Annotated in this window: 56 protein-coding genes (2 of these 56 cut by a window edge); 21 read left to right on the forward strand and 35 right to left on the reverse strand. The window is 60.6% G+C overall.

Features of this window, described 5'->3' with window-relative positions; genetic code table 11:
* Nucleotides 1-4 carry the 5' portion of a hypothetical protein gene (locus IPJ76_04485; GenBank protein QQR87490.1) on the reverse strand. 2810 nt of this gene lie to the left of the window's left edge, so 4 of the gene's 2814 nt are visible here — the first part of the coding sequence; its start codon is at nt 2-4; the stop codon falls past the left edge of the window.
* Between the two features lie 10 nt (nt 5-14).
* The gene (locus tag IPJ76_04490; GenBank protein QQR87491.1) at nt 15-266 is read right to left on the reverse strand and encodes a hypothetical protein; all 252 of its coding nucleotides are present in this window, start codon (nt 264-266) and stop codon (nt 15-17) included.
* Nucleotides 267-326: 60 nt separating this feature from the next.
* Between IPJ76_04490 and IPJ76_04495 the strand changes: the two genes are divergently transcribed.
* Nucleotides 327-2480 (forward strand): hypothetical protein, encoded by a 2154-nt coding sequence (locus IPJ76_04495; protein ID QQR87492.1) that lies wholly within the window; start codon nt 327-329, stop codon nt 2478-2480.
* A gap of 334 nt (nt 2481-2814) precedes the next feature.
* Complete coding sequence (locus IPJ76_04500; protein ID QQR87493.1) at nt 2815-4563, forward strand: DEAD/DEAH box helicase; 1749 nt, start codon at nt 2815-2817, stop codon at nt 4561-4563.
* Between the two features lie 30 nt (nt 4564-4593).
* Here the strand turns inward: IPJ76_04500 and IPJ76_04505 are convergent, their stop codons facing one another.
* Nucleotides 4594-6876, reverse strand: coding sequence for a hypothetical protein (locus IPJ76_04505; GenBank protein ID QQR87494.1), 2283 nt, complete (start codon nt 6874-6876; stop codon nt 4594-4596).
* Between the two features lie 197 nt (nt 6877-7073).
* Nucleotides 7074-7289, reverse strand: a complete 216-nt coding sequence (locus IPJ76_04510) for a DUF2905 domain-containing protein (protein QQR87495.1) — start codon at nt 7287-7289, stop codon at nt 7074-7076.
* A gap of 68 nt (nt 7290-7357) precedes the next feature.
* On the opposite strand from IPJ76_04510, the gene IPJ76_04515 reads away from it, so the two are divergent.
* The 5 genes from IPJ76_04515 (at nt 7358) to IPJ76_04535 (ending at nt 11946) form a co-directional block, all read left to right on the forward strand.
* Nucleotides 7358-8791: a redoxin domain-containing protein gene (locus tag IPJ76_04515; protein QQR87496.1), complete on the forward strand. Its 1434-nt coding sequence runs from the start codon at nt 7358-7360 to the stop codon at nt 8789-8791.
* A gap of 79 nt (nt 8792-8870) precedes the next feature.
* The gene (locus tag IPJ76_04520; GenBank protein QQR87497.1) at nt 8871-9419 is read left to right on the forward strand and encodes a hypothetical protein; all 549 of its coding nucleotides are present in this window, start codon (nt 8871-8873) and stop codon (nt 9417-9419) included.
* 62 nt (nt 9420-9481) lie between these two features.
* Entirely contained in the window at nt 9482-10381 is a 900-nt protein-coding gene (locus tag IPJ76_04525; protein ID QQR87498.1) for a DUF4350 domain-containing protein, read from the forward strand.
* 34 nt (nt 10382-10415) lie between these two features.
* Complete coding sequence (locus tag IPJ76_04530; protein ID QQR87499.1) at nt 10416-11198, forward strand: T9SS type A sorting domain-containing protein; 783 nt, start codon at nt 10416-10418, stop codon at nt 11196-11198.
* A gap of 286 nt (nt 11199-11484) precedes the next feature.
* On the forward strand, nt 11485-11946 hold the full coding sequence (locus IPJ76_04535; GenBank protein ID QQR87500.1) for an SRPBCC domain-containing protein: 462 nt from the start codon (nt 11485-11487) through the stop codon (nt 11944-11946).
* Between the two features lie 42 nt (nt 11947-11988).
* Here IPJ76_04535 and IPJ76_04540 read toward each other — a convergent pair whose 3' ends face one another.
* Together IPJ76_04540 and katG are read right to left on the reverse strand one after the other, a co-directional pair.
* Nucleotides 11989-12561: a pentapeptide repeat-containing protein gene (locus tag IPJ76_04540; GenBank protein ID QQR87501.1), complete on the reverse strand. Its 573-nt coding sequence runs from the start codon at nt 12559-12561 to the stop codon at nt 11989-11991.
* A 101-nt stretch (nt 12562-12662) separates the two neighbouring features.
* Entirely contained in the window at nt 12663-14852 is a 2190-nt protein-coding gene (katG, locus tag IPJ76_04545; GenBank protein ID QQR88392.1) for a catalase/peroxidase HPI, read from the reverse strand.
* A 252-nt stretch (nt 14853-15104) separates the two neighbouring features.
* Between katG and IPJ76_04550 the strand changes: the two genes are divergently transcribed.
* Nucleotides 15105-16028, forward strand: coding sequence for a LysR family transcriptional regulator (locus tag IPJ76_04550; protein ID QQR87502.1), 924 nt, complete (start codon nt 15105-15107; stop codon nt 16026-16028).
* A gap of 32 nt (nt 16029-16060) precedes the next feature.
* Nucleotides 16061-16558, forward strand: coding sequence for a GNAT family N-acetyltransferase (locus tag IPJ76_04555; protein QQR88393.1), 498 nt, complete (start codon nt 16061-16063; stop codon nt 16556-16558).
* An 18-nt stretch (nt 16559-16576) separates the two neighbouring features.
* Here the strand turns inward: IPJ76_04555 and IPJ76_04560 are convergent, their stop codons facing one another.
* The 4 genes from IPJ76_04560 to IPJ76_04575 all read right to left on the reverse strand — a co-directional run bounded on the left by IPJ76_04560 (nt 16577) and on the right by IPJ76_04575 (nt 18751).
* Entirely contained in the window at nt 16577-17104 is a 528-nt protein-coding gene (locus IPJ76_04560; GenBank protein QQR87503.1) for a DUF4199 domain-containing protein, read from the reverse strand.
* 112 nt (nt 17105-17216) lie between these two features.
* The gene (locus IPJ76_04565) at nt 17217-17675 is read right to left on the reverse strand and encodes a DNA-binding response regulator (GenBank protein ID QQR88394.1); all 459 of its coding nucleotides are present in this window, start codon (nt 17673-17675) and stop codon (nt 17217-17219) included.
* Nucleotides 17676-17752: 77 nt separating this feature from the next.
* A complete protein-coding gene (locus IPJ76_04570) occupies nt 17753-18220 on the reverse strand; it encodes a hypothetical protein (GenBank protein ID QQR87504.1) in 468 nt (155 codons plus the stop codon).
* Nucleotides 18221-18238: 18 nt separating this feature from the next.
* Entirely contained in the window at nt 18239-18751 is a 513-nt protein-coding gene (locus IPJ76_04575) for a hypothetical protein (protein QQR87505.1), read from the reverse strand.
* Nucleotides 18752-19070: 319 nt separating this feature from the next.
* Between IPJ76_04575 and IPJ76_04580 the strand changes: the two genes are divergently transcribed.
* Nucleotides 19071-19673 carry a four helix bundle protein gene (locus IPJ76_04580; GenBank protein ID QQR87506.1) on the forward strand — a complete coding sequence of 201 codons (603 nt, stop codon included), beginning with the start codon at nt 19071-19073 and terminating at the stop codon, nt 19671-19673.
* Nucleotides 19674-19994: 321 nt separating this feature from the next.
* Here IPJ76_04580 and IPJ76_04585 read toward each other — a convergent pair whose 3' ends face one another.
* From IPJ76_04585 to carB, 4 genes are all read right to left on the reverse strand, one after another.
* Nucleotides 19995-20372 (reverse strand): hypothetical protein, encoded by a 378-nt coding sequence (locus IPJ76_04585; GenBank protein ID QQR87507.1) that lies wholly within the window; start codon nt 20370-20372, stop codon nt 19995-19997.
* Between the two features lie 113 nt (nt 20373-20485).
* On the reverse strand, nt 20486-20788 hold the full coding sequence (locus tag IPJ76_04590; GenBank protein QQR87508.1) for a hypothetical protein: 303 nt from the start codon (nt 20786-20788) through the stop codon (nt 20486-20488).
* Between the two features lie 33 nt (nt 20789-20821).
* Nucleotides 20822-21430 carry a hypothetical protein gene (locus tag IPJ76_04595; GenBank protein QQR87509.1) on the reverse strand — a complete coding sequence of 203 codons (609 nt, stop codon included), beginning with the start codon at nt 21428-21430 and terminating at the stop codon, nt 20822-20824.
* Between the two features lie 13 nt (nt 21431-21443).
* Complete coding sequence (gene carB / locus IPJ76_04600; GenBank protein QQR87510.1) at nt 21444-24278, reverse strand: carbamoyl-phosphate synthase large subunit; 2835 nt, start codon at nt 24276-24278, stop codon at nt 21444-21446.
* A 199-nt stretch (nt 24279-24477) separates the two neighbouring features.
* Here carB and IPJ76_04605 point away from each other — a divergent pair, with 199 nt between their 5' ends.
* Nucleotides 24478-25311 carry an alpha/beta hydrolase gene (locus tag IPJ76_04605; protein QQR87511.1) on the forward strand — a complete coding sequence of 278 codons (834 nt, stop codon included), beginning with the start codon at nt 24478-24480 and terminating at the stop codon, nt 25309-25311.
* 48 nt (nt 25312-25359) lie between these two features.
* Here the strand turns inward: IPJ76_04605 and rpmH are convergent, their stop codons facing one another.
* Nucleotides 25360-25515 carry a 50S ribosomal protein L34 gene (rpmH, locus tag IPJ76_04610; protein QQR87512.1) on the reverse strand — a complete coding sequence of 52 codons (156 nt, stop codon included), beginning with the start codon at nt 25513-25515 and terminating at the stop codon, nt 25360-25362.
* Nucleotides 25516-25575: 60 nt separating this feature from the next.
* Complete coding sequence (locus IPJ76_04615) at nt 25576-26325, reverse strand: biotin--[acetyl-CoA-carboxylase] ligase (protein QQR87513.1); 750 nt, start codon at nt 26323-26325, stop codon at nt 25576-25578.
* Nucleotides 26326-26400: 75 nt separating this feature from the next.
* Here IPJ76_04615 and rsfS point away from each other — a divergent pair, with 75 nt between their 5' ends.
* From rsfS to IPJ76_04640, 5 genes are read left to right on the forward strand one after another with little or no spacing between them, the layout of a single operon-like run.
* A complete protein-coding gene (gene rsfS / locus IPJ76_04620) occupies nt 26401-26778 on the forward strand; it encodes a ribosome silencing factor (GenBank protein QQR87514.1) in 378 nt (125 codons plus the stop codon).
* A complete protein-coding gene (gene ftsH / locus IPJ76_04625) occupies nt 26775-28784 on the forward strand; it encodes an ATP-dependent zinc metalloprotease FtsH (GenBank protein ID QQR87515.1) in 2010 nt (669 codons plus the stop codon). The genes rsfS and ftsH overlap by 4 nt, the downstream gene beginning before the upstream one ends.
* A gap of 12 nt (nt 28785-28796) precedes the next feature.
* Complete coding sequence (locus tag IPJ76_04630) at nt 28797-29597, forward strand: phosphatidate cytidylyltransferase (protein QQR87516.1); 801 nt, start codon at nt 28797-28799, stop codon at nt 29595-29597.
* A 46-nt stretch (nt 29598-29643) separates the two neighbouring features.
* Nucleotides 29644-30303: a phosphatidylserine decarboxylase family protein gene (locus tag IPJ76_04635; GenBank protein QQR87517.1), complete on the forward strand. Its 660-nt coding sequence runs from the start codon at nt 29644-29646 to the stop codon at nt 30301-30303.
* Nucleotides 30304-30310: 7 nt separating this feature from the next.
* Nucleotides 30311-30844, forward strand: coding sequence for a hypothetical protein (locus IPJ76_04640; protein QQR87518.1), 534 nt, complete (start codon nt 30311-30313; stop codon nt 30842-30844).
* Here IPJ76_04640 and IPJ76_04645 read toward each other — a convergent pair.
* The 12 genes from IPJ76_04645 to IPJ76_04700 form a co-directional block, all read right to left on the reverse strand.
* A complete protein-coding gene (locus IPJ76_04645) occupies nt 30817-31539 on the reverse strand; it encodes a noncanonical pyrimidine nucleotidase, YjjG family (GenBank protein ID QQR87519.1) in 723 nt (240 codons plus the stop codon). The two genes, IPJ76_04640 and IPJ76_04645, sit on opposite strands and share 28 nt — an antisense overlap.
* Nucleotides 31536-31979, reverse strand: a complete 444-nt coding sequence (locus IPJ76_04650) for a hypothetical protein (protein ID QQR87520.1) — start codon at nt 31977-31979, stop codon at nt 31536-31538. The genes IPJ76_04645 and IPJ76_04650 overlap by 4 nt, the downstream gene beginning before the upstream one ends.
* Before the next feature lies 1 nt (nt 31980).
* Nucleotides 31981-32631: a uracil phosphoribosyltransferase gene (gene upp, locus IPJ76_04655; GenBank protein ID QQR87521.1), complete on the reverse strand. Its 651-nt coding sequence runs from the start codon at nt 32629-32631 to the stop codon at nt 31981-31983.
* A gap of 3 nt (nt 32632-32634) precedes the next feature.
* On the reverse strand, nt 32635-33543 hold the full coding sequence (locus IPJ76_04660) for a hypothetical protein (GenBank protein QQR87522.1): 909 nt from the start codon (nt 33541-33543) through the stop codon (nt 32635-32637).
* A complete protein-coding gene (locus IPJ76_04665) occupies nt 33540-34847 on the reverse strand; it encodes a hypothetical protein (protein ID QQR87523.1) in 1308 nt (435 codons plus the stop codon). The genes IPJ76_04660 and IPJ76_04665 overlap by 4 nt, the downstream gene beginning before the upstream one ends.
* A 42-nt stretch (nt 34848-34889) precedes the next feature.
* Nucleotides 34890-36047: a UDP-N-acetylglucosamine 2-epimerase (non-hydrolyzing) gene (gene wecB, locus IPJ76_04670; protein ID QQR87524.1), complete on the reverse strand. Its 1158-nt coding sequence runs from the start codon at nt 36045-36047 to the stop codon at nt 34890-34892.
* Between the two features lie 2 nt (nt 36048-36049).
* Nucleotides 36050-36757 (reverse strand): DNA repair protein RadC, encoded by a 708-nt coding sequence (gene radC, locus IPJ76_04675; protein ID QQR87525.1) that lies wholly within the window; start codon nt 36755-36757, stop codon nt 36050-36052.
* A 62-nt stretch (nt 36758-36819) separates the two neighbouring features.
* Nucleotides 36820-37074: a 30S ribosomal protein S20 gene (locus IPJ76_04680; GenBank protein QQR87526.1), complete on the reverse strand. Its 255-nt coding sequence runs from the start codon at nt 37072-37074 to the stop codon at nt 36820-36822.
* 120 nt (nt 37075-37194) lie between these two features.
* Nucleotides 37195-38346: an exopolysaccharide biosynthesis polyprenyl glycosylphosphotransferase gene (locus IPJ76_04685; protein ID QQR87527.1), complete on the reverse strand. Its 1152-nt coding sequence runs from the start codon at nt 38344-38346 to the stop codon at nt 37195-37197.
* 156 nt (nt 38347-38502) lie between these two features.
* Nucleotides 38503-39264, reverse strand: coding sequence for a WecB/TagA/CpsF family glycosyltransferase (locus IPJ76_04690; GenBank protein ID QQR87528.1), 762 nt, complete (start codon nt 39262-39264; stop codon nt 38503-38505).
* Between the two features lie 3 nt (nt 39265-39267).
* Nucleotides 39268-40287: an NAD(P)-dependent oxidoreductase gene (locus tag IPJ76_04695; protein QQR87529.1), complete on the reverse strand. Its 1020-nt coding sequence runs from the start codon at nt 40285-40287 to the stop codon at nt 39268-39270.
* Between the two features lie 11 nt (nt 40288-40298).
* Nucleotides 40299-41444, reverse strand: coding sequence for a glycosyltransferase family 4 protein (locus IPJ76_04700; GenBank protein ID QQR87530.1), 1146 nt, complete (start codon nt 41442-41444; stop codon nt 40299-40301).
* Nucleotides 41445-41574: 130 nt separating this feature from the next.
* Here IPJ76_04700 and IPJ76_04705 point away from each other — a divergent pair, with 130 nt between their 5' ends.
* From IPJ76_04705 to IPJ76_04725, 5 genes are all read left to right on the forward strand, one after another.
* A complete protein-coding gene (locus IPJ76_04705; protein QQR87531.1) occupies nt 41575-44823 on the forward strand; it encodes a hypothetical protein in 3249 nt (1082 codons plus the stop codon).
* A gap of 51 nt (nt 44824-44874) precedes the next feature.
* Nucleotides 44875-45468 carry a T9SS type A sorting domain-containing protein gene (locus IPJ76_04710; protein ID QQR87532.1) on the forward strand — a complete coding sequence of 198 codons (594 nt, stop codon included), beginning with the start codon at nt 44875-44877 and terminating at the stop codon, nt 45466-45468.
* On the forward strand, nt 45465-46943 hold the full coding sequence (locus IPJ76_04715) for a T9SS type A sorting domain-containing protein (GenBank protein QQR87533.1): 1479 nt from the start codon (nt 45465-45467) through the stop codon (nt 46941-46943). The genes IPJ76_04710 and IPJ76_04715 overlap by 4 nt, the downstream gene beginning before the upstream one ends.
* A gap of 131 nt (nt 46944-47074) precedes the next feature.
* On the forward strand, nt 47075-49810 hold the full coding sequence (locus tag IPJ76_04720; protein QQR87534.1) for a right-handed parallel beta-helix repeat-containing protein: 2736 nt from the start codon (nt 47075-47077) through the stop codon (nt 49808-49810).
* Nucleotides 49811-49917: 107 nt separating this feature from the next.
* On the forward strand, nt 49918-50619 hold the full coding sequence (locus tag IPJ76_04725; GenBank protein QQR87535.1) for a hypothetical protein: 702 nt from the start codon (nt 49918-49920) through the stop codon (nt 50617-50619).
* Here IPJ76_04725 and IPJ76_04730 read toward each other — a convergent pair.
* The 7 genes from IPJ76_04730 to IPJ76_04760 all read right to left on the reverse strand — a co-directional run.
* On the reverse strand, nt 50594-51130 hold the full coding sequence (locus IPJ76_04730) for a serine acetyltransferase (protein ID QQR87536.1): 537 nt from the start codon (nt 51128-51130) through the stop codon (nt 50594-50596). The genes IPJ76_04725 and IPJ76_04730 overlap by 26 nt on opposite strands.
* Complete coding sequence (locus IPJ76_04735) at nt 51127-51948, reverse strand: glycosyltransferase (GenBank protein ID QQR87537.1); 822 nt, start codon at nt 51946-51948, stop codon at nt 51127-51129. The genes IPJ76_04730 and IPJ76_04735 overlap by 4 nt, the downstream gene beginning before the upstream one ends.
* The gene (locus IPJ76_04740; GenBank protein ID QQR87538.1) at nt 51945-53258 is read right to left on the reverse strand and encodes an O-antigen ligase family protein; all 1314 of its coding nucleotides are present in this window, start codon (nt 53256-53258) and stop codon (nt 51945-51947) included. The genes IPJ76_04735 and IPJ76_04740 overlap by 4 nt, the downstream gene beginning before the upstream one ends.
* A gap of 78 nt (nt 53259-53336) precedes the next feature.
* Nucleotides 53337-54332 carry a nucleotide-diphospho-sugar transferase gene (locus IPJ76_04745; GenBank protein ID QQR87539.1) on the reverse strand — a complete coding sequence of 332 codons (996 nt, stop codon included), beginning with the start codon at nt 54330-54332 and terminating at the stop codon, nt 53337-53339.
* Nucleotides 54329-55606 (reverse strand): hypothetical protein, encoded by a 1278-nt coding sequence (locus IPJ76_04750; GenBank protein ID QQR87540.1) that lies wholly within the window; start codon nt 55604-55606, stop codon nt 54329-54331. The genes IPJ76_04745 and IPJ76_04750 overlap by 4 nt, the downstream gene beginning before the upstream one ends.
* A complete protein-coding gene (locus IPJ76_04755; protein ID QQR87541.1) occupies nt 55603-56922 on the reverse strand; it encodes a flippase in 1320 nt (439 codons plus the stop codon). Before IPJ76_04755 ends, IPJ76_04750 begins: the two co-directional genes overlap by 4 nt.
* Nucleotides 56923-56934: 12 nt before the next feature.
* A protein-coding gene (locus IPJ76_04760) for a polysaccharide biosynthesis tyrosine autokinase (GenBank protein ID QQR87542.1) crosses the window boundary here: on the reverse strand, nt 56935-57326 show its 3' end. Its footprint extends 1951 nt past the window's final position; the window shows 392 of its 2343 coding nt (coding positions 1952-2343); its start codon lies beyond the right edge, outside the window; it ends in the stop codon at nt 56935-56937.

Genomic DNA, 57326 nt, shown 5'->3' on the forward strand with positions numbered 1-57326 from the left:
TCATGCTGATGCTGTTACTTGATCTCTTCGAAATCGGCGTCTTCCACCCGGCCCCGGCTGCCCGTACTGCGCGGGTCATCGGTACGCTCAATGCGCACTTCGCCTTTGGCACGGCCGTCGGGTGGACCCTGCTGCGTGTGCTTGCGCATTCGGTCCACGGCGCGTTGGGCCATGTAGAGGCGGATGAGAAAGCGCACCACCCACCACACCACCAGAATGGTGAGCAGCGTGCGCAGGAAACCGGTGAAGCTGGCTTCGTTCGTCATCCGAGGCGGGCGAAAGTACCGATCGGGCCGTGGCAACCGCCCCGCCTACCTTCCGCACCGATGAGCAGCACCCGTCCTGGACTTGTCGCGTGGACCAGCCGCTGGCCTGAGGACCTGCGCGCGTTAGCGGTACTGCTGGGTTGTGTGCTGTTGGCGTGGTGGCCGCTGGCAACGTTCACTCACTGCGTTGTGCACGGCGACATGCTCGATTGCTGGCTGCCGTGGCGCACGTTCATCGCCGACTGTTTGCAGAACGGTGCGTGGCCGGTTTGGAACCCATACCAGCAGATGGGTTACCCCGTGCACGCCGATCTGCAAGGCCCGGCGTGGTACCCCGAGACGTTGCTGCTCGGTGCCACCATGGGGCAGAGCATCTACGTGTTGCAGGCGCTCGTGATCGTGTACCTGTTGGTGGCAGGCATGGGCATGTACCGGCTGGCGAAACAGTTCTGTGGAAACCACACAGCGGCTCTTGCCGTGGCCCTGGCCTATATGCTGAGCGGCTTCTTCACCGCGCACGTCATGCACCAATACTCGTTCATCAGCGGTGCATGGTGGCCGTGGATGTTCGCAGCGTTCTTGCGCCTGCTGGAAAAGCCGAACTGGCGCCCTGCACTGGAAGCAGCCGTGTTCCAGTTCCTGCTGCTCACCGGTGGCAATCACACGTTCACGCTCATCGGCTCCTATCTGCTGCTGGCGCTCGCGTTAGTGCGCGCGGTGCAACTCGCACGGCAAGACGGTCTGCGCGGTGTGCTGCGCCTGTTCGCGACCCTGCTCCTGTTCGGTGCAACGACGCTCCTCCTCGCCTGCGGTGTTCTGCACGCGTGGTGGTACTCTGCACCGTTCCTCGAGCGCATCGGCGGCATGGAATACGCGCAAGCGGCTAAGAACCCCCTCACGTGGAAGGCCGCGCTGTCGTTCCTCGTCCCATGGGGCACCAGCAGTGGTGCTGAAGCATTGGGTACCGACATCACGATGGCCAATGCGCACATGGGCCTGCTGATGCTCGTAGCACTACCACTCGCATTGCTGCGCCAACGCAGCGCAACCGAGAACGTCCTGCTCGCGTTCGGCCTCGTCAGCCTGTTGGCATCCTTCGGTGATGCGTTGCCCGTGCATCGTTGGCTGCACAGTGCGCTGCCCGGGTTGAACGTCTTCCGCTTCCCGAGCTACTACACCTTCTTCACGTTGTTGTGCTGGCTATTGCCGGTGGCCAAAACGCTTGCCGCATGGGATGCACTGCCGGCCCGTTCGCACCGGGCGATGAAAGTCGGCAGCGCGGTGATCGGAGTTGTGCTGCTACTAATTGTTGTGCGTGCCGCCTTGGTGCAGGTGCCGCTGGGTTTCGCAATGGACGATGAGCATTCCGGCCTATACGTTCGGATGAACGCTGCGAGCACTGCCGAGCGCACGCTGATCCACGGAACGGTACAACTGTCACTGATAGTCGGGTTGATGGTCCTTCTGTGGAAACGTCGGCTCACGCTCGTTCGCCTCGGAACCATGGTCGCTCTCGAATGCATGATAGCGGTGATGTTGTGCAGCTGGCAAACCGGGATCAGCGAGCACTCAATCAGCCATATTGCCGGGATCGTTGCAGCGCGCCCTGATGGGTTTCCCCCGCCGGACATGAAGCCGATGGCCGAACACCACGATGGTGGTGGCGATATCGCACCGCTGTGGCGCAATACCAATGTGTACCGCAAGCAACCCTCGCACGACGGCTTCAACAGCTTCTGGACAAAAGAGCACAACGCGTTGGAGCGTGACACGCCGGAGCTCTTCGCCCATATGAAATCCAAGCCATTGGCCTACGTCGCCGAGGATGACGGCTGCGCTCGTTCGGTCCGTGCAGCGCGTCTCGGCCCAGGGCAGGTTAGCGTCGATATCGATGCGTCCTGCGGTCCAGGTATGCTCATCGTTCAGCAGCAACACCTACCGGGCTGGCGTGCGTGGCTGGATGACACTGAGGTTGCGATCACCACGGTGAACGGTTGCGCCATTGGCGTGCCCTTCCAGCGTGGCGCATCGCACTTGGAATTGCGCTATCGGCTACCACAACTGACCTGGCTGCGGACCATCTCCTGGACTTCACTTGCCGCGGTGCTCGTATCGCTCGTATTGGCCGTTCCCGTGCCGCGCACGCGGAAAGCCGCACTGGTACTGGTCCTGGCCTTCATCGTACTGGCGGCGTTGGGCCTTCCTTGGCGCTGAGGATCGTGGCCATCGGTCGTCCATCCACCACAAAAGCCTACATTCGCGGCCCGTTCCGAGGAACGGACACGAAAACACGGCGGTACGGGCTTTCCGCCATCGCTCCCAGGTTGCCGCTGCTATTGGCATGGTAGGGTGAAGGCTGAAAGCTGAGTCAGGAAAGGAGAACAGGTTGTAGCACCTCCCTCATTTCCACCCTCTCGCTTCAACCTTCAACAACAACTACCCACCCTTCGGCCCGCCGGTATTCGATCCGGCCTATTCTTTCAAACAACACTGGTGCGCGTGTCCTTGAGACTTGGGTCTTGGGACTTGCGACTTGAACCTTGAACACATGCCTACTCCTTCTTTCGCCGACCTCGGCCTGAACGAACCCCTGCTGAAATCGCTCGCCGAGAGCGGGTTCTCCGCTCCCACTGCCGTGCAGGAGCAAGCCATCCCCACATTGCTAACCAGCGAGCACGATAGCGTGGTGCTGGCCCAGACGGGCACCGGAAAAACCGCGGCGTATGGACTGCCGCTGCTTCAACGGATCGATCCGGCATCCAACGGAGTGCAAGCCCTGGTGCTCTCGCCCACGCGCGAACTGTGCGTACAGATCACCAAGGACCTCGACCGCTTCGGCAAGTACCTCAAAGGCATCAAGAGCGTGGCCGTATACGGTGGCGCCAGCATACGCGACCAGATCCGCGACATCCGCAAAGGAGCCCAGATCGTGGTGGCCACGCCCGGCCGCCTGCTCGACCTGCTTGGGCGGGAAGCCATCGACCTGTCGCTCGTGGACATCGTGGTGCTCGACGAGGCCGATGAGATGCTCAACATGGGCTTCCAGGAAGACCTCACGGCGATCCTTGAAACGACGCGCAAGGACAAGAACACTTGGCTCTTCAGCGCCACGATGGGCAGCGAGGTGCGGCGCATCGCCAAGCGCTACATGCGGGAAGCACAGGAGATCAACGCGGGCCGAACGAACACCACCGCCGAGGCCATCGACCATCGCTATTGCGTGGTGCAGGCACGGGACCGCTATGCTGCGCTCACTCGCATCGTTGATGCCACTCCCGACCTTTTCGCGATCGTGTTCTGCCGTACGAAGCACGAAACGCAGGAACTGGCCGAACACCTGATGAAGGACGGTTATAACGCCGACGCCATCCATGGTGACCTTAGCCAGCAGCAACGCGATCGAGTGATGCAGCGCTACCGCTCACGCCAGTTGCAATTGCTCATCGCCACCGACGTCGCGGCGCGAGGCATCGACGTGAACGACGTGACGCACGTGATACACTTCGACCTGCCCGGCGAGGCCGAGAGCTATACGCACCGTAGCGGTCGCACCGCTCGCGCCGGGCGCAGCGGCATTTCGCTGAGCGTGATCGGTGTGAGGGACATCGGCAAGATCCGACAACTGGAACGCGCACTGAAGACCCACTTCACCTACATGCGCGTGCCGGGTGGTGCTGAGATCTGCGAGCGGCAATTGCTGCTGCTCATCCAGCGCATCAAGGATGTGGAGATCGATGAAGAGGGCATTGCCGGTTTCATGGAAGCCGTGCGATTGGACCTTGAACCACTGAGCAAGGAGGAGCTGATCAAGCGTGTTGTGAGCATCGAGTTCAACCGCTTCCTGGAGGTCTACCGGAAGAGCATGGACCTGAACGTGGACCTGAGCCAGAAGGACCACACGCGCCGAGCACATCCCGGTGCACCACTCGGCGAACCCCGCGAGCGCTTCTCCATGGGAGCCAGCATGTTCATCAACCTTGGCACCGTGGACGGCTTCGACAAGGGCCGTATGCTCGGCTACGTTTGCGGCATCACGGGCCTGCAGGGCGACAACATCGGGCGCATCACGTTGAAGGACGTGTACTCGTTCGTGGACATCGAAGCGAGCCACCTGAACAAGGCCATGGCCGCGTTCCAGAACGCGAACTACAAAGGACGCAGCGTACGCGTTGATGTGCAGGGCGGTGGCAACAGCGGCGGCGCACCACCACGCCGTGAACGCAGCGACAATAGCGGTCCACGCCGCGATGACCGGCCTCCGTTCAAGAAGAAGTTCGCGGGCAAGAAGAAATACTGAGCGGTGCGCTGAAAAGCGCCACGCAGGGCACTAGCGCCGGACCACGGCAAAAGGGACCTTCGACGTGCTACTGCTTCGTTCTGAAGGCACGTACAACAGCGAATAGCTCCCTGAGGGCAACGCGGAAACGTCAAGCTGCATCCTGCGGCCCTTTGCGGACGTGTTCAGCATCTCTTGTCCGGAAGCCGATATCACCCTGAAGCGACCATCAAGGTCCTGGTCCGTTGTAATGCGCAACAGATCATTGGCCGGATTGGGTGCGATGCTGAACGTGTGACCGGTTGCATCCTCGATGCCATCAACGATCCCGACGCAAATGCAATTGGCATCGTAAGCGTCGTTGATCGTCATAGCGTTCCCGTCGTCGCAAGTTGATCCCGGCAGATCCGCACCGCCAGGCACACCTGCACAGTCGATCAATTGACCCGCACAAACGCAGGCAGCATCATAGAGATCGTTGCCAGTGTTGGACGAACCATCGTCACAAGGCGTTCCCGGCACGGCCATACCGCCTGGCGTTCCCTCGCAATCCAGCGGAAGACCGGCGCAGACGCACTGCGCGTCCAACACATCGTTGCCTGTGCCTGCGTTACCATCATCGCAAGCGGCACCCGGTATCGATGAGCCCCCGATCACACCGAAGCAATCCGGCACGGGAACACCCGATGCCGAGGCGATCGCGCCCAAAGACATGTCGCGGAACGACCCCGATGGTGTGGTCACCAGCTTCATAGCCCGCACCATGTACTTGCGGCCCTGCAAGAACTGCAGGTTGCTCACGTGGAACGTGTCCGTCACGATAGTCGGTGTGACCCGAACAAGGGTACCTGCGGTGTCATCTATCGCGTAGATCAGGTAACCGTCAACCGGATCAGTCGAGGGCGACCAAGAGAAGGACGCGTACCAATTCGTGTTCGTGGCGATCAAACCGCTCGGCGGGGCTATGTATTGCATGCGCAACGTCGGATCGCCCATGAGCGCCATGTGGGCCTGCGCCATCGACTGACCTTGCCAGCCACCGTTCTGCAAGCTGTAATCCGTGTTGCCGTTGTTGATGGACCGCAGCGCGCAATAGCCGATCGGCTCGCCCATGGCCATGGGATGCAGGAACCAGTTCGGGATACCGGACCAAACATGTGCGAGGCCGTTGCCACTGGCGATCATGGCGCGCAGCATGTTGTCGGTGTTGTCCCAATCGCCGAAGTAGCTCCCGAACGAAAGATCGAAGATCCCGCCGCGCGTATTGAACGCCAACTGCTGCGTGGTGATGCCATTGGTGGTGCCGATGAACTGCGTGTTCCCCTGGCCATCCACCGCCTGCAGTCCTGCGCCGCAGTGGTAGGTAAAGAGATGATCGTTCGTGCTGTAGTGATCGATGAAGGGCGCCATGGAAGGCAACAGATCAGTGATGTTGCCCGGACCGACGCAGGGCCCAGCGCTCATGTAGCCGGTGCACGCCAGCGGGTTGGAGACCCATTGGAGATCATCGTGCACCACCGCCGTCATGGGCACCGTGTAAGCCTTCGTTTTGTAACCGTGGGCCCTGGCGAGGTACGCGCTCAACAAAGCCCCTTCACTCGCGCCGAATGATGGAAGCGCCGACAGATCAACGCGCCCGACCGCCAGTTCCAGCGCTCCTGGGATATCGTTCTGATCGAACTTGCCATCACCGGGCACGTTGATGTTCCAAGGGAAACCACCCACCGCGTTCACGGTATTGTCTGTCCATATGCCGTCCAGTTCGCCGTAGTACGCATCGCATGCCCACGCACCTTTGTGCTCGGTGTGCCCATCGGGGTTCGTGTTCCCGCTGTACGGCACGGGCACATGCCCGATGATGTAAACGAGCTTAACGTACGCCGGATCAGCGGCGTGGTCCGCAGCCACAAGTGCACGCACGCTCTGCGGCGCATCGGTCGCTTGCACATCGTGCCGTAGGACGAGCCAGCCATCGCCGTTCAGGTCATCCTCCAATTGCTCCAGTTGAAGTGCCACCTGAGCGGCGATACCCGCTTCCACGAGCAGCACCACTTTCCCCCGGTAGTCAACTTCCGGCACTGTTATTCCCGAACGCACATAGCCGTATCCGGTACCGTTGCCAGTGCGTACCACCTTGTACTCATAGGCCGTCGCCATCTCAACGTCCTCGTCCGTCCATTGGGCCGCGGTGCCCGGAAGGTTCACCGAGGCCGGCCCCCAGGTGGTAGCACCAGCAGGTCGGCGGTAAACAGTAAAGCCGGTAGTGCCCGTGAACGCTTCCCATACCAGCGTGATAGTGGTATCCGTCGGGTTGACCACCGCAGACAGGCGCACTGACGCCTTGGTTGCGGGACTTTGTCCGCATGCGCTAAGCGCAAGCATGAGTGCCCAGGCGCTGAGCGACTTCCGTAACGCTCCAGGATTGACGAGGGTCATTGACATGGTAAGAGGGCGGCGAAGATCGGGCCACGGGTCAACGGATGTCCAGTCCAAGGCCGGTCCTTGACCGGTCATTCTTGGAAACAGAAGGGTCAGAAGCGTCGCACCAACCAGACCAGTCCGGATATGACCACGGAGGCCAGGATGCAGGTAACGATCGGGAAGTGGAAGCTGAAGCCCTCGCGCTCGATGTGGATATCGCCCGGCAACCGACCGATGTGCCGCCACCAGTTCCCACGGATGAGCCATGGCCAAACCGCGGCCACCAACAAGCAAACCACCCCGATGGCGAAGAGAGTTCTGCGCATGGGACGAAGCTCGTTAACGGATCGTGAAACGGCACACCACCACCATGGCTGCTCCTACTTTTCGCACCATGCGCCCTTGCATCGTTCTCCTACTTACCTTATGGATCCACGCGCACGCTTTGGCCCAAGAGCAGCGCCGCATCACCTTCCATGTGGAAGGCGCCCCCAACCAATGGCTCTTCTTGGCGAACTACTGGGGCAACAAGCTCTTCTACACCGATTCCGCGTTCACCGATACAGAGGGAACGGCGGTCTTCAGCCGCAAGGAAGGCTACAAGGCGGGCATGTACGCGGTGCTGCACGGCAGCAACTACGCGCCGTTCATCCTGAACGAAACGGACATCGAACTCTCCACCGCGACGGCCGACATGAAGAACAGGTTGACGGTGCAGCGTTCGGAGGAAAACCGGCCCTATCTGGAGCACATACGCTTCGTCAATATCCAGAACAACATGCGTGGCAGCCTGGAAGGTAAAGCAACCAGCGATGTGAACGCACGTGCCCAGCTCGACCACATCGACAAAAGCATAGGTGACCACCAGCATCAACTCCTAACGCAACATCCGGGCACCATGGCCGCTGCGATCGTAGCGATGGAGATGCCTCCTTCGGCTCCGCCCACCGGGCTGGACAGTGCAGGTGGAGCCCTGCATCAGCGCACGCATTTCTGGGACCGCATAGATCTTACGAACGATAACCTGGCACGCACACCCGGCTTCCAGAACAACCTTGATGAGTATTTCGGCCGTTACGTGGGCAGCGAACCAGGCGCCATCATTGCGGCGGCCGATGAACTACTGGGCAAATTGGACAAGTCACCCGACCTGTTCCGGCTCACCATCTCCCGGCTCCTCGATCGTGTGAACGACCCGGAGAAACCCGGCAACGACGCCGTGTTCGTCCATTTGGTGCACACGTACCACTGCCCGAAGAACGGAACACCCACACGGGCAAAGTGGATGGCACCGCAGGACTTGCGGAACATCTGCGGCCGAGCTGACAAAGCAGCGCCGTTGGTGATCGGCAACAAAGCGAACGAGCTGATCCTCCCCGACACGACCGGCAAGAACTGGGTGAAGCTCTCGGCGCTGAAGAGCGATTGGGTGATGCTCGTGTTCTGGAGCCCGCATTGCGGTCATTGCCGTTCGACCTTGCCGCAATTGCACGAGCGCTATGTGAACGAGCTGAAGGGGCTGGGCGTGGAAGTGTACGCCGTGGCCGAGGCGCATGACAGCACGCTCACTGCCGACTGGAAGAAGTTCGTGCGCGAGCACAAGCTCACCTGGGTGAACGTCGGCATCCACAATGAGGTGTACCAAGCCGTGCGCAAGGACCGGAGTGCCTTCGTGCCGCAGCTCACGAACAACGAGAGCCTCAACTACCAGGATGCTTGGGCGGCACGCAGCACCCCGATGTTCTATCTCATCGACAAGGAGCGCCGCATTGCAGCCAAGCGCATGACACCTGATCAGGTGGTGGAACTGGTCAGGAAGGCGAAGTAGGCGGCTACTATCGGGCAACTTCACACGAACTTCACGCGAGCAACATCCTAACGGCATGTGGGCACCGTCCCTTTGCCGCATGAAACACGCGTTCCTGCTTTTATTACCGGTACTTCTCATCGGTTGCGGCAAGGAAGCCGTTCCGACCGGGGAAGCCGCCCATATCGTCAAGGGACGTATTGTGGTGAACGAGCTCCAGGCGACGGCTTCAGCGGTCTTGAACGAGTTCGGCGAAGAGGCGGATTGGTTCGAGATCCACAACCCGGGTCCTGCGATCACCCTGAAGGCGGGTGAATGGTTCGTGAGCGACAACACGGACAGTGAACTGCGCGAGTTCGAACTGCCGGAGATCACCTTGCCAGAAGGCGGCCTCATCGTCATCTGGTGCGACGAACGGAAAGGCGGGCGCGACATCCACGCGAGCTTCAAGCTCTCGACCGACGATGGCAGCGTTGCCATCATCCACGCGGAACCCAAAGGCCTGAAGGTCATTGATGAAGCCCCCATCGAAGCTTCGCCCGGACCCGATGTATCGTACGGTCGCGTGGTGGACGGTGCTGCCGCATGGGGTCGAATGTCGCCACCGACACCTGGTGCACCCAACGATGGTGCGCCGGAAACGCCGTGAAGTGGACCGCACGTTCCATCACGTAGCCGGGCTTCGGGCCAAGGGCTGCGTCATCTTTCGGCATGCGATGCTTCACCATCATCTCGTGCCTTCTGTTTGCGATCGTTGTCCGTTCGCAACAAGTAGCCGATAGCGCGTTCATCTACCGCGCAGCCACACCCGCTTATGCACTTGGAGCCGGTCCTGTAGTGGCACTGGACCACGCCCATCACAACTTCCACCGCATCGATGGTCGCTACATGGCCTTTGCCAGGGTGTTGGAAGCCGATGGCTACACCATGAAGGCCAACGAAGCGCCGTTCACCGCCGAAATCCTGAGCGGCATGCGCATCCTGGTGATCGCCAACGCACTGGGGAATGACGGCCCCTGGGTCCTACCGACCGCACCGGCCTTCACCAAGGAAGAAGTGGTTGCGGTGGAGAAATGGGTGCGTGGGGGGGGAAGCCTTTTCCTGATCGCGGACCACATGCCGTTCGGCGGTGCCGCAGCACGGCTCGCTCGAGCATTCGGATTCAATTGGGTGAACGGCTACGCCATGCGCGACGATGGCGCGGCCGAGCGTTTTTCGCGCGACCAGGGCACCTTGGCCGAGCATCCGATCACGAGCGGCGCGTCAACACAGGAGCGCGTCGACAGAATCGCCGTCTTCACTGGAAGCGCATTCCTGCCCCCACCGCAAGCCACGCGCATCACCGACCTGCAAGACGACTACTTCATCCTGCTGCCCGAGAGCGCAGGCCAGTTCAGCGACACGACCGCATGGATCGATGGCCGCTACTTCGCCAATGCTGCGGCACTGGAACATGGCAAGGGACGCGTGGTCTGCTTCGGCGAGGCGGCGATGTTCAGTGCGCAGCGGCAAGGCCCGGACCGCCTGCCCATGGGCATGAACCAGTCCGGTGCAGAACAGAACCCGCAGTTGCTTCTGAACATCATGCACTGGCTCGACAGGCGTCTTTGACCGGCCAGTACATTCGACCTTCAAATCCACACTCATGAAACTTCGTTCCGCAGCCTTTTCGATGGTCCTTGCCGCAGCTTCGCCATTGACCGCCCAGTACTGCTCACCGACGTTCACGAACAGTTGTGCGCTCTGGCGCAACCAAGAGGTCAGTATCGGCACCATCAACTGGACGCTCGGCGCGTCGGATTGCATGCTTTCCGACTACACAATACAAAGCACCGTGGTAACCCCGGGCGTGGCCGTACCCATGACCGTGGTGAGCGGTAACTGGACAGGATGTGCCGTGTGGGTGGACCTCAACAACAACGCGGCCTTCGAGGATAGCGAGAACCTCTACTACAGCTACGTGGGCGGCGACCCGAGCTACACATACAGCTTCAGCATCACCCTGCCGATGGGCACACCGGCAGGGTCCTACCGGATGCGCGTTGTGGCACCTTGGGGCTCGGACGGGTTCCTGGACACGAACGTGAACGGCTATGGCCCTTGTGGCAGCTACCAGTACGGCAACTTCGATGACTTTACCGTGATCGTCAGCGGAACGGGTGTCGCAGAACCGACCAACGATCCGCACGCGGGACTTCGCCTGGTCCCTAACCCCTGCACGGACCTCGTGAGAGTTACCGTCCCCGGAGACCATCTCATGGAGCGCATTGTGATCCTGGGTGCGGACGGCAGGCTCGTAAAGGATCTCATGCTGGCCAGTGCAACGGGTTCTTCGGTGCTCGACCTCGCGGATCTTACCCCGGGCACTTATGTGGTGCAGGCGTATGGCGGTGAAGCTGTCTGGACGACGCGCCTCACCCGGCAGTAGACCGTCCAACGGCTACCGGGTGCTTACCTCGTAAGACCAGAAGCCCGTGCGGCTGCATGGCATGGCCGCAATGGCTCCGTACGACGTGTCCCGCCTGTCCGGCCAGGAATAACTTGCCCCAGTCCTGTGGTCAAGATGACACACCAGTGCTTGCAGGGTGAACACACATTTGCCTTGGGCGGACAAAAGGGCATGCGGTTACCGGCCCTCGCGCGAAACCCAGGTAGTTCACATGATTTGGGAGGCGCCTATGGCAGTTTGGCACCGGATCGGCTGCAACGCGGGCATGAGCAGAACGGAAACCACCGTCACACGGACGGTGATCATAGCGGCGCCGCAGGAAACCGTGTGGAAGGCGATCGAGGAAACCGGATTGAGCCGCCTTCACCTGTTGGAGGACAAGCGCGACACACCGCTCGTGGAGGGGCGTGTGATGAACTGGAGCGACCCGGAGGACGCGCGCAATACACCCTTGTGGAAGGGACGCATCACCATCATTTCGCCACCGAGGCGCATTGTCTTCATGGCTTTCCTGCCCGGCCTGGGCATGGAAGACGTGCCTGAGAACTACACGCTGGTGGACATGACGCTGAAGACCGAGGAGGACGGCCGAACATCGGTGACCGTGGAGCACGGTGATTTCGCGGAGCACCCTCAAGGGCCGCGTCACGCCAAACAGATCGGCAACCGCTGGGTGGAAGCGTTGATCCGCTTGAAAGAGCAGGTAGAGCGCAGCGTGGCAGCCTGATGGTCGGCATTAGGATCCGGCACAGGCCCAGGGCTGCGATGCCTATTCGACCTCTACGCCGAACGGCTCGAGCAGCGCGATGGCGCCATGCACTGAGAAGCGCGCACCGCGCAGGTCATTGCTAGTGGGGTTGATGCGGAAGTTCGTCGCAGTGGTGAGGTCCGCTTTGCGCAACGACGTGCGTTCGAAGACGGCGTTCAGCAGATCGCATCCGGGAAAGACGGCCTCTTCCAGTTCTGCGGTCGAGAAGTCAACCCCATGCATCGTGCAACGATCGTAGCGGGTGCCTTTGAGCTTCATGCCCACCATGACGGAGTGATCCAGTTTGCACCGGTCGAACGTCACCTGCAAGAGCATCGGGTTGCACGCGCTGAAGTCAACGCCGAGCACTTTGCACTCTTCGAAACGCACATCCTGAAGACCGGCGCCGCGCAACTTCACCATGGTGAGGTCGCACGCAGTGAAGGCACAGTCGATGAACCTGCATTTGGCCAGGTCGGCCCGTGCCAGGTCGCAACGCTCGAAGGTGCATTGCTCGAACATCGCACCCTGCATGGCGCGGCCCGACCAGTTCTCACCGTGGAAACGGGCATCGTAATGGTTGTCGGAAGGCATGCGCGAAAGATCGGGGCCCGGCTCTCTTGACCGGCGACGGCCGGTCGAAAAACCAAGGGCGGCTTGTGGGCCGCCCTTGGTTCATGCGTCCATCGCTTGAACTACTTCTTCAGGTCGAAACGATCCAGCTCCATCACCTTCACCCAAGCCTTCACGAAGTCCTTCACGAACTTCTCCTTCGCATCGGCCTGTGCGTACACTTCGGCGATGGCGCGCAGCTGCGAGTTGCTGCCGAAGACCAGGTCAACGCGCGTACCGGTCCATTTGCGCTCACCGGTCTTGCGGTCGTGACTCCCGTAGATGCCTTCTTCACCGCTCTTCGGTGCCCATGCGTGCTTCATGTCCAGCAGGTTCACGAAGAAATCGTTCGTGAGCTGGCCAACCCGCTCCGTGAGGACACCATGCTTGCTGTCGCCTGAGTTCGCACCCAGCACGCGCAAGCCGCCCACGAGCACCGTCATCTCGGGTGCGGTCAGCGTTAGAAGTTGCGCTCGATCGAGCAGCATCTCTTCGGCTGGCACGCTGTAGGTCCTCCGCTGGTAGTTGCGGAAACCATCGGCCTGCGGTTCCATCACCGAGAAGCTCTCCACATCGGTCTGCTCCTGGCTGGCATCCATGCGGCCCGGGGTGAACGGCACGGCGATGCTGTGACCGGCATCCTTCGCGGCCTTCTCCACTGCCGCACATCCGCCGAGCACGATCAGATCCGCCAACGATACCTTCTTGCCATCGCCCGATGAAGCGTTGAACGTGATCTGGATGACCTCAAGTTCCTTTAGCACCTTACCGAGTTGAGCGGGATCGTTCACTGCCCAGAACTTCTGCGGTGCCAGACGGATACGTGCACCGTTCGCGCCACCGCGCTTGTCGCTGCCGCGGAAAGTTGAAGCGGAGGCCCATGCCGTGGACACGAGTTCACCAGTGCTGAGGCCCGAACCGAGGATCTTGCTCTTCAGCGCCGCGATGTCGTTGGTGTCGATGAGTTTATGCTCGACAGCGGGGATCGGGTCCTGCCAGATCAACTCCTCACCGGGAACCTCGGGGCCGAGGTATTGGCTCTTCGGTCCCATGTCGCGGTGCGTGAGCTTGAACCAAGCCCGCGCGAAAGCATCAGCAAAAGCCTTGGGATCCTTGTGGAAGCGGCGTGAGATGGGTTCGTAGATCGGATCGAAGCGGAGCGACAGGTCGGCGGTCGTCATTGCCGGCGCGTGCTTCTTGCTGGGATCGTGCGCATCGGGGATCATGTGTTCCGGTTTGCAATCCTTCGCACGCCATTGATGACCACCGGCCGGGCTCTTCACCAATTCCCATTCGTACCCGAAGAGCATGTCGAAGTAGCCATTGTCCCACTTCGTAGGGTTCGGCTTCCAAGCGCCTTCGAGCCCGCTCGTGATGGTATCGCCCGCCTTGCCGCTGCCATGCTTGCTCAGCCACCCGAACCCTTGCGCCTCGATCGGCGCGCCTTCAGGAGCTGCGCCTACGGCCGACTCCGGACCTGCGCCGTGCATCTTACCGAAGGTGTGGCCGCCAGCTGTGAGCGCGACGGTCTCCTCATCGTTCATGGCCATCCGCTTGAACGTCTCACGCACATCGCGGCCGCTGGCGACGGGATCAGGATTTCCGTCCGGGCCCTGCGGGTTCACGTAGATCAAACCCATCTGCACAGCAGCAAGCGGTGCTTCCAACTCCCGATTGCCGGTGTAGCGGCTGTTCGGCTTGTCGCTGGTGGCGAGCCACTCGGCTTCGGCACCCCAATACACATCTTCCTCCGGCGCGTAGATGTCTTCGCGACCACCACCGAACCCGAAGGTCTTGAAGCCCATCGACTCCAGTGCCACGTTCCCCGCAAGGATGAAGAGGTCGGCCCAGCTGATGCTGTTGCCGTATTTCTGTTTGATGGGCCATAACAAGCGGCGCGCCTTGTCGAGGTTGCCGTTATCGGGCCAGCTGTTCAACGGTGCGAAACGCTGGTTGCCCGTGCTGGCCCCCCCGCGGCCGTCCGCCGTGCGATAGGTGCCTGCCGCATGCCAGGCCATGCGGATCATGAGGCCACCGTAGTGCCCCCAGTCGGCCGGCCACCACTCCTGCGAGTCGGTCATCAACTTCGTCAGGTCCACCTTCAACGCTTTGTAGTCCAGCTTCTTGAACGCTTCGGCATAGCTGAAGCCGGGGTCCATCGGGTTGCTGACAGCCTGGTGCTGGTGCAGGATGGAAAGGTTCAATTGCTCGGGCCACCAGTCGCGGTTGCGCAGGCCGCGGCCTGCCACCGGTTGGTGCAACGCACCGTGCATGACAGGGCATTTGCCGTTGCCGTTCTTAGGGCGGCTTACACCTTCCAGTGCCGCGCCGTGGGGGTTCTCGTTCGCCATTCTCTTGCTCTGTTTCGGTACCGCCACAGGGCGGTGTGGTTGGGACTTGCTGGTCGTGCTCTCCTCGCCATCGCTTCGGGAGCCGAGGCAAAAATGACGGAGCGAGGCCGAAACTACCCTGACGATCCTCATCGACGCTTTCGATAGTTTCGATGCCTGTATCGACAACATCGAATGACATTACAACAGCTCCAGTACATCGTGTCGGTAGCGGACACGGGCCAGTTCAGCAGGGCGGCACGGCAATGCCACGTAACGCAACCCACGCTCACCATGATGGTGCGCAAGCTGGAGGACGAGCTCGGCGTCACCATCTTCCAGCGGAAGTCGCAGCCTGCGAGGCCCACTACCGAAGGTGCGGCGCTTATCGACCAAGCGCGTGTGGTGCTGCGCGAAGCGGGGCAGTTGAAGGACCTGGTGAAGGAACTCCGCACGGGTACCACCGGCATGTTCCGCATCGGCATCATCCCCACGTTGGCACCCTACCTCCTTCCGCTCTTCCTCGCGCGCTTCGCGGATGATCATCCTGGTACGCGACTGGCGATCGACGAGCGCAGAACGAGCCGCATCCTGAAAGCCTTGCGCACGGGCCAGCTCGACATCGGCATCCTGGCCGGTCCGGTGGAAGGCGAAGACCTGGAGTCCATCACGCTGTTCCATGAGCCGTTCCTGGCATATCTGCCAAGTGGCCACATGCTGTTGAAACAGAAACGCATCACGCGCAAGGACCTGCGGAAAGCACCGCTATGGGTGCTGAGCGAGGGCCACTGTCTGCGCAACCAAGCGTTGAGCGTGTGCCAGCATCCCAGTTCGGCCGGCCACGATAATATCCTCTACAGCACGGGCAGCATTGAGACATTGAAGCGCATGGTGAGCAGCGGCAGCGGAATGACGCTTGTTCCTGAGCTGTCCGTGAGCGAGGATGAGAAGAACGTACGGCGGTTCATGGCGCCGGAGCCTGTGCGTGAGGTGGTGTTGGTGGTGCGCAGACCTTTCGTGCGGCGCAAAGCGGTCGATGCACTGGTACTGGCGATCCGATCCGCGGTGCCGAAACGGTTCAGGACGCTGGAGAAGGAAGTGGTGCCGGTGGTGACTTAGGCCCTGCCAATGCCGATAGCTTCGTGCCGATGATGAGCAGTGCGGGACCAGAAGCGCGGAACGCAAGTACAGGAACCAATGGCCTGAAGGTGGTACGGACCACGTCATCCGACCCCGCCTTCCGGGTGCTCGTGAACGATCTCGACCGGTACCTGGCGATGCGCAACGGCGATGCCGGCGCCTTCTTCGCCCAATTCAACAAGGTGGACAACATCCAGCACGTGGTCGTGGTACATGATGGGGATGTGCCGGTCGGCTGCGGCGCCTTCAAGCCGTTCGGTGACGATGCGGTTGAAGTGAAGCGCATGTTCACTTCAACCGATCACCGCCAACGCGGCATTGCTTCCCTGGTGCTGAACGAACTGGAGCAATGGGCGCGCGAACTCGGCTTCCAACGGTGCGTGCTGGAAACCGGGATCATGCTGGAAGACGCCATTGCGCTCTACAAGAAGCATGGCTACAGCAGCATCCCGAACTACGCACAGTACGTTGGCGTGGATAGCAGCCTGTGCTTCGAAAAGGTGTTGTGACCCGTCGCGCAAGAGGCTTTACCTCACCGCCGTGGAACCATCACGTCGCTTCAGCAGCGCGGCGCAAATAAGGCTGATGGCCAGACCGATGGGCAGGATCTCCATGTAGGTGAAGCCGATCTTCACCGCGGGGTTCTTGTAGTGCTCGGCCATTTCGCGGAAGTCGGCCAGTTCGGCTTCCACCTCGGCTGCGGGCATGTCGCTGCTCTCCAGTTCGGTCTTGTAGTACTCGTAGTACTCGGCCATATAGTCATTGCCGGACGTGGCACTGAGCACCATCCACGAGGCGACATAGACCGTGGAGACGAAGAGCGTGATGTACAGGCCCAGTAGAAAAGCCCTGCCGAAGGTGATGGCACCGCCGAGGTGCTTGTCGCGGTAGCCCTTCACGGCGAAAAAGATGGTGCTGAGGGCGATGACCATGGTCGTGTAGCCGATCCACAGGCCGCTGTCGAAGTCGTGGTCCTTGCCGCCGAGGGTGAGCCACATCATGGCCGACACGATGATGCCGCCGATGATGCCGTACGTGAGGATGGTCCTCTTCATGGGGTGTTGGTTTTGGCTGCGAACCAAGGTGAACGAGTGCGAAGTCGCATCATACCAAAGCAGGGATCGCATCCCTTGAGGCGAAGATCCATACCAAAGGATGAGCAGGTTTTCAGGTGATGAGGCCCAGGGACTTGGCCTTGTGCACAGCTTCAGTGCGGCGGCGGACGTCCAACTTGACGAAGAGGTTCGAGGAGTGCGACTTGACGGTGGGCAGGGAGATAAAGAGCCGGTCGGCGATCTCCTGGTTGGACAGGCCTTGGGCCATGAGGACGAGCACTTCGTGCTCCCGCTCACTGATGCCGGTGCGACGCAGCATCTCCTCATCCAACTGCTTGGGCTCTTGGGCGGTGGCTGTGGTCTTGCGGTAGAGCAGCTTGGACCCGACCCAGATGCCGAGGGCCGTAAAGAGGAGCGCAACCACGCCGACGTACACTTCCACGGACAAGTCGCGGAGGAGAAAGCGGTATTGGAAGAACTTCAGGGCGAAGACCAGCGCAGCCAGTGCAAGTCCATAGATCGCAATGGTGCGCACGTACGCTTTGCGGCGGGGTGCGTCTGCGGTCAGCATCCGTTCTTCCCGTTCCATTGGGCGCCGAAGTTCGGGCGCAAAGCCTTCCCACCTGGCATGCTCTGCGGTCGGCGCTTTTACCGGATGTCCTTCAAGACGAACTGCCGCGGCCCCGGGCCGGTGGTGTAGTGCAACTGCCGGTCGTCGCGGCCATCGGTGCGGTGCCGCATGCCCCGTTCGAAACGGACGATCGTGAACTCGGCAGCGCCCTGAGCGAACCGCCCGAACACGTTGAGGTAGGCAAAACTCTCAGAGCGATCGTAGTGCTCAGCTTGCGCGGGATCGATGATGCGGACGACTGTGCGACCCATGGTGTCGGGCAAGGCAATGGCAGGAAAGTCGGGATGGTGGCCGATGAAGAGCGTGTCAGGTACCGGCGCTTGGGTCCTGGCCATCGTCTCGATGTAATGGTGGATGGCGGTGCGGTAGTCGAAGGCGGTATCCACGGGCGTTTGCTCTGAGGACGCGCGCGCGGCTGGCGCACTCGGCGGCGATGTGGCGCAGGCCGTGAGGGTGAAAACCAAGGAGAACAGCATTGCGCGCATGGGAGAAAGGTGACGCGACTACGTTGAGCGCTTCGCTCGTTCGCCGGACTTCTTTCCTGAAGCACTGTCCTTCATGATCAACTCTCCGTGGCCCGTTGCTTTCAGCGGCACCTTCGCGACTTTCTCCGCCGCCTTCATCAGCGCTTCCACCTCGGGGCGCAGGAGGTCCTTGGCAGTTTCCAGCTCCAGGTAACGCGCACCTGCCTTGCCTTGAAGGAGCTTGTGCGGATCGGGGAGCCTGGCTCCGTTGGTGAGGTAGAAACGGACACCATCGGGTTCCAGGCTCAGGGCGGCGATGCCTTCGCCACCGGCATGCGTGGGCGAATAGCCGATGACGAAGTTGCGGGCGTAGTCGTAAATCAGCTCGTTCACCGTGGGGAAGCGCTTGCGCACGGCCTTGCGCGCGCTTTGAAAGAGTTCTTGGTCCTTCGCCTCGAACCTGGAAATGATGACGGCGATCCGTTGCTCGGGCGAGGGGATGCTTGCGGTCGGCAACTTGGAGGGTGTTGTGCGTTCCGGCGTTTTCGGCATGATCCGAAAGTAGGGAACCAAGACCCGAACACACCGGCGCTTGGAAGCAGCAGTCATCGGGTAGACCGGTGCGGCCCGTACCACCGTATCCACCCTGTCCACCCGAGCGTGAGCCGAAGCTGTACGCGGCAGGCAGGCCTGCCTACCGCAGGCAGGCCCGCAAGGGCGGAACGAGGACGCTGCGTAAGGGGTTGACGGGTGGGTGCAAACGAAAGCCCGAAGAAGAGGACGGGGCAGAGCCGCTCAAGAGCAGCGGACATGGCCGACGGAGGTTTGGGTGGACACCCTGCAATGGCCGAACACCATCTACCTTGTACTCATGTCCGAGAAGACCGGCGAAGGGGGCATCTACCCGAAGCATGGCGGCTTTGAGAAGCTGCTGAGCTATCAGGTGGCGGAGTTGCTCTTGGACATCACCGCGCGCTTCGTGCAGAAGCACATCGAGCCCGGCAGCCGCACACGCGACCAGATGGAACAAGCCGCGCGCAGTGGCTCTCGCAACATCGCCGAAGGCAGTGTGTTCAGTGCGACCTCGAAGAAGATCGAGATGAACCTGACCAACGTGGCGCGCGCCAGCTTGGTCGAACTGAAGAAGGACTACGAAGCGTTCCTGCGCCAACGCAAACTCACCCTGTGGCCTATCCCGGATCCGATCCGCCAGGAACTGATCGATCGGCGGTTCAAGACAGTTGATGAGGTGGCCGCATGGGGTGTTGATGTCCGCAAGCGTGCAACCGAGCGTTCCGTGCAAGAGGTCGCGGGGAATATCGGCCATGTGTATTGCATGGTGGCCATCGGTCTGTTGGATCGGCAGCTGGCCACGCTGGCCCGGGAGTTCAAAGAGAACGGCGGTTTCGGGGAGCGCTTGTACAAGCTCCGGAAGCAAGCCAAGGACAAAGGCCCCGGCGCTCCAGAGCAGTAGCCTTCGGGTGGACAGGGTGGACACGGTGCGGCCCGCACCACCGTGTCCACCCTGTCCACCCGAGTGAGACTTGCGTGAGCGATTGAAGCAGGCCTGCCTTTGAAGCCGGGTACCCCGCAGCGAGGAACGAGCGAGGAGTACGAGCGGAAAGCGCGACGGCGAGTCTTCGAGCCGGCACGCCCAAACAACCTACCTGCTCAAGTACACACTCCTCTCCCCATACACCTGCCTCTGCCACGGCCCGCGCAGCCGGGCCTCGCAGTGACAAAACGGAACCTTCAGGTCCTTGATCGTAGGTCTCATGCAGACTGTCATATGCGACTACTCGGAACCAACGTCATAGTAGACGCTGAACATGAGTTCCGTAGTATCAGCATACCCACGCTGGTCTGGAACAAGGATGCTTCCAACAACACTGTCCTTGCCAACCTTGGTCGGTACAAACCACACTCGCCAACCAATGTCCTTACCCTTAATGATGGTCGGTGCTCCTGCCCCATCACCCGTACCGGCCACGTTAAGAACAGGGTCGCGGTGCCGGAAAGACGAGTGCTCGCTATTCCCCGCCGCGAGGAAGACATCCATCATGCATGTATCGCCCAGCTCGACCGTGTAGCTCTTCATCTTGACCAGGCTAGCAAGGGTATTGAAAGACCACGCAATCTGGACTTCCTTCAGCGAATCACGGTAGGCCTTCAAACTGTCCTCCAGTTCGGCAACACGGAGGTCCGACCGGGGATCCTCATGTGGTCCACGAACGCACGATGCGAGCAGTAGCGCACCACTTAGCACGGCGAGGGCTCCACAAGACTTCATCGGCTCAGGTACATAGACCGCTCCCCATACACCTGCCTGAAGAACGGATCCTTCAGATCCTTGATGAAGTAGATCGCCTCCCCCGTGCTCTTCATCTCAGGCCCCAGGCTCTTATCCACGTTCGGGAACTTGTCGAAGCTGAAGACCGGCACCTTGATCGCATACCCATCCAACCTGGGCTTGAACTGGAAGTCCTTGAGCTTGGCGCCGAGCATCACCTTGGTGGCCCAGTTGACGTAGGGCTCGCCGTAGGCCTTGGCGATAGTGCACGTTGCGGCTGGCCCCTCCTTCAAGTCCATGAATGTAGTTCGTTGCCCGGTACTCTTCATGAGTCAATAGTACCTGTTCCAGAGAAAGACCACCAGAATGCCAACAGCCAGCAGTGGTAGAGCAACGAGCACAGGAGTCTGATCAACTCTTCTCTTCTTGAACCATGTTACACCGAGGAACAACAGGACCAATGGACCGATCACCCAGCCCAATCGTGAATCCTTCTGCTTGGCTGCATTAAACTCTCCAACACTAGCGTACTGGCGCTTCGGTGTCGCCACGGTGAAAACTTCAATGTTGGTGCCCTCCATCATTCCTCCTTCTTCTTGACGAAGGATGCGCCTGGTGTATACATCCCTCTCCAATCCGAGGATCACTGTATCGCCCGCAACCACATCGCTCAAGAATCGCCGTTCCAGCGCGCTATAGGCATACGTGTTCAGACTAAGCGGATGCGATACGCCACGCACATCGATCGCGACAGTCCTATTGCCTTTGCCATACTTCTCTATGCGCGGTGCTGAGGCCGCCACTCCTTTGAACTCGACCAACTGTTCTTGCCTCAAGACTTCTCTTGTGAAAGACGAGAGCATCCACATGACAGCCAAGAGAGCGATCACAACTACGGAGAGCACATTGTCCGCAGATCGGTAGGTCTTGCCCTTCTCCATTCCCCGCCGAGGACTAGCGACTGAGATACATCGACCTTTCTCCGTAGACCTGCCTAAAGAACGGGTCCTTCAGGTCCTTGATGAAGTAGATCGCCTCGCCCGTGCTCTTCATTTCAGGCCCAAGGCTCTTGTCCACGTTGGGGAACTTGTCGAAGCTGAAGACCGGCACCTTGATCGCATACCCATCCAAACGCGGCTTGAACTGGAAGTCCTTGAGCTTGGCGCCGAGCATCACCTTGGTGGCCCAGTTGACGTAGGGCTCGCCGTAGGCCTTGGCGATGAAGGGCACGGTGCGGCTCGCGCGCGGGTTGGCCTCGATCACGTACACCACTTCGTCCTTGATGGCGAACTGGATGTTCACCAGGCCCACGGTCTTCAGGGCCAGCGCGATCTTGTGCGTGTGCTCGCGGATCTGCTGGATCACCTTCTCGCTGAGGTCGAAGGGCGGGAGCACCGCATTGCTGTCGCCGCTGTGGATGCCCGCCGGCTCGATGTGCTCCATGATGCCGATGATGCGCACCATTTCGCCGTCGCAGATGGAATCGCTCTCCGCTTCGATGGCACCGTCGAGGAAGTGGTCGATGAGGATCTTGTTGTCGGGCATCAGGCGCAGGATGTCGAGCACCTGGTCCACGAGCTCCTCCTCGTTGATCACGATCTTCATCTTCTGGCCGCCGAGCACGTAGCTGGGGCGCACCAGCAGCGGGAAACCGAGCTCGCGGCTGAGGCGCACGGCCTCCTCGGCGTTGTTCACGGCACCGAAGGCGGGGTACGGAATGCCCAGGTCGCGCAGCAATGAGCTGAAGCGCTCGCGGTCCTCGGCCATGTCCAGCGCGGCGTAGCTGGTGCCGATGATCCTGATGCCGTACTTCTCCAGCTTCTCGGCCAGCTTCAGCGCGGTCTGCCCGCCGAGCTGCACGATCACGCCCTCGGGCTGTTCGTGCTGGATGATGTCGTAGATGTGCTCCCAGAACACGGGCTCGAAGTAGAGCTTGTCGGCCGTGTCGAAGTCGGTGCTCACCGTCTCCGGGTTGCAGTTGATCATGATGGTCTCGTAGCCGAGCTCCTTGGCCGCGAGCACGCCATGTACGCAGCAGTAGTCGAATTCGATGCCCTGGCCGATGCGGTTGGGGCCGCTGCCGAGCACCACGATCTTCTTCTTGTCGCTGCGCACGCTTTCGTTCTCCTCCTCGAAAGTGCTGTAGTAGTAAGGGGTCTTCGCGGGGAACTCGCCGGCGCAGGTGTCCACCAGCTTGTACACGCGTTTGATGCCGAGCTCGTTGCGCTTCTTGTACACCTGGCTCTCCAGGCAGCCGAGCAGGTGCGCGACCTGGCGATCGGCGTAGCCCTTCTGTTTCGCTTCGAAGAGCAGGTCGCGCGGGATGGTGTCGAGCGTGTACTTCTCCACTTCCTTCTCGGTGAGGATCATGTCCTCGATCTGCTTCAGGAACCAGATATCGATGCGCGTGAGCTCCTGGATCTTGCTGAAGGGAATGCCGAGCTTTATGGCATCGTACACGTGGAAGAGGCGGCTCCAACTCGGGTTGGCGAGACTGTCCAAGAGCACGGCGGCATCGCGCGTCTCCTTGCCGTCAGCGCCCAATCCATTGCGCTTGATCTCCAGGCTCTGGCAGGCCTTCTGCAGCGCTTCCTGGAAGCTGCGGCCGATGCCCATGGTTTCACCGACGCTCTTCATCTGCACACCAAGACGACGGTCGCTGCCCTCGAACTTGTCGAAGTTCCAGCGCGGCACTTTCACGATCACGTAATCGAGCGTGGGCTCGAAGAAGGCGCTGGTGCCGGTGATGGGGTTCTCCAACTCATCCAAGCGGTAACCGATGGCGAGCTTGCTGGCGATCTTGGCGATGGGGTAACCCGTGGCCTTGCTGGCGAGCGCGCTGCTGCGGCTCACACGCGGGTTGATCTCGATGGCGTAGATCTCCTCCTTCTCGTCGGGGCTCACCGCGAACTGCACGTTGCAACCGCCCGCGAAGTCGCCGATGGCGCGCATCATCTTGATGGCCTCGGTGCGCATGCGCTGGTAGGTGCGGTCGCTGAGGGTCATGGCCGGCGCAACGGTGATGCTGTCGCCGGTGTGGATGCCCATCGGATCGAAGTTCTCGATGGAGCAGATGATGGTGACGTTGTCATCCTTGTCGCGCAGCAGCTCCAGCTCGTACTCCTTCCAGCCGAGCAGGGCCTTGTCGATCATCACCTCGTGGATGGGGCTGATCTGCAGGCCGTGCTTCAGCAGCTTGTCGAACTCGGCGGGGTCCTTCACGAAGCTGGCGCCGGCACCACCGAGCGTGTAACTGGCGCGGATCACCAGCGGGAAGCCGAACTCCTGCGCTACCTTCTTGCCCTCGAGGAAGCTGGTGACGGTCTTGCTGGGCGCCATGGGCACGCCGATGCGCTCCATCAGCAGGCGGAACTGCTCGCGGTTCTCGGTGATGTCGATGGCCTTGGTGTCCACGCCGATCATCCGCACGCCGTACTGTTCCCAGATGCCGAGCTTCTCGCACTCGATGGCGAGGTTGAGCGCGGTCTGGCCGCCCATGGTGGGCAGCACGGCGTCGATCTTGTGCTTCCCGACGGATCGGGATGCAGACATCTTGAGGATCTCCTCGATGCTCTCGACAGTGAGCGGTTTGAGGTAGACGTTGTCGGCCGTGACCGGGTCGGTCATGATGGTGGCCGGGTTGCTGTTGATCAGCGTGACCTCGATGCCTTCGTTGCGGAGGGAGCGGGAAGCTTGGGAGCCGGAGTAATCGAACTCGCAGGCTTGACCGATGACGATCGGTCCGCTCCCGATGATGAGGACGGAGCGGATGGAAGTATCTCTTGGCATATCCGGTGTGTAACCGGCCCGCCTCCGTTCCGAACAGCCAGAACTACGGCGGGCTCGGGGCGCGAATGTACCCGCGTGCCCTGAGGTGCTCGTGGAATGTGGATAAGGAGGGGGGATCGTGGAGAAATGCCCTTTTCCCGCAAAGACGCAAAGCGCGCAAAGCGGATGCGGTACACTTGGCGTCCTTTGCGTCTTTGCGGTGAGTTCCTCGATCCAGTCCTTCTCCCACAACGGCCTAACCATTGCCCACCGCTCCTTTGGCCACGGGCCTGTGCATGTGCTCGGCTTCCATGGTTACGGTGGTAGCACGGCTGATTTCTCACCCTTCGAAGGTGCGCTCGGCCACCTGTGCACCATCCACGCCTTCGATACATGGTTCAATGGGCAGAGCCGCTGGCCGGAAGGGCGTGCGGTGAGCGACCCGCTGCGGCCGCAGGAATGGCGCGACCTGATGCGGGCATACATGGACGTGAACGGTATCGAACGCGCGCTCTTCATGGGCTTCAGCTTGGGCGGGCGCTCGGCCATGAGCCTGATGGAGCAGCTGCCCGAACGCTCGCGCGGCCTGCTTCTGCTGGCACCGGACGGCTTGGTGCGCTTCCCTTGGTACCGCTGGCTGAGCAAATTCAGTTGGGGCCGTGGGCTGTACCGACGCTTCCAGGAGAAACCCGAAGGCTGGTTCCGCACTCTGGATAGCCTGCACAAGCTGGGGCTGGTGACCGACAAGCGCCGCGAGTTCCTGCGGATGCACACAGAAGACCAAGCCAAGCGCCAGTTGGTGCATGATGTGTGGCTGAGCCTACGCCTGCTGGAGCCGGACCTCAACACCGTGGTGGCCAACATGCTTCAGCACGACCTGCGCGCCTACCTTTTCATGGGCCGTTTCGATAGTGTGATCAAGCTCCCGTGGGGCCAACGGTTCCAGCAGCGGGCGCCAGAGCGCATCCACCTGAACGTGCTCGAGACAGGCCACCAAGTGCGCACGGCCGGGCTCATCGCCACCTTGGCCGCCCACCCCCACCTCTGGAAATGAGAACAGGGGCCTTGGGGCCCCTGCTCGGAAGGTTCAAAAGAAAGCCGACTACTTGGTGTGCTTGTCGTCGCTCACCGTGAGCTTGTGACGGCCTTGTGCACGACGGCTGGCAAGCACGGCACGACCACCTGCCGTGGCCATACGGGTGCGGAAACCGTGCTTGTTCGTGCGCTTGCGTTTGCTGGGCTGGTAGGTACGTTTCATGGCCGTTTCTCTGAGAAGGGCCGCAAATGTAAACGGATACCGATCTCCAGCAACCCCCGATCACCGGGCCGCGAACCGAAGGCGGTCCAGCCCGTAGGCCACCACCTGACCGGTCTGGGACTCCACCAGCAGGCGGCCCTCGGGGTCCACATCCAAGGGCCTACCGCTGAAGGGCTGACCGTCCAGCTCGAAATCGCACCAGCGACCCACGGACCAGAGGCGGTCGGAATAGTCGGACCGGATGGCGACGGGCTGGGCCGTGAGCTGCTTCCAGCGACGGTCCAAGGCGGAGCACAGTTCCTTCAGCAACACCATCCGATCATGCTCCTGCCCGGTTTCCATGCTGAGGCTGGTGGGCAGGTAAGCCTCGTCCAGCTCGCGGCTGTTCACGTTGAGCCCGATGCCGATGATGGCGCTCTGCACCATTCCCCCCACCACCTCCGTTTTGATGAGGATGCCCGCGATCTTCCTACGGTCCACCAAGACGTCGTTGGGCCACTTGACCCTCGTTTCGCCCAGCACCTTCGGCGCAACAACATCCGCTACTGCCAGTGCCGACAGCTTCGCCAATGCGAAGGCCTCCCCCGCCTTCATGTGCTTGGGAAGCACCGCCACACTGAAAGTGAGGTCCTGGTGGGCGCGACTGATCCAGTTGCGCCCGCGCTGCCCCCGTCCCTCGGTCTGCTCGTGGGCCAGTATGACAGTGCCGTGCGCCAGTTGTGACAGTGCCAGGCGATCGGCCGCCTCTTTGTTGGTGGAGCCTACCGTGTCCAGCACGATGACCTCGTTACCGATCTCTTGCTCAGACATGTTGCACTGCACTGAAGGCCCGGCCGGGGCGGGCGACCCGAACACCTACCTTTGATCGGCCCAAGTTAGACCTGGATGAAGAAAGCCAAGGGCGCGCCCAAGAGCGTCCAACTCGCCGACGCCATCGTGCTAGGCATACAAGAAGTGAAAGGACGCGACATCGTGACCCTTGACCTGCGCAACGTGCCCAACAGCGTGGCTGACGTGTTCGTCATCTGCCACGGCGACAGCGAGCGCCAGGTGCAGGCCATTGCCGAGAGCGTGGCCAAGTTCACCCGTGAGAAGGCCGACCAGAAGCCCTGGCACACCGAGGGCGAACGCAATGGCGAGTGGGTGCTCATCGATTACGTGGACGTGGTGGTCCACGTCTTCCACAAGAACAAACGTGCGTTCTACGGCCTTGAAGACCTTTGGGCCGATGCCGCACGCCGCACATACCCGAACGTAGCGTGAAGAACAACGAAGGAAAGCCGGAAGGGAAGGATCCCGCCAACCCGGGGCCCAAGCCCAAGCGGTCGTTCAACCTGTACTGGATCTACGGGGTGGTGATCGTCATCATCCTCAGCCTGCAGCTCTTCTCCATGGGCGGCAAGAGCACGGAGATCACGTGGACCGACTTCAAGACCTACGTGAGCGGCGACGATGTGAAGCGCGTGGTGGTGATCGATGGCGAAGGCGGCCGCACGGCCACGATCTTCCTCAGCGAAGCCGCGCTGAAAGAACCGGTGCACGCCGACAACCTCACGAAAGGCAAGATCAGCACCGAGGGACCGCAGTACTTCCTGAACATCGGCGGATCGGACAGCCGCTTGGAGGAGATGGAGAAACTGATGGACGCGCACAACGTTTCCGTCAACTACCGCCAACAGGACACTTGGGGGCGTGATCTCTTGAGCATCCTGATCCCGATCGGCGTACTGGCCATCCTGTGGATCTTCATCATGCGCCGCATGGGCGGTGGTGGCGGGCCCGGCGGACAGATCTTCAACATCGGCAAGAGCCGCGCGCAGGTCTTCGAGGGGGGCAAGAGCACCAACGTCAACTTCAACGACGTGGCCGGCCTCGACGAGGCTAAAGAGGAACTGGAGGAGATCGTTGACTTCCTGAAGGCACCGAAGAAGTACACCGACCTGGGAGCGAAGATCCCGAAGGGCGCGCTGCTTGTTGGTCCTCCGGGCACTGGCAAAACACTGCTTGCGAAAGCCGTTGCCGGCGAAGCGCAGGTGCCGTTCTTCTCCCTGAGCGGATCGGACTTCGTGGAGATGTTCGTGGGCGTGGGCGCCAGCCGCGTGCGCGACCTCTTCAAGCAAGCCAAGGAGAAAGCCCCGGCCATCATCTTCATCGACGAGATCGACGCCATCGGCCGGGCCCGCGGGCGCAGCGCCAGCATGGGCGCCAACGACGAGCGCGAGAACACGCTGAACCAGCTGCTCACGGAGATGGACGGCTTCGGCACCAACAGCGGGGTGATCCTGCTCGGCGCCACCAACCGCGCCGACGTGCTCGACCGTGCGTTGATGCGTCCGGGCCGCTTCGACCGCCAGATCTATGTGGACATGCCCGACCTCAACGAGCGCGTGGCCATCTTCAAGGTGCATTTGAAGCCATTGAAGCTCGATACCTCCGTGGACGTTGAATTCCTGGCCAAACAGACACCTGGGTTCAGCGGTGCCGACATCGCCAACATCTGCAACGAAGGCGCACTGATCGCCGCACGCCGCAAGAAGAAGGTCATTGACAAGCAGGATTTCCTGGATGCCGTGGACCGCGTGATCGGCGGCTTGGAGAAGAAGAACAAGATCATCACCCAGGACGAGAAGCGCGCCATCGCGTACCACGAGGCGGGCCACGCCACGGTGAGCTGGCTCATTGAGCACGCTTCGCCATTGGTGAAAGTGACCATCGTGCCGCGCGGCAACTCGCTCGGTGCCGCCTGGTACCTGCCGGAGGAACGCCACCTCACCACCACCGAACAGATGCTCGACGAGATGTGCGCCGCACTGGGCGGTCGGGCTGCTGAGGACATCACCTTCGGCAAGGTGAGCACAGGTGCTCTGAGCGATCTGGAGAAAGTGACCAAGCAGGCCATGGCCATGGTGAGCATCTACGGCCTGAACGATCGCATCGGCAACATCAGCTACTACGACAGCAGCGGTCAGAACGAGTACAACTTCGGCAAGCCGTACAGCGAGATGACCGCGCAGGTGATCGACCAGGAGGTGAGCAAGTTGATCGAAGGCCAGTACGCCCGCGCCAAGCGGATCCTCTCGGAGAACAAGGACAAACTATCCGCGCTGGCTGACCAGTTGTTGGAGAAGGAGGTGATCTTCAAGGAAGACCTGGAGACCATCTTCGGCAAACGCGCTTGGGAGAAGGAAGAACCCGCCCCCAAAACCAAGCCCGCCGCCGCAAGCGAACCCGTTGCTCCTGCACCTTCGCCCGCCGGGCCCACGGCCTGACCACTCCCAGCGATGAAAGAGATCGGCATCCGCGCGGCCACCGGCGCGGTGTACGTGGGCCTTACGTTGCTTGCGGCCTGGATGGGCGGGTTGGCCACCTTCATCCTGTTCGGGCCCGTATGCTGGTTGGCGGCCGGTGAACTGCACAACCTGCTGCATCCAACCAACGTGGGACAGGTCCGATCGCAGTTGCTCGCAGTAGGCAGCTACGTTGTCTTGGGACTTCCAGCAGCCACGCCATTTGAAGTGACCGGCTCCCTGCTGATGGTGTGCATGCTCGCGCTCGTGATCATCAGTGTGTGCACGCTACTCGCGCGCAACGCATCCTCGCCGGGCGTGGCGTTGGGCAACGACCTGTTGCTCCTGCTGCTCGTAGGCGCACCGTTCGCGCTGCTGGCCCACTTGGTGGACATCAGCCACACCTTGATGATCGGCATCATGATCCTCCTGTGGACAAACGAGACGGGCGCCTACCTGACGGGCAAATTCTTCGGCAAGCACAAGATGATCCCGAGCATCAGTCCGAAGAAGACCTGGGAAGGGCTCGTAGGTGGTATCGGCTTCACGCTGCTCTTCGCGTGGTTCATGTCCATGGCGTGGGATGTGGTAACGCTGCCGCAGTGGCTCGTGATCGCAGTGATCGTTGCTGCCCTGAGCACCGTGGGCGATCTGTTCGAGAGCGCGCTGAAGCGGGCGCGCGGAGTGAAGGACGCGGGCACGATCCTGCCGGGCCATGGAGGCATCCTCGATCGGTTCGATGGGCTTCTCCTGGTGGTGCCCGGCGTGTGGGCCTACTTGCAGTTGGTGCTCTGAAGCCCGGCCGAGGCTCCGGTTATCTTCGGCCGCCGTTCAACCCACCATGTACCTGCACCGGGAAGGAACCCCCACCCTGCTCATTTCGTTGGCCGCCTCGTGCTTGTTGCTGTTCGCCCTTTGGAACTGGCCGGTGCTGCCCTACGCGTTGAACGTGCTGCTGACGATCGCCGTGTGCGCCGTGTTCGCCATCATCGTGTGGTTCTTCCGGGTTCCCAAGCGCACGCCCACCAACGACGATCGCGCCATCCATGCTCCTGCTGACGGCAAAGTGGTGGCCATCGAGGAAGTGATGGAGACCGAAGTGCTGGGCGAAAAGCGCAGACAGGTCAGCATTTTCATGAGCCCGTTGAACGTGCACGTGAACTGGTACCCCTTCAACGGCACCACCACCTACTACAAGTACCACCCGGGAAAGTACCTGGTGGCGTGGCACCCGAAGAGCAGCACGGAGAACGAGCGCAGTACCGTGGTGGTGCAGCATCCGAACGGCGGTACCGTGCTGATGCGGCAGATCGCAGGTGCCCTCGCACGCCGCATCTGCACCTATGCCCGCGCCGGAGCGTCCGCCCAGCGCGGTTCCGAGTTCGGGTTCATCAAATTCGGCAGCCGGGTGGACGTGCTGCTACCCCTGGATGCCGAGGTGCTCGTGTCGCTCGGCCAGAAGGTGAGCGGCACCACTACCGTCATCGCCCGCTTCAAGTGATCGCACCATGAAGAACGTACTCACCATCATCGCTACCATTCTCGTCGTGGGTGGCATCGCCTTCGGACTGAACTGGATACTGAACAAGGCTCCGGAGAAACCGACCAAACAAACCGCCCAGCCGTCCACCATCGGTGCTGACAGCAACAAGCCACCGGCCGACCTGGTGATGGGCGATCCGCTCACCGATAGCGGCCTTCAGTTCGATGGTGTTTACCACGCGACCATGGACGACATCCACTACTACATGCGCTTTTTCCCTGCGGGGCATGTAGCCATGGTGGGCGGCCCTGAACGTGATGACAAGACCTCACTGCGCACCATGCTCACGGCATCGGTCCTCAGCCAGCGCAACATCGGCCTCTACAACATCCCCGTGCAATTGCGCGGCGATAGTGTGTACATGACGGCGCACGGTCCGAAGGGCGACATTGAATACCGTTCGCGCATTTCCGACGGGAAGCTCGACGTGCTCAAGCAGAGCAAGGCCAATGGCAAGAAGGCCAACCTCGCCTACGTCTTCGAGGCTGATCCGTCGTGATCCAATAAGTCGATCAGTTCCCGCAGATCTCTGATGCGGTGCGTGGCTTCCGCGCCAGCATGGTTGCTGTGCGGATCGAAGAGCACTTGGTCCCAACCGGCGTTGCGCGCACCGTTGATGTCCGCGTTCACGTCATCGCCGATCATGATGCTCGCTTCCGCAGCCGCCTTCGCCTTCCGGAGCGCGTAAGCGAAGATGCGGCCGTCGGGCTTGCGCGCCTGCGCCTGTTCGCTCGTGATGGTCGCCACGAAGTACTCCTCCAATCCGCTTGACCGCAGTTTGGTGTGCTGCGTTTCCTGGAAACCATTGGTGACGATGTGAAGCGCGAAACGACCACGGAGCTGATCGAGCACCTCGAGCGCACCGGGCATCAGCGCTTGCTTGCGGGGGCAGCGTTCGATGTACTCGTCACCCACTGAGCGCGCCAACTTGTCGTCCTTCACCCCGAACTGCAGCAGTGCATTCCTGAAACGAAGAACACGCAAAACGTCCTTGTCCATTCTCCCGGCTGAATAGCCACGCCACAGCTCCGCATTGATCTCCTCGTAGGCGCCGATGAACTCGTGGACATCAGCAATGCCCCGGCCCGGAAAGTCATGCTCGTGGAAGAGCTCCGTGAGCGTGTCGCGCGAATTGGTGCGGAAATCCCAGAGCGTGTGGTCCAGGTCGAAGAAGAGATGCCGGTAGCGCTTCACTTGCCGAGGCTCCAGAAGGCGCTGAGCAGCACGCTCCAAACGGCCACCGAACCGAGAAGCGCGGGGACAGTTCGGCGGTCGTGCTTGAAGTATTTGGCAGCAAGGATGCTGCCCACGGGAATGGAGATGAACGGAAGAACTGCGGCTATGCCCAATAGACCGTGCATGCCTTTGACCTTCACCACGAAACGATTGAACCGGGTGAAAACCCTCGGGTGTTTGCCGGTCCTTTCCGCCTTCCGCAACGCCCGCTTGCGTGCCCATTCCATGAGCCAAGCGCTCAGTCTGAAGAACAGCAGTGTTCCCAAACAACCGCCAACAAAGGACCAAAGCATCACCCCGGTGAACTTGCCGCCCAACAACAAGCCGACCGCCGGAGCGAACATGAACTTCACCATACCGGTGCCCACTACGGTCAATATCTCAAGCGGGGAAAGCATGCTAGATCTTGGTGCCGTAAGCCAGATCGCCAGCGTCGCCCAAGCCGGGCACGATGTACGCCTGCGCCGTCATCTCTTCGTCAATGGCACCCGTCCAGATCCGTGTACCAACGGGCAGATGCGCCTTCAAGTGTTCCACTCCTTCCGCGCTGGCGATCGCGCTGACGATATGCACTGATGACGGCTGGCCCATGCGCAGCAAGGCACGGTACACGAGCACCATGCTGCGGCCTGTCGCCAGCATGGGGTCCGTGATGACGAGCGTTCGCCCATCGATGCTCGGACTGCTGAGGTACTCGACTTCCACATCGAAGCCGTCCTCACCCTTGCGGTGCTTGCGGTAGGCGCTGACGAAAGCGCTGTCGGCCTTGTCGAAGTAGTTGAGCATGCCTTGGTGCAGCGGCAGGCCCGCCCGAAGGATGGTGGCGATCACCGGTTGCTCCTTGAGCAGCCCTGTGCGGGCGACGCCCAACGGCGAAGTCACCTCTTGTTCTCCGTACGCCAGCGTTTTGCTCAACTCGAACGCGATGCACTCGCCGATGCGTTCCATGTTGCGGCGGAAGCGCATGCTGTCCTTCTGGACGTTGATATCGCGCAGCTCGGCCACGAAGTGGTTGGCGATGCTTTGCGTGCGGGTCAGTTCCACCACCATCGTTCAGCGCTTGAAGAGCTTGGCCCAGAAGGGCAGCGTGTTGCGTTCGAGGCGAAAGTACGCCGAGGGCACGGCTCCGAAGCCTTCGTAGAACCGTGCCGTGCCGGGGTGGTCGCTTCCGGCGAAGTCGAAGACGTGCGACCGTGCCGTGCTCAGCTCCAACGCGCGGTCCACCAAATGGAACATGACGTTCAGCTCCCGGCCTTTGTCCGTGGCGCCGGACTTCAGAAGGATGGAACGGCCTTGCCCGTGGATCAGGGCCAAAGCGCCGCACCAATTGCCTTGTTCATCGCGCATGCCCAAGATCTCCGCCTCATTACGCGAAACCGCGTCCGAGAGCAAAGCCCCCAAAGCGGCCGCACCGCGAACATCTTGGTCGGGGAACCGCTCCAATGTGGTGGTGGCGTAGAACTCCGAGAACTCATCGGGCAACATCGCCTCACAGTGTATGGAGTTGCTCTTGGCCAGGTTGCGTGCGGTGTTCTTCGTGTAGCCCGAGCGCACTCTTTCCATTCCTCCTGACAAGTCGAGCGTGCAATTCGTCCTGGTGGTGTACGACCAACCCGGCACATCGGTACGGGCCATTGCGTGGTTGCCAGCGATCTGTACCAAGCGGAACGTGGGGGGGACAGCGCGGAGGAACGCTTCGGTCATACCGGCGTCGATGGGACCGGAAGAAAAGATCCCGAGCTGCTGCAGAGCGAAAGGCTGGAAGAGATACGGGATGCCGTATTTCTTCCGTTGGGTGAGCGGCATCAAGGCACCAGTGGCGTCATCCATCAAGGCCTCCCAACCAGGGCTCATCCTGTCGAGCACATAACTGTTGGCATACCATGATCCGTTTACTGAAGCACGCACTGCACCGTCCCAGTGCGCCTTGTCGATGCTGTGATGGCGAACGTGGCGGATCATGGCTTGGCGTAACGGGTTACGTCAAGGATCGCATCGCGCCAGCCCTCGGCTTCCAGATGGTCGCTCAGGTAGCTCTCGTGCCACAAGCCGATGAACGTGCCTTGCACGGCGCGCACCTTGTCCACCATGCGTTTGGCCGCCACGGCACCCTCTGCCGGACTTAGCTTGAGCTTGCGGTGGAGCGTGTTGTCCATCACCGTATGCGGCCAGATGTCGAGTTCGGTGGCCGTTTCGTTCCGCAGATCGTACCACTTGAATGGCGTGCAGGTGCCAGCGCGAAAGCCGAGTTCATCGTGCAGGCCCATGCTATGGTCCTCTCGCACGCCGAGCCGTAGCAGTTCGGCGTACGGCTCGTACTTGCCAACGCGCAGGAAATGCTGGCGGGAAACATCGACCGTGGCACCGGAGGCGGTGGCCAACTCCGTCCGCTGTTGTGCGATCAGCTCAGGTCTTGTTGAACTGTCGTAGGAAGGATGGATACCGATCTCGGCCCAAGCCACACACTCCTTCATGCGCTGCACAAGGAGCGGGAAGGAGGTCGGCACAGCGTGGTCGTGTTTGCCACGAGGGGCCGTAAGCCAGAATATGACGCGTCGATCGGCAAAGCCGTCCGTCCAGTTCTGCAGATCGGTGTAGATGTCGAACGGATCCTGCGTCCTTCCGGAAAGCACCTGGCGCCGTGCGACCATTTCGTCCTTCCGGTTCTCGACGACGGCCCGTAGATGCGCCCCCATCATGCGCCACCACGGTCGACCCAGGTAAGCGAAGCCATTGTCCACGTCCATGGTGAACACATGGCTGTACTTCCGCACTGGCATTGGCACCCGGTCGTCATGCTCGTGCCAAGTGCGCGCGAGCAACAGCGCCCACTCGTCCACCGCGGGCGTGTCCATGAAACCTTTGCGCGTTGCGAGAAGGTCAGCGGTCAGGACACGTCCGTGCCCGTCGGTGCGCTCCAAAGCGTACTCCTCCATCCGCGAAAGCATCCAGAACGACGCTGCGAACACATCGAAGGGCAGGTGACCAGCACCTACCGGGAACAATGCTGCTAGGCCTGGAAGCCGGACAGTCGCGGGATCGCCAACACGTGAGGTCCATTCCGAGAGCAAACCTTCCGCCCGGACGCAGAAAGCAGCGGGTTCGTCGGCAACACCATAGAAAAGCTTCGGCGCGTCGGATGCCCGGAACGAGGTGATGTCGTCATGCCATTCGAGCGACCAGCCAAGCATGCGTTCCAGAACATGGTGCAACGTGTACCAAGCCCTTGGCGAGGGCTGCTCAACGTGCACGGCTAAAGGCTGCATGGGCGACGGACAATGTTAACGCGCACCGCCGCCGGAACGTGCTCAGACCAGATCGCGGACAAGGATGTCGCACACACGATCGGCCGCTCGGCCATCACCGAAGAGCGGCGGGCATTCCGGCCGGCCTGTGCGCAGGAAACGATCAGCACCGCTCACGATGAGGTGCGGGTCGGCGCCTGCGAGAACAGCTTGTCCATGTTGCACGAGTTCGACCCATTCGGTCTCCGGGCGCAGGATCACGCAGGGTTTGCCGAAGAAGAAGGCCTCCTTCTGAACTCCGCCGCTATCGGTCAGCACGAGCCGGGCATGCCGTTCGAGCATGATCATGTCAAGAAAGCCGGCCGGTGGCATCAGCTTCATCCACTTCGAGGATCGGACACGCCGTTGCAACGTCCCGTCCATCACCGTATCGATGCACTTCTTCAAACGCGGGTGTACGGGTAGCACTACCGCGAGCGAATGGCGCTCAGCCACATCAAGGAGTGCACTGAAGATACCGTTCAATTGTTGCGCGATATCGGTGTTGTGGTCGCGGTGCACTGTGACGAGGAGGAAATCATCTCCGCGGAGGCCCAGGTCGTTCAGCACCGTACTGCGCGAAGCGGCGAGGTCAGCGAAATGCAAGCTGTTGTCGAACATCACATCGCCCACCATGTGGACCACCGGTTTGTTCGCGGTGGGCTTGCTGTGGGGTTGCCCACTGAAGCCTTCGCGCAGGAGGTTCTGCACGCCCGTATCCGTGGGGCAGAACAGCCAAGTGCTGCAATGGTCGCAAGTGATCCGGTTGATCTCCTCGGGCATGGCCTTGTTCCACGAACGAAGGCCGGCTTCCACATGCGCCACAGGTATGTGCAGCTTGGCGGCGGCCACCGCTCCGGCCAGTGTGCTGTTGGTGTCACCGTACAAGAGCACGGCGTCCGGGCGTTCGTTCAGCAATTGCGCTTCGATGCCTTCGATCATCCGGGCGGTTTGTACGCCGTGACTGCCCGAGCCCACGTTGAGCTGCACATCGGCATCGGGTACACCAAGTTCATCGAAGAACACGCGGCTCATGTTCGCATCGTAGTGCTGGCCGGTGTGCAGGATCGTCTCGCTGATGCGGTCGCCGAACCCCTTGCTGATCGCCCTGCTTATGGCTGCGGCCTTGATGATCTGCGGGCGCGCGCCGACCACGGTGATAAGCTTGATCGGTGAGGTCATTTTCAATGCAGCATGCCTTGGTCCGCGAAGCTGTAGAATCCTTGTTCGGTGACGATGAGGTGGTCCTGGACCGCGATGTCCAGCAGCTTGGCGCCTTCCACCAGCTTGCGCGTCAGTGCAATGTCCTCACTGCTCGGCCGCAACTGTCCGCTGGGGTGGTTGTGCGCGAGGATGATCCCCGCGGCACGGCGGTCGAGTGCTTCCTTGAAAATTCGTTTGGGATCCGCCACGGTGCCGTGCATGCCGCCATCGCTTACGCAGCACTTGTCGGTCACCTTGTTGCCCCGGTCGAGGATCAACAACCAGAACTGCTCGTGCGGCAGATCGGCCAGCACGGGCCGCAATTCTTCGTAGGCATCAATGCTGGTACTTATCTGCCTGCGCTCAGGTCCACGATCATCCCTTCGGCGGCGGCCCAGTTCCAGCGCCGCAGCAATGGTTATGGCCTTGGCCTCGCCCATGCCGTGCACCTTCATCAGATCGGCCACGCTCATGCGGCCCAAACGGCCCAGGTCATTCCCACCGGCACGCAGGATCTCGCGGGCCATCTCCAACGCGTTCATACGCTGGGTCCCCGTGCGCACCAGGATCGCCAACAGCTCAGCGTCGCTCAGTGACAGAGGACCTTGGGCCATCAGCCGCTCCCGTGGCCGGTCGTCCTTGGCCCATTCGCGTATCGTGGGCTTGAAGCTCTCCTCCTCGGCTGGCATGGCTGCAAATGAAACAGGTCCCCGTTGCCGGGGACCTGCTGCGATGATCTTGTGTTCGGGGCCTACTTCAAGCCGGCCACGTGCTTGGTCAGGCTGCTCTTCAGGTTGGCGGCCTTGTTCTTGTGGATCACATTGGTCTTCGCCAACTTGTCCAGCATGCTGCTCACCTTGGGAAGAAGGTCCGTAGCGGCCTTCTTGTCCGTGCTAGCACGCAGGTCGCGCACAGCGTTGCGTGCGGTCTTGTGCTGGTAACGGTTGCGCTCGTTGCGGGTCTCCGTCTGACGGACGCGCTTCAGGGCTGACTTGTGATTGGCCATGGCCTTCTTCGTGAAATGGGCCGCGAATATAGGCTGTGGCGTTCATCGCCGGTATACCCGGAAAAGAAAAGCCCCCCGACACGTCGGAGGACCCTCCTTAACCACTTTGCTCGAAACTCTTCAGTAGGCAAACTTCTCCTTGCCCCCCAGCATGTTGGTCACGGTCCTCCAAACACACTTCAGGTCGAGGTTGAAGCTCCAGTTCTCCAGGTACCAGACATCCAGTTGGATGCGCTTCTCCATCAGGTCGGGGGTATTGGTCTCCCCGCGGTAACCGTTCACCTGTGCCCAGCCCGTGATGCCTGGGCGAACGAAGTGACGCACCATGTACTTGTCCACTTGGTCGCGGAACTTGTCGTTCAGGCGAACCGGGTGCGGGCGCGGGCCCACAACGCTCATTTGTCCCAGCAGCACGTTGAAGAACTGGGGCATCTCGTCCAAGTTGCTCTTGCGCAGGAAGGCGCCCACCTTGGTGACCCTGGGGTCGTCCTTGGTGGCTTGTTTGTGGCCCGCTTCGGCATTCACACGCATGCTCCGGAACTTGTAGCAGACGAACGGCCTGTTATCGCGACCCAGACGGCGCTGGCTGAAAAACACCGGTCCACGGCTGCTCAGCTTCACCATGAGCGCCAAAATGGGGAACAACCAGCTGAAAACCAGTGTGATCACCAAGAAGGAAAAGGCGATGTCGAACGCCCGTTTGATGGTCCTGTTCCGAGCGATGTCCAACGGCTCGCGACGCAGCTTGCCCGTGGGCACGGCACCGTGGAATTCAAGGTCGGTGGTCTGCACCACTGGAATGAAACTGTCGGCGCTGGGGATCACCCGGAACCGGATGGTGTGTCCTTCGCAGAACTCCATCAGCTCAGTGATCTCCTCCTTGCGCGTGCCGGGCAGGGCGCAGTAAACAATATCGATGCGATTGCGCAGGATGAACTTCTTGGCCTCGGCCACGGAGCCGGTGCGCTTCCCGTTCAACGCGCCCTCCAAGCGGGCATCGCTGAAGATGCCGCGGAACCGATACCCACGCACCGTCTGGTCCTCGCAATAGCGGTAGATCTCTTCTGCGGCAGGGCCTTCGCCCACGATCACCAGGTCTTTGACCGCGGTGAGGGGGTCCAGTTGAAGGACCTTCACCAGTCCGTTCTGGACCTGCAGCAGTGGCTTGCGGCCATTGCGCAATGCAGTGCCCAGCTCTGTGCTGGCAGTTTGAAGCAGTGACCGCTCCCGCCCTGGAGCGTTCGGCCCGATCTTATCGTCCGGTGATAGCATAGTGGTGTGCGATGATCAGGGCTTTGGTCGGGGGGCATCCCGTTGAGCGTGGGCGAAAGTAGATGGGGTGAACGGTCCTGTCAAGGTTCGTCGATGATTCTATTTGATTCGTCGAAAGCGAAAGGCGGAAGTAATGACGCGCTAATGGTTGACGGGTCACCCTCGGAGGTCCCTGTCCGCCCCCCGGAAAAGCCTACCAATGACCATGCCCAGGAAGATCGTATTGGTGACGAAGTAGCGCTTCCAGAGCCTTCCGGGCTCCAATGCCAACCGGTACAACCACTCCAAGGACAAGTCGCGCATCCACTTGGGCGCCCGGCTGTCCACCCCGGCATAGAGGAGGAAGGCCCCGCCCAAACCAAGCATCACCCCGTTCACCTTGCCCTTCATGGCCGCCATCCACCGCTCCTGCTTTGGGCAGCCGAGCGACACCATGATGATGTGCGCGCCCGACGCATTGATCCGCGCGGCCGCTTCCTCCATCTCTTGAGCTGATAGCGCCCGGAACGGCGGCGACTCGTGACCCACGATCGGTGACACGCCATACTTGGCCGACGCCCGATCCCGGATGGTCTGCAGCACGTCCTCCTTTCCGCCATAGAGGAAGACCTTCAACCCCTTGGCCACTGCGCTGTCCAGCAGGGCGGGCATCAGATCGTTCCCGGCGACGCGCTCCTGCTTCACCTTCCCGAACCATTGCAGTGCTTTCAGCACGGGCATACCGTCGGCCGTGGCCATGTCGGCGCCGCTCACCACGGCATTGAAGCCCGGGTCCCGGGCTTCAACGGTCATGTGGGCGTTCACGCAGCACACATATGTGCTCTGGTGCGCGGCGCCCCAAGCGCATACCTGTTCCACGTGCTCCGCGAAAGAGCCCGTGGTGATCCCCACGTTGAGCGCTTGCTTCTTCGGCCGCATGGTTCAGCCCTTGTGGTCGATGGGTTTCAAGCGCACGTCCTTCAGCGTATGCGCCACGATGCGTTCGCTGCCGTTGTCGTACCACCGCACCATCTCCTTCACACCGGCCTCCAAGGTCCACGGCGCGTTGCCGAACGCTGCAATGGTCTTGTCCATGGGTGTGATGTAATCGCTGGTCATGCTGCGGAAACGGCCGGTGGTGATGGGGAACGGAATGCGGAAGACCTTGAGCACATCGCCACCGAAAGCAATGCTCCTGACGAGCCATGTGGGTATGTAGCGCACGGGCTTCTTCACCAGCGCACGGCTTATGGCATCCACCCAAAGACGCAGGTCCATGGGTTGATCCCCCACGTAGAACACTTGGCCGTTCACCTTGTCGAGCGGCGCCTTCAGCATCTGCTCGATCTGCCACACCACGTTGCCCACGTAGCCGTAGCTGCGCACCACCTTCTTCTTGCTCGGGTGGAAGTAGAGGCCCTTGCGCATCACCTTGAACATCACATCGCGGTAGCGCAGGCTCCACGGCCCCCAGATCGTGGTGGGACGGATGATCGTCCATGCACACTGCAGGCCGGCCTCGCGTGTGTGCATTTCGGTGAGCCGCTTCGTTTCGCCATAGAGCGTGAAGGGCTTGAAATCGAGATCGTGCTTGGGTTGGTAACCCGCCTCGCAAACGAACTGCGTACTGGTGACGATGATGCGCTCGATGCCCGGTGTTCCCTTCACCACTTCCAAGAGCCGGCGTGTGCCCTCGTGGTTCTGTTGGTAGGCCTCGATGTCGTTGGGTTCATCGGTGTCGGCACGGGCGGCCAGGTGCACCACATGCGTTGGCTTGAACTCCGCGAAGTACTTGTGGAGCCCGGCCTGGTCCATGATGTCGCACAGCTGCCAATGCGGGTTGTGCGCGGGATCAAGCGGCTTGTTCCAATCGAGGTTGAGCAGTGGTATGCCCTGCTGCAGGAAATGTTCAACGAGGTTGGTGCCGATGAAGCCCGAGCCACCCGTGATGAGAAGTCGCATGCTCATATGTTTCACCCCGACTTGTCGGTGATCCGTTCGTTCCCTTCGACGCTGGCCAGAGCGTCTTCCATGTTGCGATGAAACGCCTCTAACGTGAACTTCCGCAGGAAGATGCGGCGGCCCTCCTCTCCCATCGACTTCCGCAGCACCGGGTCGCGCACGAAGCGTTGCAGTGCTTCCGCAACAGCGTGCGCGTCCTGCACGGGCACCAACAGTCCGCTACGGCCGTCCTCCACCACGCTGGGGATGCCGCGCCAATGGGTGCTCACCACGGGTTTGCCGAACTGCATGGCCTCGGCTATGACGAGCCCGAAGCTCTCCGCTTCGAAGTAGCTGGGGAAACAGAAGATGTCGCACGAGGCGAACTTCTGCCACTTGGCATCGCCGCTGAGCACGCCCAGGAACTCCACTTTATCGCCAAGGTCGTGCTGGCGAACGAAGCCCGTGCACTCATCCCGGAACGCTGCGTCACCCCACTTGCCCATGATTTCGAGCTTTACCTGTGGCTCGAGCACCACCAGTTCCTTGAAGGCTTCCAGCAGCACGCGCACCCCCTTGCTCGGGATCAGCACACCGGTGAACAGGATTTTCAGTGGTTCGCCGGGAAGTGCGGTGCGCTCCTGCACATTGTCTTGCATGTTATCGATCCCGTTGGGCACGACGATGCTGTGCCGAGCGCCCAAGGCCGCGCCATCATCGGGGTTGAGCGCGCTGGTGCGGATGGCTAGCGCGTGCCTGCGATAGGCCCCATCGAAGAGCAACCGGAACGGTGCAGGCAACCGCGGGCGGAAGGTGCTGACGCCGCCTGCGTGAAAGTGGAACACGGTGTGACGGAACAGCCAGCGCGTGGAGCACAGCAGCACCAGATCGCGCAGCACGGGCACCATGTTGGGGCCGCTCGGCGGGTAGTAGAGCAAACGAGCCCCGGTGCGGAAACGCGCCACCCAGATGCGCAGGATAGTCGTGAAGAGCACCCACACCTTCTTCAATCCGAACTTGCCCACGCTCTCCATGTCGTCGCTGAAGGCCAAGCGCACATGGAACAGTTGCACGCGGGTGAAGTGCCCTTGCAGCAGCTTCTCGATCATTACCGCCTGGCCACCGAAGGGCGGCGGCGTTTGGCCCACAACGAGCACACGGACAGGAGCGGTCGGCACGGGGCCGAAGCTATCCGGGCGGTTTGCCGTATGGAAGCAGAACAGTAGTTCGGGATGAACGGCATGCTGTGGGTTCTTCCAACTGCACGGAGCGATCCAGCGGCTACATTCACGCTCACGATCCGGCACCATGAAAAAGCTCCTGACCATCCTGGCCTTCGCTGTCGCGTGTGCTGGCCATGCCCAGCACATCAACAACCCTTATCAGGACCATACCAATCAGCCTTTCGGATTGCCCACACCCATCAATACGCAAGGCAACCCGAGCAACTATGTAGGCGAGTACCAGATCTTCTTGGATGACCACTACTGGAACCCAGGAACGAACGCCTACGTGAGGATCGAAGCGGTATCGTTTCCGTTCACGCCACTACCGGAGGAACCAGACATCACAGCAAGGACACTGCTGATGCCCGACTTGACGAGTTACGGCTTCAATGAAGCGCCAGGGCCTTGCCACGGCTGGGCGTGGAACAGCACGAACCATGGCGACCTACTGGACCCCAAGCGTGACCTGATGCGCGAAACACGCATCGACTTCAATGGGAGTTCCCCGGGCGGTGCTGGTCTTTTCATGACCGACCATTGTGGTTTGATCACGAGCCTCTGGGCAAGCACCGCTGGCGCAACACATGATTGTGCCGACCCGACCGAGCGCGTTTATCTGCCTCACACCATCCTCAAGCACACCATCTATTGGGTTGACGACGACGGAAAGACCGTTGACTCCCTCTCGTGGCTCTACGACCATACTCGCGGTCGCATGCGGAACTATCCGTTCTGTTGGAACTGCTCTTCCCTTCCTGCTGCGTACGATGTCTGCTTTCGGCCTTACGCCATTGCCGACCCGTACGGTCACACGTACCAGGAATCAAGCAATGGTGCATGGGTTACCGGCTTCGGCCTGGCCGCAGGTACCCCCAACTACTTCCCTAAACCCTACAGCCCACTTGATTGGACCGTTCAGCTTTGGCCGGACGATGACAACGACCCCTTCGACCCTCTGAACACCGATGGCCTTCCCGTCCGTCACGCGCCCTATTCACTTCTTGAGGCCCCTTTGCTCAATCATAGTGCGACGGCCTATGCTGGTTACGACATCCCCGGCCTGAACGGCCAGCAACCCATCTTCTTCAACGACAATTCTTGGGACTACCCCTGGGCCATGGTCATCGACAAACCCATCGACCTCCACCTCATCAACCCCTCGGACAAGATCATCTACAACCCCAGCGATGTCGATATCAACATAGACGGCAATCTCTATCCCAATAAGACCCTCGTCTTCCCGAGCGGCTACACGTTCCGCACCGTTCATGGCCAGCATCCCAGCGAAGCGGATGTCGTTGCGAACGACCCCATGGGCTTGCACCCCAACCCCGCAAATAGCGTTGCCAGCACGTTGGGACCCAACAGTTCTATCTACCGCATCCGGTCTGGCAGCACCCTGGAGATCCAGCCGTGCGTCACCATCATGGATGCCGTCTTCATTGTGGAGGCCGGCGCCACGTTGCGCTACGATGCCGCTTACGTCGATGGCAACTTCACCGTGGATGACCAGCCCGGCAGCACCGTTGAACCGCTCATGGTGGCACCGCCGGCATTGCCTTGCGTGAGCGAGTGCTACTCAGATGGTTGGATGGAGATCGGCAGCCGGGACGTAATCAGCAGTGAAACGTGGAACGTGAGCAGCATCCCATACGATGGCAATGCCGATGGCATCCTGCGCATCGGTGGCACCATCCGCGTGAAGCCCGGTGTGCTGCTCACCATCGAGGACAATGTGCGCCTGGAGTTCGGGCCGCATGGCCGCCTGATCATTGAGCGCGGCGCTCGTGTGGTGGCCGACCATGCCATCTTCACCAGTGCGTGCCACAACATGTGGCACGGCATAGAGGTGTGGGGCACGCGCGATGTTTCACAAGACCCCGTCGGATCCACTTCGGACCAAGGCTCCTTCTATGCGGGCTATTGCATGTTCGAGAACGCCCGCGAGGCAGTGCTCGTTGCTCGCAGCGACGACCCTACGGAAGAAGACGATTACAACGGCGGTGTGGCGCAACTATGGTACAGCAACTTCCGGAACAACGGCAGGGATGTACACCTCGCTCCAACGGCAAACCTTCAGAACGGCGTTGAGCACAGCAACCGCAGCCATATGATGCAGAATACCTTCACCACTGAGGGCTATTTGGTGGATCCGGCATACACCGATGGCTTCGGAGTGAGGCGTGCCGCACCGGACCACGTACTACTTGATGGCGTAAAGGGCGTCCTCGTGCACTACAACGACTTCTCCGTGGTTCCGCCAGTGGGTGCACCGTTCCTACCTCATTTGCGCGGCAGCGGGGTGAACGCGATGAACTCAGTGCTCAGTGTCAACAGCAACGAATTCAGCGGACTCAGCGAGGCCGTTTGGCATAGCCGGGGCACTGCTCCCATCGCAACGGCGTTCATCAGGAACAACAACATTCATGATTGCGTACATGGCATTGCCACCGACGAAACACTGCTGGACGAGATAACGGGCAATACGATCTCCGTGCCCGAAAGCGACCGGTTCGACTATCCGGACGGGGATGTCAACAAGGGCTACGACCATCCCGTGGGGATCTTCACACAACAGAGCACCGCCTTTCATATCGAGGGCAACACGATCACCGGCAACGAACCGGACGGCCCCGGCGATCAGGAATTCTGGAGCTACGCATGCGTCATCAATCAGAGCGACCCTTATGGCGCATCAGACAAGCGCACGGCACAAGTGTACCGCAACACCGTTTATGACACCAATGTGGGCGTGCAGTGCGAGGGCGACAACCGGGGTGGTGCCGACGGCGGGCAGTGGAACGATGCCGGGCTCTTCATTGAGTGCAACGACTTCAGCTTGGGTGGCGCGATCGAGGACATCCACAATTACGATATCACCATCGTGAGCAACTGGATCTCAGGCACCACGTTCGTTGATGGGTACTTGCGCGATCAGGGAAGTTGCCTGACCACGGAAACGCAGGCTGCGAATATTTTCTCCGCGCTTGATTCGGATGGAGACACGTTCGATCGGCTCTGGTTTGATGACAACACCATTGCCGACAATAGTGGATTTCAGTACCGGGATCACAACGATGGGATAACCCAACTGAGCGGATACAGCAACGCACCCGCGTTGATAGACTGCAACTTCGGTCAAGTGCGCAACTGCGTGATCATGAACGGTTGCGGCAAGCCATGCCTTGAGGTCCGCGAAGCGCAGCTGAAGGCAGCCATCCAGCAGCTCCAAGCAGATATCGCTCAAACCACTGAACCAGTGCTGCTGAGCGAGTTGCAGCGGGAACTGGCCCATCGGGAAGCCCAGCTGCGTTTGCTCTGGAACAGCTAGGCCCGGCATGCCCTCGAGTTCGAGACCAGCGACAGCCTACTGAAGGTTTGGATGCAGGAAGAAACCAACCTCACGCAGCGTCACAACCTGGCCTTGGCATACTTGGACAGGGGGTTGTTCAGCGAGGCGGATTCGCTCGTCGACCTTATCGCGGCAGAGGAGAACAATGTGCCCAGCGAAGGCACGGTGATCCTCCAACTCCGTGCTTGGGCTGCCGCCAACGGCAGACTCAGTCCAGCCCAGCAGGCAGTGGCCCAAGGCTTGGTGGCACAAAACCCACTGGGTGCCACCGGAGCCAAGGCCATGTTGCGCAATGCCTTCGGTGAACCGTACAGCCGAGTGCCCTGGATGTTGAACGATACTCGTGCTGGATACAAGAATGCGGCTGGAGCTGAACAGAGGAAATCGGAATTGCGACTGTGGCCGAATCCAGCCGATCAAACAGTCCAGCTTGTGTCCAACGCGCAACCCATCGCGGAGGTCTCAGTTTTCGCATCGGACGGAAGGGTGTGCTTACGGTCCAAGGCACACGCCGTTCCGGAGCTATCGCTCGATATCTCCACCCTGTCCCCAGGGCCCTATGTGCTTCGGGTGTCCCTAGTAAACGGCAGCATCGTGAACCGGTCTTTCCAGAAGTTGCCATGAGTGCACGCCGTATTTTATGTCTTGGACTCCTGGTGTTGGCCGTTTTTTCATTGAGCGGGCAGGACACGCGCTGGATGCGCCTGTACGATCACCAAAGCACGGTGAACACCATAGGCAGCGTTGGCGTTGTACCGGACACTGGCTACTACATAGGTATTGCCAGTATCCTGAACGGGGCCGGTGAACTGACTCCCTTTTCGATCGACGCTGAAGGTGATACGCTCTGGACCAAGCGCTATCCGGAACCATTCCACACCTTGAAAGCAGGCAGCATCAACATCCGGCCTGATGGTTCTTGGCTCTGGGCAGGTACGGCCCTACCAACCGATACCCAGGAATGGCGAGGCATTGTCTATTGCTTTGAGGCGGATGGCGACACGCTGTGGCGCAGGGTTTATGGCACAGATGAACTGGACGGCTTCAACGCAAGTACGCTGACGAGCAGCGGCAACCTGCTGACCGTGGGTTCTCGGCTCTCAACAACGCTCCGTATCTGGGCGGCAGAAATAGACGAATGGGGCGATACGTTATGGACGCGCACCTATCCTTCAGCATACTGGGAAAATGCCGTGAGCGTCACAAGCTCTTTGGATGGAGGTTTCGCAATCGGCGCATACCGCGAAGTCACGAGCACGAACGACGATATGCTCGTTCTGAAGATCAGCGCCAATGGTGCCTTAGAGTGGCGCAAGGCGTACGGCGGATCCTGGAACGACAACTATGGATTCGTTACAGACCTTGTTGATGGTGGATACATCATGTGCGGCGGCCAACGCACGGGTCAAACCAGCGGCCTTTTCCCCACCATTTACCGATTGCAAGACAACGGCGATACCCTCTGGAGCAAGATCTACACGGAGCATGGGAGAGGTGTGTTCTTTTCGAAACCTATTGAGATGGCCGATGGCGGCTTCGCGCTCTCCGGAGGCGGCGAAGGAGACCAAAGCAGTTCGATAGGGTTCCTCTCCCGTACGGATAGCTCGGGTGTGCTTCTTTGGCACCGCACGTATTCAACCAACCCCAACATCGACCAGTACATCTACGACCTGCGCCGCACCCTCGATGGTGGCTTCATTATGGCGGGCACCGCCTTCGATACCGCGCCACCCCTGAGCCAAGATGCATGGCTGATCAAGACCGACAGCTTCGGCTGCATCGTCCCCGGCTGCCAAGTGTTCGATGCCGTGCTGGAGCAATACACAAGCCTGCAAGGCGCCTTGCAGGTCAGCCCCAACCCCACCACAGATGTGGTTCAAGTCTCCATCACCCTTCCGCCGGGACTTGTCGCTGGCAACGATGCCAAGCTAACCCTCGTTGATGCCCAAGGCCGCAAGGTGATGGAGCAGGCGTTGCCTTCTCTTGTACCCTCTCAGGTCACCACCGTCTCACTATCCCACCTGCCTAGCGCGCTCTACTTCCTGCATCTGACGGACGGCAAGCGTTGGTTGGCAGGGGCGCGGGTGGTGAGGCAGTAGCCGAAAGCAGCCGTCCAGGACTTCAGGGCTTATCGCGCATTCCGACCCTCCGTCGGATCCCATCCGGTGTTCGTCGAGAATGTTGAACCGGGTGCTTGCGCATGGGGTTGAAGGCCCCAGAACCAAGCTCAATGCGCTTCACCCGTACCCGTTCGTTGCTCGTTGCTTGCCTCACATGGGGCGCCTCGTTGAGCAGCAATGCCACCACCTACTACATCAGTCCCGATGGCGGCGATGCCAACACGGGCACCAGCCAAGCCCAGGCGTGGAAAACCATTGGCCGGATGATGCAGGGCATCTTCAGCCTGCAGCCGGGCGACCAGATCCTCTTCAAACGGGGAGGTACCTACCGCGGCAAGCTGGAGATCCCACTGAGCGGCAACGCAAGCCAGCCGATCACCGTGGGCGCTTATGGCACCGGCAACGCACCCATCATCAGCGGCAGCGTGCTGGCTACGAACTGGACGGTGCACAGCGGCAACATCTGGAAGACAACCGTGAGCGAGGACGTGAAGTTCCTCTACTTGGCTGGTCAATTGATGACCTTGGCGCGCTACCCGAACACCGGCTGGCTGCGCAACGACAACGGCAGCGCCACCCACATCACCGACGCCGCCTTGACCCAGCCCGATGGCTATTGGGTGGGCGCGCAGCTCGTGGTGCGCAGCAGCAACTGGAGCTACGATACACCCATCATCAGCGGGCATTCGGGAACCACCATCACCTTCCCCACGGTGTTCAGCAACCTGGCACAACTCCATTGGGGCTACTTCATCCAGAACAAACTGAGCGAATTGGACCAGCCTGGTGAGTGGTACTACGATGGAGCCACCGACCAGCTGTACTTCCGCGCACCGAACAATGCCGACCCGAACACACTGACCGTTCAGGCGGCCGTGAAACCCCACGGCGTTTTCGTGCACTGGAACGTTCACCATGTCATCGTCAAGGACCTCGACTTCCGCCACCAGACGGAGGCCAGCGTGATGAACAGCGGCGGCTACAACGTAACCGTGCAGGACTGCCAGTTCGCGGACACGTACAAAGGCATCCACAGCTTCGGCCACCACGGCACGTTCACCGGCAACACCATACAGCGCACGTTCGGCACCGGTGCGCACATCCTGGAAGACAACGGCACCACCACGAACAACACGTTCGAGGACATCGCCTTGCATCCCGGTCTTGGCGAAAGCACCTGGGGCTACATGGGCCTGCGCGTAACGGGCAACAACTACGTGGTGAGCGGCAACACCTTCGACAACATCGGCTACATCGCGTTGAACCCGGAGGGCAGCGGCCTGATCGAGAAGAACTACATCGCCCACGCCATGGCCACGCTGAACGACGGCGGCGGCATCGCCTTCGACAACTGCGACGGGCTCACGATCCAGGACAACATCATCACCGACCTCATCGGCAACCTGGAGAGCAGTGCCCCGAACTTCGACAACTACGTGCCCATCAATCACGGGATCTACTTCGGCAACACTTCGATCAAGAACACCACCGTGCAGCGCAACACCGTGGCGCACTGCGCGGGCAGCGGCATCCATGTGGACCATACGATGGTGAGCCTGAACAACCAGGTGAAGGACAACGTGCTCTTCGACAACGAGATCCAGATGAGCATCAGCGACGCCAGCAACAACACCGGGCCCGGCGCTCAGCCTCCGTACTACATGCCGGCCTACAACGACGTGTACAGCGGCAACGTGATGTACTGCACCAAGCAGGAGCAGATCTGCTTATGGATGTACAACGTGTACAGCAGCAACCCGGTGGACTTCGGTACCTTCAGCAACAACTACTACTTCAACCCGTGGGACGAGATGGTGATCGTGATCCACAACGTGTTCGCCCCCTGGTACAAGCGCTTCAGCCTGGAGCGCTGGAAGACGGAGCGTGGCGAGGACATGAACAGCCATGTGAGCCCGCAGCACCTGAACAAGTACGAGGTACTGAGCGTGCTGGGCAACAACCTAACCCCCAACGGCGACTTCGACAGCAACGTGACCGGTTGGGGCGGCTGGCCCACGAATGCTCAGCTCACGCACGACTATACCTACCTGGACAACGGTGCTTGCAAGGTGAATTTCCCCAACGGCAACATGTACCCCACGTTCGGTTTGCGCCACACCACCAACAGCAACGTAACGGCAGGTCAGTGGTACCGCATGAAGTTCGCCGTGCAGAGCACCGCCGTGGGCCAGGTGCGCGCCGGCTTCAAAACGGTGAGCCAGGAGACCGGCCCCAATGCCTACGGCGACAAGTACATCCCCTTCGGTCCCACGCGCCGCGATGTGGAGTTGATCTTCCAAGTGGGCCAAAGCGAAGGCGGCTACGCCCGGTTCGAGAACATCTGGCAGGAGCCCGTGTACTGGTTGGACAATGTTGAGGTGGAGCGCGTTACCGTGCAGGAGGTGGACCCGTACGTGGACCACGTGCTGCACTTCAACAACCAGACGACCGCGCAGACCATCGCCCTCACGGGCTGCTGGGCCGATGTGGACGGTGTGCTGCACAGCGGCAGCATCACCCTGCAACCGTTCGAGGGCATGATGCTCGTTCGCCAGGAAGACATTCTCTGCGGTCTGAGCACCGGTGTTGAAGAAGAGGGCGCCAGCGCCACGATCGGACTCTACCCGAACCCCACAAGCGCAGGTGGCACCGTTCAGTTGGGCACCCCCGTCAGTGAGACCACCAACGTGGCGTTCATTGACGTACAAGGCCGCACCATGGGTAGGCTTATACTGGCTCCCGGTACACGTTCCTTCGGCCTCGACAGCACCATGGCACCCGGCGCCTACACCGTATTGATGACCACCGCCAACGGCGCCCAACACGGTCGATTGGTGGTGGAATAGCGGTTCTCTCCGTCCAAGCGCGAAGGGCGCGTCCGGTCAGGGCGCGCCCTTCGTGCGATAACTTTCGCTTAACACGCTTCGTTCAACCCGCCCCCACTTCACCTCCCGTGCTCCTTCAAAGCTCATTCAGTCCGCAGCGGGCATTGCGCGTGCTGCTCAACGTCTCGGCGGTCCTCAGCGCCTTGCACCTTGTGCTCCTCTACTTGCGTGAAGGCCACGGCATCAAGGCCAAGGCCCTCACCATGCTGTTCGACCTGGACCACGAAGCGAACGTGCCCACGCTGTTCATGGTGGGCTTGTTCCTCGTGAACGGCCTGTTGCTGTGGTCATTGATGCGGCTCGACCGTCCCAACGGCCGGAAGCGCTGGCAATGGCTGCTGCTCGCCTTTGTCTTCGTTTTCCTCGCGATCGATGAGGGCAGCCAGATCCACGAAAAGAGCATAGAAGCCATGCACCGGTTGATGGGCAGCATACCCCATTCCGCACTGCTATATGCCTGGGTGATCCCTTACGGCTTGGCTTGCTTGGCACTGGGCATCGTGCTCGGCAAGTTCCTGCTCTCATTGCCCAGGCGCACGCTTTTCCTCATGATGGCCAGTGGTTGCGTATTCGTGGGAGGTGCATTGGGCGTTGAGATGCTGGAAGGCGCGGCCACTGTCAACGGCGGCGAAACGAGCATGTTCTACCTGCTGTTGAACGCGCTGGAGGAGATCATGGAAATGATCGGACTCTCGCTGTTCGTGTACACCCTGCTCGACCACCTCAAGACCTTCCGCCCTGAATTCACGCTGCGCCTTGCGCAGAATTGATCGGCCGCGGCAGGATGCGCGCCGGGTTGCCCACGGCGATGTGTTGCGCAGGAACGTCCTTCAGTACCACAGCGCCCGCACCTATCGCCACATCATCGCCAATGGTGATGGGCCCGATGATCACCGCGTTCGCGCCGATGTCCACCCGATCACCGAAGCGCGGGCTGCGGCTGTAGGTACCGTCCTTCAGTTTGCGGTTGCCGATGGTGGTGCTGTTGCGCACCGTGCAGTCGGCACCGAAAACGGTGCCGTCGTTCACGATCAGCGCCTGCCCATGGTCGATGCGGAAGCCCGGACCGATGCGCGTCTTCCAAGGCAGTTCGATGCACAGGAACCACTCCACCGTGACCCGGTAAGCCAGGAAGAGCGGGAGGAAGAGGATGAACGTGAGCGTGTTCTGCCGCAACAGGTGCAGCGTGCGGAACCACAGCATCACCAGCTTTCCTTTCGGGTTGCGTGCGTTCGCGTTCCAGTCCTGCGCGATGTTCCAAACGCTGGCGGCCATGATCATGCTGGGGTTGAAACGGAACGATTGAAGAAGAGCTTCAGTTGCTTGGGAACGTGCAGCGCCACCGTGACCAGTTGCGCCAACAACGAGGGCAGGGTGCCCATGCCGACGGCCTCGCTCAGCTTCTTCCGCTCGTCCAGGGACTTCGAAAGCGGTATCGTCATGCTGGCACCGCCCGCGCTGAAATTGGCCAATGCTCCGGGCAGGTAGAGGAAGCCATCCTTGTCTTCCATCCAGGCGCGCAAGGTCCAGTGATGGTCCCCGCCGATCTTCAGGTCGGTGCGGAAAGGTCTATCGATGTAGAACGACCGGCGCACGAAAAAACTCGGGTGATTGAGCACCATCTCCCAGTACTTGAGCAGGAAGCCGTTCCGCTTGGCGAACTTCATCTTCTTGCCGCCTCCTTCGTAGTGGATCCAGATGTCGCCGTGCACCACGTTCACTTGGGGCTTGTTGCGTACCGCTTCCACCATGCGTTTCACCACACCGGGTTCGTACCAGTCGTCCGCATTGATGAGCGCGACCCATTCGCCGGAGCAGAGTGAAACGCCCTTGTTCATGGCGTCGTAGATGCCCTTGTCCCGCTCGCTCACCCAGAAGTCGAGCCGATCGCCGTAACGCCTGATGAGGTCCACCGTTCCGTCCTTGCTGCCCCCGTCAACGATGATGTACTCGATGTTCGGATAGTCCTGGGCGAGCACACTATCGATGGTCCTTTGCAGGGTGGTTTCCCCGTTGTACACCACGGTGACGATGCTCACCAGCGGCAGTTCGGCCGAGCCCTGCTTGCGTTCTCCTTTGGTGCGCTTTCCTCCGTTCATGGTGTCCTGTTCACGAGCTCGCCGTTCAGCAAGCGGTCGGGCCGCGTCACGTATCGTTTGTCCACCGCCAAGTAGGCGAGCATGGTCATGAAGACCACATAACCGATGAACACGCCGTGCACGAATATGTCGATCTGGTACACGAAGAGGATGTAGATCATGGCGGCATAGAGCGGTGCCTCGCTGAACCCGCCGATGTACCGATCCCGATAGGACTTGTAGGCCGTCCACATGAGCCAGTAGAAGAGGATGAGCGCCAGCACGCCCTGACTGGTGAGGACCTCGAGAAAGGTGCTGTGCATGTGCAGGTTGTATGCGTCTTCTTCGCCCCACAACCGAGCCACTTCATCGAGCATTCCGATCTTGAAGTGGCCGTGGTAACCCAGACCTTGCCAGAACCCGCGGCGATCGCTGACCACCCAGTCCCACACAGCCTCCCAGATGTAGGTGCGGCCGTTGAAGGAGGTCACGTCCTCCTTGTTCACCCGGCCCAGAATGCTGGCGAAGAGCGGCAAGCTGAGCACGGCATAGATGAGCAGCGCGAAGCTCATCATGATGGGCATGGTGAAGAGGGACACCACGTAGACGCGCGCCACCTTCATCACCTTGAACAGGAACAAGGCCGTGAAGACGAGGAAGACCATGAACGAGAGCCGGCTGTTGATGCTCAGCATCGCGGCCAGATTCACCAGGTAGAGCCCGCCGTAGCTGAAGAAGCGCAGCGGCCGTGTGGAGAACTCTGCGGGTTTGATGCGGAACAGGAGCATCATGTTCACCAACGCGACCAGGTGCGACCCGTCGTAGATCCCGGTGGCGAACGGCAGGCTTACACGTCCCGGGAAACTGTGCATGAGGTTGTGCATGCCCGCTCCGTACCCCAGGTAGTTGATGATGAGCAGACCGAGCAAGCTCTTGAGCAGCAGGTCCGGAAAATCGAAGTCTTCCGCTTCCCGGTTGTAGATCATCACGATGACAGCCGCCGGGAACGGCACGAGTGTGAGCACCGTTTGTCCGATGGTATTGGGAAGACCCAGCAGCGGCACCCGATGCACGAGCAAACCCACCCAGTACATGAACACAAGCGTGCCGATGTACAACATCGTCAACCAGAACACACGGTTGGTCATGGGCACGAAGACGCGCTGGTACAAACGATCCACGGCCCAGATGAGGATGATGAGCAAATAGCCCATGGACGCGCTCAAGTAGCCCACCGTGGGGCTCTTCTTCACGATCAACCAACACCCGATGCCATAAACCGGCAGGGCGATGAGGAAGAGGAAGTTGATGAGCTTGCGCTTGCTGATCACGGCGAATGGTCGGCGCCAAGGTATCCGCACCCGCCGCTGTGGGGCCGGGGCCGTGCCGGGGTTGTCAATTGCCCGTTGTCAGTTGATGCCCAACTTCCGTTGGATCTTGCCAAGGAACGGAGTGATCGCTTGGTCCACCTCCTTGGGCAACGCCTGCTTGATGCGGTTCTTGAAGCGCCGCAGCATGCTCGGCTCGATGTACTTCTCGAAGTATTCCAGGTCGCGTTCCTTGTCCACCACCATGAAGGTCGGATGCTTCAGGGGGAAAACCATATCGCCTGCAGCATCCTTGTTGCGCGGGTCCAGGTAGCTGCCCGTGTGCGTGCTGCCCGCACCGAATCCGATGTTGCGGATCAGGTTCACCGTGGGAATGATGTTCACGCCACCATTGGCGATGCGGCCATAATCCAATTGGAAGTCCCAACTGTGGATGCGGCCGTCCCAGCTCTTCTCCAACAATTCAATACCCTCGCGAGCTTCGGCCTTGCTGAGGAAGTGGCCATTGAGAAGGCCGCCGTCCCTGAGAGCAGGCCAGTCCTGCATGTGCAGATCGTACTTCTTCCACATGCGGCGCCAGCTGGCCCAGCCCCAATAGGCGCCGTAGCCATGCGCGCTGTAGTAGTAGCTCTCGCCATTGCGCGCGGGCCATTCGGGCATGAGATTGTTGCCCATGATGATCCACACGCGCTCATCGTGGCGGTAACGCTCCAAAAGATCCTGCGCGAACCAGAACCACGATGGCATCGGCTTGCAATCGTCCTCCAGGATAATGCCTTCCTCCTCGTGCTCGAAGAACCAACTGATGGCGGCAGGCGGACCGAACTTCACGGTCTGGTTCACCTCGCTGAAGCGGGTCTTCAGTTCGCAGGGCCAATCCACGAGCTTCACCAGGTCGCGCACCTTCTGCACGTCCACGGCTTCCTTGTCGTTGCGCGCACCGTCGCTGGCGAAGTAGAGCCGTGGTGGCCGGGCAGCGCGTATGGCCTCCATCACGGCCTTGCTCTCCTCGAACCGCTTGAAGGCGATGAAGAGCACAGGCGTGCGCAACGGGGCCGGTGGCGTGAAAGCGCTCATGTACGCGGGCCTTGCGTGAAGGTATTGGTGACGTTGTGCAAACGGTACAGGTCAAAATAGCGCAGCATCCCGATCGCGTGGTCGGCCACTTCGCCGGGCGAGGCGAACTCGCCGACGAAACGGTAAAGGAAGAGCTGCATGCGGTCGGCCCATCTTACGCTGATGTCCTGCACGATGTTGCCCTGCCGGTCACTGGGCAGGATCTCGATGCACCCGGCGGCAAAAGCGGTTGGCAGCAGCATGTTGCTACCGTGCACGCCCACCACCAGCTGGCTCTTGGCGTAGGCGCGGCACCACGCCAGTTCCACGTCCTTGCTCATGCTGGTGGTGCGCAGGTCTTCGGCCAAACTTCCGTAGCCCCCACTAGGCGCCAGGCCCACCACGTTGAAGGTGCAGGCGGGGAACTCCTTCTTGATCGCCCGCATGCTGCTGCGGATGAGCCGATCCTGCGCCCCGCTCCACACTTTGCGAGCAAAGCCCAGCAAACCCACCGCACCGAGCGTTCGGAAGAGGAATTTGTCCACCATGTTCGGGAACCAAAGCCGGTCCTGTCTTGCCACGAACGTGATGTGCGGCGGCCGTGTGCTGAACTCCTCCAGCTTGAACGGTGCGATGCCTGTATAGCGTTCGATGTCAATGCGCGTGAAGTCCGGGTGGGCCCAGCCCCGGCCCATGTTCACCTCAGCGTACTCGGCCAAACGTTCCCGCACGAACGCGTTGATGGCGTTGTGCCAAACCTGGCCCTGGCCGAGCTTCACATCAACGATCCAAACCTCGGCGCAACCCTTCGGCTCCAACCATGCGAACATGCGTGGCAGGATGACCACTACGCCGTGATCGGGATAGTTGTCGATGTAATGCTGCGCGCTGTAGAGCTTCAGCAGAACGTGCCCATAGAGAAAGTCGATCGTATCGAGCAGGATGATCCTATTGCAGGCCCGGTTCACCTTGCGCTCGATCTTCACGGGAGCATCGCTGCGGTTGCTGAACGCCTTCAGCAGCGGGTCCATCAACCAGTTCTCGGCTCCGTTGCGGTCCAGCAACGAGCCATCGTTCTTGGCAATGCTCACCGCATGATCCACTGCGAAGCCCACAGGCAGGTCGCGCACGAACGCGGTTCCGCAACTGGTACAGGTGTAGTCGCCCAGAACATGTGCGCCGGGGAAGAGCACGCCTTGGGCGGAAACGGACCCCGCCTTGCACTTCGGGCAGGCGAAGTCGCTGAACAAAGCCGGCTTCACCGGCACCAGGTCGCGGTCGGTGATGCGTGTCATGTGGCGCGGTGGAACTTCCAGAAGCTGAACATCGCTTTCATCATCCAACCGAAGTTGGCGCGGGTGTCCTTGAAGAGGAGGTCCATGAGCATGAGGCTTACCGTGAAAGAGATCACCGACGCCCATATGGAGCCGAAGGAGCCCATGGTCGGGATGAGGAGGTAGTTGATCGCGATGTTCAACGACGCTCCGACCACGGCGGTTATCAGCGAATACTTGAACAAGCTCTCATTCGTGATGAAGCTGGCCTTTCCCATGCCCATGTTCGTAAAGAGCAAGCGGATACTGAACCAGCCCAAGAGCACACCGGCGGGCTCGAACTCCGGACCGAAAAAGAGGACGATGACGGGGCGTGCCAAGAAGAACAACGGGACAGCGGTGACGACGAACATCAGGAACATAAGGCGATATTGGTTCAGCAACCGGTCCTCGTACTTCTCACGGCTTTCGAGCTTCGCCCGTGTGATCGCAGGGGCCAGGCTCTTCTGCACGATAACGGGCAAGAAACCGAGGGCCTCGATCATCTTGAGCGCTACGCTGTACTGGCCGACTTCCTTGAAGGCTGCGGCCTGGCCTTTGGTGCGTGTCAGGATGTCGCCGATCATCACCTGGTCGATCTTGGCTTGCACGTATAGCGCAATGCCGAAGATGATCAATGGCCAGCTCTGTTGAAGCAACTCCTTCAGCAGGTCCTTGCTGTACTTCCAGGTGCGCCAAGTGGCCCCGCTCCTCTCGTAGGCCCAGAGGTAACCGCCGCTCATCACCAGCATTTCAACCACGTAGCTCCATGCGAACCAGGACAATGGCGCTTCGATACCGATCAGGAAGAACTTGTATCCGGCACTGATCAAAGCCTGGGCAATGAGGACGATACTGCTCGTCTTCGCCTGCACCTGTGCTTGGAACCAGTATTCAACGACCACGAAGGGCTTCAGCAGCTCAGCAACGGCGATGATCGCGACCAAGATGAGGGTCTCGCCATCCATGCCCTTCAACAAGCCAACCGCAGTGGTGAGGACAACCAACAGCAATGCCCCGAACAACTTGAGCATCGCCGCTGTACCAAGAATGTCGTCCCTTCTTTCGGGCTTGCGGACCAGATCGCGGACAACGATCTCATCAAGGCCCATGCTCGTCAACGCGAAGAACAACCCCACATAACCACTGGCATAGCTCAGTTGGCCAAAGAGCTGGTCGCCCAAATAGCGCGTGGTGAAAATGGTGGTCACCATCACCACGCCCAACCGCACCACCTTCTCCACGAACATCCATGAGGTGTTCGCGAGGTACTTGCGCGCGCCTTCGCTCTTGAGCATCAAGGGCGCCGCTTACTTGACGTAGTAGCCGTATCCGCTCGTGCCGCTCTTGTCCACATCGTTGAACAGCAGGTCGATGCGGCCCAGTTTGCCCGCAGCGTACATCTCGTTCACCAAGCGCAGGTCCTTGCGGTGGGTCTTGCCCTGGCGCACGACGTACAGCGTTACATCGATGTGGCGCGTGAGGATGACGAACTCGCTCACCAAGCCCATCGGGCTGGCGTCCACGATCACTTGGTCGTAGCGGTTGCGCAACTGCTTGAACAGATCGGCCATGTGCGCGCTCTCCACCAGCTCCAGCGGATTCGGCGGTATGGGACCGGCCGTGATCACATCCAGCCCGTTGATGTCGGTGCGGCGGATGATGTGATCGAGCGCGGTTTCACCAATCAAGTAGTTGCTCA

The sequence above is a fragment of the Flavobacteriales bacterium genome, from assembly GCA_016699575.1.
In the GTDB taxonomy this organism is placed as follows: domain Bacteria; phylum Bacteroidota; class Bacteroidia; order Flavobacteriales_F; family PHOS-HE28; genus PHOS-HE28.

What these genes read in the sequence shown, in the direction of transcription:
- IPJ76_04500 (QQR87493.1), top strand. Translation starts at nt 2,815, where the DNA reads ATGCCTACTCCTTCTTTCGCCGACCTCGGCCTGAACGAACCCCTGCTG.
- IPJ76_04690 (QQR87528.1), bottom strand. Translation starts at nt 39,264, where the DNA reads ATGCGGCCGAAGAAGCAAGCGCTCAACGTGGGGATCACCACGGGCTCT.
- IPJ76_04635 (QQR87517.1), top strand. Translation starts at nt 29,644, where the DNA reads ATGTACCTGCACCGGGAAGGAACCCCCACCCTGCTCATTTCGTTGGCC.
- IPJ76_04720 (QQR87534.1), top strand. Translation starts at nt 47,075, where the DNA reads ATGCGCTTCACCCGTACCCGTTCGTTGCTCGTTGCTTGCCTCACATGG.
- IPJ76_04570 (QQR87504.1), bottom strand. Translation starts at nt 18,220, where the DNA reads ATGCGCGCAATGCTGTTCTCCTTGGTTTTCACCCTCACGGCCTGCGCC.
- IPJ76_04555 (QQR88393.1), top strand. Translation starts at nt 16,061, where the DNA reads ATGAGCAGTGCGGGACCAGAAGCGCGGAACGCAAGTACAGGAACCAAT.
- IPJ76_04550 (QQR87502.1), top strand. Translation starts at nt 15,105, where the DNA reads ATGACATTACAACAGCTCCAGTACATCGTGTCGGTAGCGGACACGGGC.
- IPJ76_04715 (QQR87533.1), top strand. Translation starts at nt 45,465, where the DNA reads ATGAGTGCACGCCGTATTTTATGTCTTGGACTCCTGGTGTTGGCCGTT.
- rsfS (QQR87514.1), top strand. Translation starts at nt 26,401, where the DNA reads ATGAAGAAAGCCAAGGGCGCGCCCAAGAGCGTCCAACTCGCCGACGCC.
- IPJ76_04565 (QQR88394.1), bottom strand. Translation starts at nt 17,675, where the DNA reads ATGCTGACCGCAGACGCACCCCGCCGCAAAGCGTACGTGCGCACCATT.
- IPJ76_04525 (QQR87498.1), top strand. Translation starts at nt 9,482, where the DNA reads ATGCGATGCTTCACCATCATCTCGTGCCTTCTGTTTGCGATCGTTGTC.
- IPJ76_04510 (QQR87495.1), bottom strand. Translation starts at nt 7,289, where the DNA reads ATGCGCAGAACTCTCTTCGCCATCGGGGTGGTTTGCTTGTTGGTGGCC.
- IPJ76_04665 (QQR87523.1), bottom strand. Translation starts at nt 34,847, where the DNA reads ATGCAGCCTTTAGCCGTGCACGTTGAGCAGCCCTCGCCAAGGGCTTGG.
- IPJ76_04540 (QQR87501.1), bottom strand. Translation starts at nt 12,561, where the DNA reads ATGCCTTCCGACAACCATTACGATGCCCGTTTCCACGGTGAGAACTGG.
- IPJ76_04650 (QQR87520.1), bottom strand. Translation starts at nt 31,979, where the DNA reads ATGCTTTCCCCGCTTGAGATATTGACCGTAGTGGGCACCGGTATGGTG.
- IPJ76_04710 (QQR87532.1), top strand. Translation starts at nt 44,875, where the DNA reads ATGCAGGAAGAAACCAACCTCACGCAGCGTCACAACCTGGCCTTGGCA.
- IPJ76_04630 (QQR87516.1), top strand. Translation starts at nt 28,797, where the DNA reads ATGAAAGAGATCGGCATCCGCGCGGCCACCGGCGCGGTGTACGTGGGC.
- IPJ76_04755 (QQR87541.1), bottom strand. Translation starts at nt 56,922, where the DNA reads ATGCTCAAGAGCGAAGGCGCGCGCAAGTACCTCGCGAACACCTCATGG.
- wecB (QQR87524.1), bottom strand. Translation starts at nt 36,047, where the DNA reads ATGACCTCACCGATCAAGCTTATCACCGTGGTCGGCGCGCGCCCGCAG.
- IPJ76_04730 (QQR87536.1), bottom strand. Translation starts at nt 51,130, where the DNA reads ATGATCATGGCCGCCAGCGTTTGGAACATCGCGCAGGACTGGAACGCG.
- IPJ76_04660 (QQR87522.1), bottom strand. Translation starts at nt 33,543, where the DNA reads ATGATCCGCCACGTTCGCCATCACAGCATCGACAAGGCGCACTGGGAC.
- IPJ76_04575 (QQR87505.1), bottom strand. Translation starts at nt 18,751, where the DNA reads ATGCCGAAAACGCCGGAACGCACAACACCCTCCAAGTTGCCGACCGCA.
- IPJ76_04490 (QQR87491.1), bottom strand. Translation starts at nt 266, where the DNA reads ATGACGAACGAAGCCAGCTTCACCGGTTTCCTGCGCACGCTGCTCACC.
- rpmH (QQR87512.1), bottom strand. Translation starts at nt 25,515, where the DNA reads ATGAAACGTACCTACCAGCCCAGCAAACGCAAGCGCACGAACAAGCAC.
- IPJ76_04530 (QQR87499.1), top strand. Translation starts at nt 10,416, where the DNA reads ATGAAACTTCGTTCCGCAGCCTTTTCGATGGTCCTTGCCGCAGCTTCG.
- IPJ76_04615 (QQR87513.1), bottom strand. Translation starts at nt 26,325, where the DNA reads ATGTCTGAGCAAGAGATCGGTAACGAGGTCATCGTGCTGGACACGGTA.
- carB (QQR87510.1), bottom strand. Translation starts at nt 24,278, where the DNA reads ATGCCAAGAGATACTTCCATCCGCTCCGTCCTCATCATCGGGAGCGGA.
- IPJ76_04535 (QQR87500.1), top strand. Translation starts at nt 11,485, where the DNA reads ATGAGCAGAACGGAAACCACCGTCACACGGACGGTGATCATAGCGGCG.
- upp (QQR87521.1), bottom strand. Translation starts at nt 32,631, where the DNA reads ATGGTGGTGGAACTGACCCGCACGCAAAGCATCGCCAACCACTTCGTG.
- IPJ76_04590 (QQR87508.1), bottom strand. Translation starts at nt 20,788, where the DNA reads ATGGACTTGAAGGAGGGGCCAGCCGCAACGTGCACTATCGCCAAGGCC.
- IPJ76_04595 (QQR87509.1), bottom strand. Translation starts at nt 21,430, where the DNA reads ATGGAGAAGGGCAAGACCTACCGATCTGCGGACAATGTGCTCTCCGTA.
- IPJ76_04750 (QQR87540.1), bottom strand. Translation starts at nt 55,606, where the DNA reads ATGACACGCATCACCGACCGCGACCTGGTGCCGGTGAAGCCGGCTTTG.
- IPJ76_04520 (QQR87497.1), top strand. Translation starts at nt 8,871, where the DNA reads ATGAAACACGCGTTCCTGCTTTTATTACCGGTACTTCTCATCGGTTGC.
- radC (QQR87525.1), bottom strand. Translation starts at nt 36,757, where the DNA reads ATGCCAGCCGAGGAGGAGAGCTTCAAGCCCACGATACGCGAATGGGCC.
- IPJ76_04515 (QQR87496.1), top strand. Translation starts at nt 7,358, where the DNA reads ATGCGCCCTTGCATCGTTCTCCTACTTACCTTATGGATCCACGCGCAC.
- IPJ76_04735 (QQR87537.1), bottom strand. Translation starts at nt 51,948, where the DNA reads ATGAACGGAGGAAAGCGCACCAAAGGAGAACGCAAGCAGGGCTCGGCC.
- IPJ76_04705 (QQR87531.1), top strand. Translation starts at nt 41,575, where the DNA reads ATGAAAAAGCTCCTGACCATCCTGGCCTTCGCTGTCGCGTGTGCTGGC.
- IPJ76_04580 (QQR87506.1), top strand. Translation starts at nt 19,071, where the DNA reads ATGTCCGAGAAGACCGGCGAAGGGGGCATCTACCCGAAGCATGGCGGC.
- katG (QQR88392.1), bottom strand. Translation starts at nt 14,852, where the DNA reads ATGCACGGTGCGTTGCACCAACCGGTGGCAGGCCGCGGCCTGCGCAAC.
- IPJ76_04560 (QQR87503.1), bottom strand. Translation starts at nt 17,104, where the DNA reads ATGAAGAGGACCATCCTCACGTACGGCATCATCGGCGGCATCATCGTG.
- IPJ76_04680 (QQR87526.1), bottom strand. Translation starts at nt 37,074, where the DNA reads ATGGCCAATCACAAGTCAGCCCTGAAGCGCGTCCGTCAGACGGAGACC.
- IPJ76_04685 (QQR87527.1), bottom strand. Translation starts at nt 38,346, where the DNA reads ATGCTATCACCGGACGATAAGATCGGGCCGAACGCTCCAGGGCGGGAG.
- IPJ76_04640 (QQR87518.1), top strand. Translation starts at nt 30,311, where the DNA reads ATGAAGAACGTACTCACCATCATCGCTACCATTCTCGTCGTGGGTGGC.
- IPJ76_04495 (QQR87492.1), top strand. Translation starts at nt 327, where the DNA reads ATGAGCAGCACCCGTCCTGGACTTGTCGCGTGGACCAGCCGCTGGCCT.
- IPJ76_04745 (QQR87539.1), bottom strand. Translation starts at nt 54,332, where the DNA reads ATGAGCGCTTTCACGCCACCGGCCCCGTTGCGCACGCCTGTGCTCTTC.
- IPJ76_04695 (QQR87529.1), bottom strand. Translation starts at nt 40,287, where the DNA reads ATGCGACTTCTCATCACGGGTGGCTCGGGCTTCATCGGCACCAACCTC.